This window comes from Streptomyces sp. NBC_01341, from assembly GCF_035946055.1.
Lineage (GTDB): Bacteria > Actinomycetota > Actinomycetes > Streptomycetales > Streptomycetaceae > Streptomyces.
In genome coordinates this window covers 2,867,482-2,923,040 of record NZ_CP108364.1, presented here as the reverse complement: position 1 = coordinate 2,923,040, position 55,559 = coordinate 2,867,482, and the positions used below count along the sequence as shown (strand labels likewise).

The window sequence follows — 55,559 nt, the reverse complement described above, 5'->3', positions numbered from 1 at the left end:
CCGCAGCACCGTCGTCGCGGCCGCCTGCGCGAGGAGTGCCGATCCGACCAGGGCCAGCGCCGTGGCGATGCCCAGCGACCAGGCGAGCGAACTGAGGTCCTCGCGCTCCTGGTCGAGGGACTTCAGCATGTAGCCGGCCGGACCGCCGCCGATGATCTTCGTCCCGGCCACCAGATAGGGGGTGCCGCCCATCGTCGTACGCTGCCAGAACAGGTGGTACTCAAAGGTGTTGCTCGACGTCAGCGGCTGCTGCTTGTTCACCTGCTTCTGCAGGGAGGCGGGCACGTCGACCTTGGTGAAGGCGTCGATGTCGGACGACCCGGTGACCGGCTTGCCGTCACGCGTGCCGACGAGCAGCACCTGGTAGCCCGGGCCGCTGCTCGCCATCTGCTCGGCGGCGTCCCGGAGGTCCTCCGACGGGGGCTCCAGCGGCAGCGAGGCGGCCTGGTTCTGCATCTGGCGGCGGAAGTCGCCCAGTGCCGAGTCCTGGGTGCGGGTCAGCACGGCCTCACGGTTGAGCCAGTACGCGATGCCGGAAGCGGACACCGCGGCCGTCAGGGCGACCAGCGCGAACACGATCAGCAGCCGCAGCCTCAGGCTGGTCCAGCGAAGACCCGCGAGTACGGAACGTTTCGCGGAATCGCTCACTGAGGCGAGTCCAGCCGGTAGCCGACGCCACGCACGGTGCGGATCAGGGTCGGCGACGAGGGCACGTCCTCCACCTTCGCCCGCAGCCGCTGCACGCAGGCGTCGACCAGCCGGGAGTCACCGAGGTAGTCGTGCTCCCACACCAGGCGCAGCAACTGCTGGCGGGACAGGGCCTGTCCGGGCCTGCGGCTCAGTTCGAGCAGGAGACGCAGCTCGGTCGGCGTGAGCTGCAGGTCCTCCCCGTTCTTGGTGACGGTCATCGCCGAACGGTCGATGACGACACTGCCGAACGTCGCCGAGTCCGTCGACTCCCGCTCGCCGCGCCGCAGAACCGCGCGGATACGGGCGTCGAGCACCCGGCCCTGCACGGGTTTCACCACATAGTCGTCCGCGCCGGACTCCAGTCCCACCACGACGTCGATGTCGTCGCTGCGCGCGGTCAGCAGGATGATCGGCAGCTGGTCGGTGCGCCGGATGCGCCGGCACACCTCGAAACCGTCGATCCCGGGCAGCATCACGTCCAGCACGACCAGGTCCGGCCGCTGCTCCCGGAGCAGCTCCAGGCCGTCCTCTCCCGTCGCCGCGGTGGCCACACGGTGGCCCTGGCGAGACAGTGAGAGTTCGAGGGCCGTGCGGATGGCGTCGTCGTCCTCGATCAGCAACAGGAAAGGCACGGGGGCCATTCTGGCCCATGGTGCTGCCACCTTTCGACAATCCCCCGACTTGATCCCCGGCCGGATCGCCGGCACGGGCGGCCGGGGAGGCCTGTGACAGCCCTGTGACAGTCGGGGGACAGCGCCATGAAACTGCCCCGGCAAGCTCAATGGCACACGGAACGAACGGACTCCACCGATGGGGGGCGCCAGATGAACGCACTGCACAGCACCACCTCAAGCGCAGTTGTCACGCGCCTCCACGACGTCGGCAAGGGCCCGGAGAAGTCCGGCGCCGGAGCACGGGGGTGCTACCGGAACGCCGGTCGTCAGCACGCGTCGTACCTGACGATGGTCGACGCGTCCGCGGGGGACAACGGGGGAAAGGCGTACGGGGAGGGCTCGGGGGAGCGGAAGGTCCCGGCGCAGGCCGAGAGCGCCGAAGCGGCGTTCACCGCCTACGTCCAGGAGCGCCGTGCCTCCCTGTACGCGACCGCCTACCACCTGACCGGCGACCGGTTCGAGGCCGAGGACCTGCTGCAGAGCGCCCTCTTCTCGACGTACCGCGCGTGGGACAGGATCAGCGACAAGGCCGCGGTCGGCGGATACCTGCGCCGGACCATGACCAACCTGCACATCAGCGCATGGCGCAGGCGCAAGCTCAACGAGTACCCGACCGAGGAGCTGCCGGAGACGGTGGGCGACACGGACGCGATGCGGGGCACGGAACTGCGTGCGGTGCTCTGGCAGGCGCTGGCGCGCCTGCCAGAACTCCAGCGCACGATGCTGGTCCTCCGCTACTACGAGGGCCGCACGGACCCGGAGATCGCATCGATACTCGACATCAGTGTCGGCACGGTGAAGTCGAGCATCTGGCGGTCGCTCCGCCGGCTGCGCGAGGACGACGTCCTCAGCTTCGGCCGTGACGAGGAGGAGTCCTTCGGCGAGCTGGTGGCCTGAGGTCTACGGGGGGAACGGGGGAAGAACGCCGCCGCTTCGGGGGAAGCGGCGGTACGGGGGTGACACGCAGCGGGGGCGGACGGGCCGGGGGGTCCTGTCCGCCCCCGCTGTCGTGCCGTGCGACGGCCCGGGCGGCCCCGATCCGGGCGGTCACGGCCTCAGTTCGGTACCCGGCTCCGGGGGGCGAGACAGCGGCCCGCCGCGGCGGCGGCCAGCCGGCCCAGTGCCTCCTGCTTGGCGCAGGGATACGCGCCCAGCGCGGTCTGGCGGGCCACGATGCGCCGCTCGGCCCGCATGAGCCGCCACCCGCGCCGCAGCAGGAACGGCACCGATTTCCGCCCCTCCCGCAGATCCCTCAGCAGCCGACGGCGGAACGTCGTGGACGGCCGCCCGCGCAGGCACAGGGCATCGGCCAGCAGCCCGAGCTCCTGGCAGCGCTCGACTATGTCCGCGGCGAAGATGCCCTCGGCGACGAACAGGGGCGTGCGTTCGATGTCGAGCGTCTCCCGGCCGACCCGCGAGCTCGTGGCGATGTCGTACAGCGGGACGTCCGTGCGTCCCGTGCGGCACAGCTCGGCAACGGCCGCGACCGCGGCGTCCGCGTCCCAGGACAGCGCCGAGTCCCAGTCGATGTCGGTGCTGCCGGTGACCCGGGGCAGTGTCGGGTCGTTTCCCTCCTTGTAGAAGTCGTCCAGGCGCAGCACGGGCAGACCGCTGCGGGCGGCGAGGGACGACTTGCCGGAGCCGGAAGGACCGGCGAGCAGCACGACGCGAGTGGGGATCGGTTGGGAACTCACAGAACAGAAGTGTGAGGCATTGACCCGCGTAGGGGATCCCCCGGAGGTCCTGTTGGTATCGAGCATCACACCTCAACTACTCTGCGCGCACGGATGATTACTCAACACGTCCCGATCAGGTGGGAAAACATGGCACGTCACGCACTGTCCAAACCCCGGCACCGCGCTCTGCTGCGCGCCGGTCTGACCCTCACCGCACTGGGTGCGGCGCTCGGCGCGGGAGGCGCGGCGGCCCAGGCCGCCGTGCTGCCCGCCACGCCCGCCACCGGTGCGGACTCCGCGGACAGCACCCTGGGGGCGATCGGCGAGGCGGCGTCGCCCGCGGTGACCAGCGCCCTCGGCTACGGGCTCGCGGGGGCCGTCAAGCCCGTCACCGACCTGCAGCTGGATCCGCTCGCCGGCACGGGAGTGGATCCGCTGGACAACGCGGTGGGTACCCAGATCGCCGACTTCAAGCCGGTGACCACGGCTCTCGTCACCGACCCGCTGACCAGCGGAGCCGCGCTGGGCGACCTGCCCGTGATCGGTGAGGTGACCGGCCTGATCACCGGCTGACACGGCCGCGGACGCGCGTGCGGGGCCGCTCGGGGGCGGCCCCGCACACGCGTCCGGACGGGTCAGTACGAGGAGCCGGAGGTCCCCAGGGCGCCCGTCGGGTGCCAGACCGTCTTGGTCTCCAGGAACGCCGTGAGGCGGTGCGTGCCGGGATCGGCCGACCAGTCCGCTCCGTCCACAGCCTGTGGACGGCCGCGCACGACGCGCTTCAGGTTGTCCGCGGCCGCGATCTCCAGCTCCGTCGCCAGTTCCGCGTCGGCGCCGGTGAGGTCGATGGCGTTGACGTCCTGGTGGGACGCCAGCGGAGCCGCGAGCTCGGCCGTCCTCCCGGACAGGATGTTCACCACGCCGCCCGGCAGGTCGGAGGTGGCCAGCACCTCCCCCAGCGAGAGCGCGGGAAGCGGCGCGTCCGCCGAGGCGACGACGACCGCGGTGTTCCCGGTGGCGATCACCGGGGCGATCACCGACACCAGGCCGAGGAAGGACGACTCCTGCGGTGCCAGGACCGCGACCACGCCCGTCGGCTCCGGGGTGGAGAGGTTGAAGAACGGGCCCGCCACCGGGTTCGCCCCGCCCACGATCTGGCCGATCTTGTCGGTCCAGCCCGCGTACCAGACCCAGCGGTCGACCGCCGCGTCGACGACGGCCGCGGCCTTGGACTTCGACAGCCCCTCCGCGTCCGCGACCTCGCGCACGAACTGGTCCCGGCGCCCCTCCAGCATCTCCGCGACGCGGTAGAGGACCTGGCCGCGGTTGTACGCCGTCGCGCCCGACCAGCCGCCGAACGCCTTGCGCGCGGCGACGACCGCGTCACGGGCGTCCTTGCGGGACGACAGCGGGGCGTTGGCCAGCCACTTGCCCTTGCCCGCCGCGGCGGTGGCTGATTTCTTCGCGGTCACCTCGTACACCCGGCCGCTCTCGGAGCGGGGGAACTTGCCCCCGACGTACAGCTTGTAGGTCTTGAAGACGCTCAGTCGCCCGTCAGACATCGAGGTAGGCCTCCAGACCGTGACGGCCGCCCTCGCGGCCGAAGCCCGACTCCTTGTATCCGCCGAACGGCGAGGTCGGGTCGAACTTGTTGAACGTGTTGGCCCAGACGACGCCCGCGCGGAGCTTGTTCGCCACCGCGAGGATGCGGGAGCCCTTCTCCGTCCAGATGCCGGCCGAGAGGCCGTACTGACTGTTGTTCGCCTTGGCGACCGCCTCGTCCGGGGTCCGGAACGAGAGGACGGACAGCACCGGGCCGAAGATCTCGTCACGGGCCACGGTGTGCGCCTGGGTGACGTTGGTGAAGAGCGTCGGGGCGAACCAGTAGCCCGACGACGGGAGCTCGCAGGGGGCCGACCAGCGCTCCGCGCCCTCCGCCTCGCCGGTCTCCACCAGGGCGGTGATCCGGGCGAGCTGATCGGCGGAGTTGATCGCGCCGATGTCGGTGTTCTTGTCCAGCGGATCGCCGAGCCGCAGCGTGGACAGCCTGCGCTTCAGGGCGTCCAGCACCTCGTCCTGGACCGACTCCTGGACCAGCAGGCGCGAGCCCGCGCAGCAGACCTGGCCCTGGTTGAAGAAGATCCCGGTGACGATGCCCTCGACGGCCTGGTCGATCGGCGCGTCGTCGAAGACGATGTTCGCGCCCTTGCCGCCCAGTTCGAGCGTGGCCTTCTTGCCGGTGCCGGCGATCTGCCGGGCGATCGCCTTGCCGACCGCGGTGGAGCCGGTGAAGGCGACCTTGTTGACGTCGGGGTGCGAGACGAGTGCCTCGCCCGCGTCGCCGTAACCCGTCAGGATGTTGACGACACCCTTGGGCAGGCCGGCCTGGCGGCAGATGTCCGCGAAGAACAGGGCGGAGAGCGGGGTCGTCTCGGCGGGCTTCAGCACCACGGTGTTGCCGGTGGCGAGCGCCGGGGCGATCTTCCAGGCCAGCATCAGCAGCGGGAAGTTCCACGGGATGATCTGGCCGGCCACCCCGAGCGGCCGGGGGTTCGCCCCGTAGCCCGCGTGGTCCAGCTTGTCGGCCCAGCCCGCGTAGTAGAAGAAGTGCGCGGCGACCAGCGGGAGGTCCGCGTCACGGGTCTCCTTGATCGGCTTGCCGTTGTCCAGGGTCTCCAGGACGGCGAGCTCCCGGGAGCGCTCCTGGATGATCCTGGCGATCCGGAAGAGGTACTTGGCGCGCTCGGAGCCGGGCAGTGCCGACCACTTCTCGAACGCCCTGCGGGCGGCCTTCACGGCCCGGTCCACGTCCTCGGCGCCGGCCCGCGCGACCTCGGAGAGCACCTCCTCGGACGACGGGCTGACCGTCTTGAAGACCTTGCCGTCGGCGGCCTCGGTGAACTCACCGTCGATGAACAGGCCGTACGAGGGGGCGATGTCGACGACGGAGCGGGACTCCGGAGCCGGTGCGTAATCGAAAGCAGATGCCATGGGGATCAGTCCACCGTCACGTAATCGGGGCCGGAGTAACGGCCGGTGCTGAGCTTCTGGCGCTGCATCAGCAGGTCGTTCAGCAGGCTGGAGGCGCCGAAGCGGAACCAGTGGTTGTCCAGCCAGTCCTCGCCCGCGGTCTCGTTCACCAGGACGAGGAACTTGATGGCGTCCTTCGTGGTGCGGATGCCGCCCGCGGGCTTCACACCGATCTGCACGCCCGTCTGCTGCCGGAAGTCGCGCACGGCCTCCAGCATCAGCAGGGTGTTCGCCGGTGTCGCGTTCGTGCCGACCTTGCCGGTCGACGTCTTGATGAAGTCCGCACCCGCCAGCATTCCGAGCCAGGAGGCGCGCCGGATGTTGTCGTACGTCGACAGCTCGCCGGTCTCGAAGATCACCTTGAGCCGCGCCGGGCCGCACTCGGCCTTCACGGCGACGATCTCCTCGTACACCTTGAGGTAGCGGCCGGAGAGGAAGGCTCCCCGGTCGATCACCATGTCGATCTCGTCGGCCCCTGCCGCCACGGCGTCGCGGACGTCCGCGAGCTTGACGCCGAGCGCGGCGCGGCCGGCGGGGAAGGCCGTCGCCACGGACGCCACCTTCACCCCGGAGCCCGCCAGCGCGGCGACGGCGGTCGCCGCCATGTCGGGATAGACGCAGACCGCGGCGGTGCGCGGGGCCGTGCGGTCGGTCGGGTCGGGGTTGACGGCCTTGGCGGCGAGACCCCGGACCTTGCCCGGGGTGTCCGCGCCTTCCAGCGTCGTCAGGTCGATCATCGAGATGGCGAGATCGATCGCGTACGCCTTGGCGGTCGTCTTGATCGATCGGGTGCCGAGGGACGCGGCGCGCGCTTCGAGGCCGACGGTGTCGACGCCGGGCAGCCCGTGCAGGAAGCGGCGCAGCGCACTGTCGGACGCCGTCGCGTCGGCGAATGCTGGAGCAGTGGTGGGCATGGTCACCACACCAGCATATCTACGCGCGTAGCGACATGTACAGGCCCGTCCTCTCTCCGCTGCTCCCGCGACCCCCGCGAGGCCGGGCCGCACATGCCCTGCCGCTTCAGGCAGAATCGGGACCATGACGAGCCCCACACCTCCCGCCGAGCCCACCCACGCCGACCGGACCTTCCGGTCGGGCGCCGGCATCGTCAGTGGCGTGCTGCTGATCCTGCTGGTCGGCTGGATCGGCGGGGACGCGGTGGCCCAGGGCAAAGGGTGGGTGCCCTGGCTGGCGCTGGCCGCCCTGCTGACCGTGATCCCGCTGATCGTCGCGTTCACCCTGAGGCCCGCGGTGTTCGCCGACGTCGAGCGGATCCACATCCGCAACCCGTTCCGCACGATCGTGGTGCCGTGGGCCGACGTCTCCACGGTACGCGCCACCTACTCCAGCGAGATCTTCACCCACGACGGTGCGAAGTATCAGCTGTGGGCGGTGCCCGTCTCGCTGCGCGAGCGCAAGCGGGCGGCCAGGAGGGCCTCCCAGCGGGCGCACGACGACCCCTACGGCCGCACGTCCGTGCACGCCGACGTCCTGGACTCCCAGGCGCGCACGGCCGCCGCGGACCAGACGGTGGGTGACCTGCGGGAGCTCGCCGAGCGTGCCGCCGCGCGTCCGGAGAAGCCCACCACGACCGCCTCGGCGCGCTGGGCGTACGAGGTGATCGCCCCGGCCGCGGTCGGCCTGGTGCTGCTCGTGGTCCTGTTCGCGATCAGCTGACGGGAGCGGGCATCGCGCCCGCGCCGCCGGCGCGTACGGGAGACCGGCCCCGGGGCCGCCTCCCGCACGCGTCCGCTCAGATGCCGGCCGCGGCGGCCAGGTCGCGCTTGACGGCGGCGAGCAGTCCGGCGCCCTTCGCGGCGGCCGCGGGCAGCTCGCCGGCCGAGGCGACCGGGACGACGACCTCCAGGTAGCACTTGAGCTTGGGCTCGGTGCCGCTCGGGCGGACGATGACCCGGGCGCCCGCCAGGCGGTAGCGCAGGCCGTCGGTGGGCGGCAGCGCCTCGGTTCCCAGCGAGAGGTCCTCGGCCGAGACGACGGGCAGACCCGCCAGTTCGGCCGGAGGGTTCTCGCGCAGCCGCCGCATGGCGTCGGCGATGACCGACAGGTCCTCGACCCGGACCGACAGCTGGTCCGTCGCGTGCAGCCCGTGCTCCACGGCCAGGTCGTCCAGCAGGTCGAGGAGGGTGCGGCCCTTCTCCTTGAGCGCGGAGGCCAGCTCCGTGATCAGCAGCGCGGCCGTGATGCCGTCCTTGTCACGCACCCCGTCCGGGTCGACGCAGTAACCCAGCGCCTCCTCGTAGCCGTACCTCAGTCCGTCGACACGGGCGATCCACTTGAAGCCCGTGAGCGTCTCCTCGTAGCCGAGGCCGGCCTTCTCGGCGATGCGGCCCAGCAGTGACGAGGACACGATCGACTCGGCGAACACGCCCGTGACGCCCCGGTCGACGAGGTGTGCGGCGAGCAGCGCGCCGACCTCGTCGCCCCGCAGCATCCGCCAGCCGCCCTCGACGGAGGGGTCGGGCACGGCCACGGCGCAGCGGTCGGCGTCCGGGTCGTTGGCGATGACGATGTCGGGCAGGGCCGTGCGGGCGGCCGCGAAGGCCAGGTCCATGGCGCCCGGCTCTTCCGGGTTGGGGAAGGCGACGGTGGGGAACGCCGGGTCGGGCTCGGCCTGCTCGGCGACCAGCACCGGCTCGGGGAACCCGGCCCGGGCGAAGGCCGCGGTCAGCACGGAGGTGCCGACGCCGTGCATGGCCGTGTAGACGGTCCGGGCGGTCCGGGGCGAGCCGGGGCTGAGCACCGCGTCCGTACGGGCGAGGTAGGCGGCCAGGACCTCGTCGCCGAGGGTCTCCCAGCCGGACTCCGGGCGCGGTACGCCGTCGAGCGGGCCGACGGCCTCGATGGCGGCGGCGATCTCCAGGTCGGCGGGGGGCACGATCTGTGAGCCGTCGCCCAGGTAGACCTTGTAGCCGTTGTCACGCGGCGGGTTGTGGCTGGCCGTGACCTCCACGCCGGCGACCGCCCCGAGGTGCCGTATGGCGAACGCCAGGACGGGGGTGGGCAGCGGGCGGGGGAGCACCGCCGCGCGCAGGCCCGCCCCGGTCATCACGGCGGCGGTGTCCCGCGCGAAGTCGGCCGACTTGTAGCGGGCGTCGTAACCGATGACCACGAGTCCGCCGGACCTGCCCTGCGCCTTCAGGTAGGCGGCGAGGCCGGCGGCGGCGCGGATGACGACGGAACGGTTCATGCGCATCGGGCCCGCCCCGATCTCGCCCCGCAGGCCCGCCGTGCCGAACTGGAGCGTGCCCGCGAAGCGGTCGGCGAGCGCGGTGAGATCACCGGCTTCGATGAGCCCGGTGAGCTCCGCGCGGGTCTCGGGGTCCGGGTCCTCGGCGAGCCAGGTCCTGGCCCGCGCGATGAGGTCCTGCTGCACGGTGTCCGCCTTTCTGCGGTGCGGTTGTGTGGGGGCGGGGCGCCGGCGCGCGGGGCGGCCTGCCCGTCCGCCCCTACGGGGCCGGGGCGCCGGTCCCGGACCCCGTGACCCGCTCGCCGGAGGGGCTGATTCTGCCGGGCCGCGGGGCGATCAGATGCGGTCGAGCACCCGGGCCAGCAGGGCGCCCATCCGGGTGGCGGAGTCGCGGCCTGCCTGGAGGACCTCCTCGTGGTTGAGGGGTTCGCCGCTCAGGCCCGCGGCCAGGTTCGTGACCAGGGAGATGCCCAGCACCTCGGCACCGGCCTCACGTGCGGCGATGGCCTCGAGGACCGTCGACATGCCGACGAGGTCGCCGCCCATGACCCGGACCATGCCGATCTCGGCCGGGGTCTCGTAGTGCGGGCCGGGGAACTGCACGTACACACCCTCTTCGAGCGTGTCGTCGATCTCCTTGCACAGTGCGCGCAGCCGCGGTGAGTACAGGTCGGTCAGGTCGACGAAGTTCGCGCCCACGATCGGCGAGGCCGCCGTGAGGTTGATGTGGTCGCTGATGAGGACCGGCTGGCCGGGGCGCATGCCCTCGCGGAGCCCGCCGCAGCCGTTGGTCAGGACGACGGTCCCGCAGCCCGCCGCGACGGCCGTGCGCACGCCGTGGGCCACCGCAGCGACGCCGCGGCCCTCGTAGTAGTGCGTGCGGCCGAGGAAGACCAGGACGCGCTTCTCGCCGATGCGGTAGGAGCGGATCGTGCCGCCGTGCCCTTCCACGGCCGGGGCCGGGAAGCCCGGCAGCGCGGTGACGGGGAACTCGGCCTCCGGGGCGCCGAGCGCCTCGCCGGCGGGGGCCCAGCCGGAGCCCATCACGAGGGCGACGTCGTGGGTCTCGACGCCGGTCAGCTCGCGCAGGCGGGCGGCGGCGTCGGCGGCGGCGGCGAGAGGGTCGCCCTGGATGTGGTCCGGAATAACAGATGCGTTCACGCGGAAGAGGGTAACCGCTGATTCCCTACGCGCGTAGATGTGCCTGAGGAGAGTCTGGCCGGTCCTCTTCGTATTTTCGTACAGAAGCCGGGCGGAAGCCGTGCGGGGCCCGGGTTCAGCAGGGGTGCTTGCGCACGTTCATCACGTAGTCGTGGGGTGCGCCGGCGGATTCGGCGGCGTCCGCCACCTCGCCCAGGTACCTGGCGGAGGGCAGCCCGCCCTCGTACCCGTTGAGCACGTACATCCAGGCGGGCTCGTCTCCGTCCAGGGTGTGGACGCGCACCCGCATGCGCCGGTAGATGTCGAGGCCGACGCCCTCCCAGCGGTCCATGGAGTCCTCGTCCATGGGCGCCAGGTCGTACAGCGCGACGAAGACCTGGGAGCGGGGGGCCTCCACCACCGTGGCCAGCGCGCCCTCCCAGCCCATCTGCTCCCCACCGAACGTCAGCCGCCAGCCGTTGAGCCAGCCCGTGCCGCGCAGCGGGGAGTGCGGTGCGCGGCGCGTCATCAGCCGCGCGTCGAGGTTGCCGGCGTACGCGGCGTAGAGCGACATGGGGTCGAGGGTACGGGAGGTGACGCGCGACGCGCCGGTTCCGGGGCGCGGGACCACCCGTGGTGGACGCCCGCGGCGGCCGGTGAACCGCGCCCCGACCGGGCATGTGCCCGTATGGAGGGCCCCGGGGCGAAGCAGCTTGGCGCGTGCGGGACAATGAATTACGTACTGCAGACGCCGGGGCGGCCCCCCGGACCCCCGGCCGGGGCGGCAGACGGCCGTGGGATGACACCACGCGAGGCGGACTTTTCGTGACCCGGATCGTGATCATCGGCGGTGGCCCCGGCGGCTACGAGGCCGCACTGGTGGGCGCCCAGCTCGGCGCGGAGGTGACCGTCGTCGACTGCGACGGCCTCGGCGGCGCGTCGGTACTCACCGACTGCGTGCCCTCGAAGACCCTGATCGCGACGGCCGAGGTGATGACCACCTTCGACTCCTCCTACGAGGAACTGGGCATCATCGTCGCCGACGACACCCCCCACATCGAGCAGGCGGCGCGGGTGGTCGGCGTCGACCTCGGGAAGGTGAACCGGCGGGTGAAGCGCCTCGCGCTCGCCCAGTCCCACGACATCACCGCCTCGGTCACCCGCGCGGGGGCCAGGGTCATGCGCGGCCGCGGCCGGCTCGAGGGCCTCCAGGCTTCCGACGGCTCCCGGCAGGTCGTGGTGACCGCGGCCGACGGCACCGAGGAGAGGCTCACCGCCGACGCCGTCCTGATCGCGACGGGCGGCCACCCCCGGGAGATCCCGGACGCCCAGCCCGACGGCGAGCGCATCCTGAACTGGACCCAGGTCTACGACCTCGACGAGCTCCCCGAGGAGCTCATCGTGGTCGGATCCGGTGTCACCGGCGCGGAGTTCGCCGGCGCCTACCAGGCGCTCGGCTCGCGCGTGACCCTGGTCTCCTCCCGCGACCGGGTGCTCCCGGGCGAGGACCCCGACGCGGCGGCCGTCCTGGAGGACGTCTTCCGGCGCCGCGGCATGAACGTCATGGCCCGCTCCCGCGCGCAGTCCGCCAAGCGCGTCGGCGACCGGGTGGAGGTCACGCTGGCCGACGGCCGCGTCATCTCCGGCACACACTGCCTCATGGCCGTCGGCGCGATCCCGAACACCGCGGGCATGGGCCTGGAGGAGTCCGGGGTGCAGCTCAAGGACTCCGGTCACATCCGCACCGACCGGGTCTCCCGCACCAGCGCCCCCGGCGTCTACGCGGCCGGTGACGTCACCGGGATCTTCGCACTGGCCTCGGTCGCCGCCATGCAGGGCCGTATCGCGATGTACCACTTCCTCGGCGACGCCGTGGCGCCGCTGAACCTCAAGACGGTCTCCGCGAACGTCTTCACCGACCCCGAGATCGCCACGGTCGGTTACAGCCAGGCCGACGTCGACTCCGGCAAGATCGACGCCCGTGTCGTGAAGCTTCCCCTGCTGCGCAACCCGCGCGCCAAGATGCAGGGCATCAGGGACGGCTTCGTCAAGATCTTCTGCCGCCCGGGCACCGGCATCGTGGTCGGCGGCTGTGTCGTCGCACCGAGGGCCAGCGAGCTGATCCACCCGATCTCGCTCGCGGTCGACAACAACCTGACGGTGGAGCAGATCGCGAACGCCTTCACCGTCTACCCGTCCCTGTCGGGCTCGATCGCCGAGGTCGCCCGCCAGTTGCACACCCGTAAGTCGGCCGGCGAGGCGTAGTACCCGGACCGTTCCACCTGCGACGAGGCCCCCTATACCACTAGGGGGCCTCGCTCATGCACAACTTCTCTTATTCGGCGCAAACTGCTGAAAAGCAACGTACGGCCAGGTTACTGTCAGTTTCGTGTTCGCTGCAGAACGTCGTCAATTGATCCTCGAAATGGTGCGCGCCAACGGTGCGGTATCGCTCCGTGAGCTCGCCCGCGTCGTCCAGACCTCCGAAGTGACCGTACGGCGGGACGTGCGGGCGCTGGAGGCAGAAGGACTCCTCGACCGCCGGCACGGCGGTGCGGTCTTGCCGGGCGGTTTTACGCGGGAGTCCGGCTTCCCGCAGAAATCCCATCTTTCCACCGCGGAGAAAACGGCCATCGCCGATATGGCGGCCGGCCTGGTCGGTGAGGGCGAGGCCATCGTGGTCGGCGCCGGAACGACCACGCAGGAGCTGGCCCGCCGGCTCGCACGTGTGCCCGGTCTGACCGTGGTCACCAACTCGCTGCTCGTCGCCCAGGCGTTGGCCCATGCCAACCGCGTCGAGGTGGTGATGACCGGCGGCACGCTGCGGGGGAGCAACTACGCCCTCGTGGGGAGCGGTGCCGAGCAGTCCCTGCAGGGGCTGCGGGTCTCCCGGGCCTTCCTGTCCGGGAGCGGGCTGACCGCGGAGCGCGGGCTGTCCACGTCCAACATGCTCTCCGCCAGCGTGGACCGCGCGCTGGTGCAGGCCGCCGCCGAGGTGGTGGTCCTCGCGGACCACACGAAGCTCGGTTCCGACACCATGTTCCAGACGGTACCCACGGAGCTGATCACCCGTCTGGTGACGGACGAGCCACCGGTGCACGACGAGCGCGCGGCCACCGAACTCCAGGCCCTGGCCGACCAGGGGGTGGAGATCACGGTGGCGGGACCCGACGCGGACTCCGCGGCCGGAGACGCCCTGCCGCCCGGACGGCAGCCCAGGCAGGAAATGCCGCTGCCCGGTCAGCGCCGCACCCAGGGCGGTCACGGAGGGTCGGGAGGTCTCGGACCACAGTTGCGGAGCGCGGCGGCACTGCCGGACGGGCCGGTGGGCCGCGTCGCGGACATGCGACGCCGGTAGGGACCGGGCGCGGGGCGCCGGAGGGTGGCCTCAGCCGCCCGGAGGGGGCGACGGCCGCGGATCGGCCGGGTCCGCCTTCAGCCCGTGCAGCGTCAGCCGCAGCAGGCGGCAGGCCAGGTCGGGATCGGCCGGGGGCTGCTCCGTGGCCAGCGCGATCGCGTTGGTGAGCCGCAGCAGGTCGTCGATCGACACGTCCGCCCGCACCGAGCCGTCCGCCCGGGCCCGCGCGAGCAGTCTCTCGCCCGCCTGGCGCAACGGCACATGACAGGACGTCAATGCGGAGGTCTCGTCGCCGGACGTCGACATGAGGGCCCTCGCCAGCCCTCGGTATTCACCCGCATGGGTGACGATCGCACCCAGCCACTCGACGAGCGCGGTGCATGGCTGTTCCGCGTGCGCCAGTTCGCCGGAGCGGTCGAGCAGGTCGGTCAGCGCGTCCTGGAAGACCGCGTTCATCAGGGCGTGGCGGTTCGGGAAGTGCCGGTAGAGCGTACCGATGCCGACCCCCGCGCTCCGGGCGATGTCCTCCAGCGAGGCGTCCGTGCCGTGGGCAGCGAAGGACGCCCGCGCCTCGCTCACCAGCCGGTCGCGGTTGCGGCGGGCATCGGCGCGCAGCGGCCGGGCCGGTGTGGGTACCGCGCTCATCGCCATGGCCTGTCCTCCTGGTGTCCGCTCCCGCGTCCCAGGATGCCACTGGGGGCCCGGCGGATGCCGGGCCCCCAGTGCGCGAGTACGAGCGTCAGTCCTTGATCTCGCAGATCGCCGCGCCGGAGGAGATCGACGTGCCGACCTCGGCCGCCAGACCCTTGACGGTGCCGGAGCGGTGCGCGTTGAGGGGCTGCTCCATCTTCATCGCCTCGAGTACGACGATGAGGTCGCCCTCCTTGACCTCCTGGCCCTCCTCGACGGCGATCTTCACGATCGTTCCCTGCATCGGGGAGGCGAGGGTGTCACCGGAGGCCGCGGAGCCGGACTTCTTCGCCGCGCGGCGCTTGGGCTTGGCCCCCGCGGCCAGGCCCGTGCGGGCCAGGCTCATGCCCAGCGAGGACGGCAGGGACACCTCGAGGCGCTTGCCGCCGACCTCGACGACCACGGTCTCGCGGTTGGACTCCTCGTCGGCGTCCTGGTCCGCGGGCACCGCGAAGGGCTTGATGTCGTTGACGAACTCCGTCTCGATCCACCGGGTGTGGACCTGGAAGGGGTCCGAGGTGAACGCCGGGTCGACGACGACCGCGCGGTGGAAGGGGATGGCGGTGGCCATGCCCTCGACGGTGAACTCGCCCAGCGCACGCGCGGCGCGCTGCAGGGCCTGCTCACGGGTCGCGCCCGTCACGACCAGCTTCGCCAGGAGGGAGTCCCAGGCGGGGCCGATGACGCTGCCGGTCTCGACGCCCGCGTCCAGGCGCACGCCCGGACCGGTGGGCGGGGCGAACAGCGTGACGGTGCCGGGGGCGGGGAGGAAGCCGCGGCCCGGGTCCTCGCCGTTGATCCGGAACTCGAAGGAGTGGCCGCGCACGGCCGGGTCGCCGTAACCGAGCTCCTCGCCGTCGGCGATGCGGAACATCTCGCGGACGAGGTCGAGGCCGGTGACCTCCTCGGTGACGGGGTGCTCCACCTGCAGGCGGGTGTTGACCTCGAGGAAGGAGATTGTGCCGTCCACGCCGACGAGGAACTCGACGGTGCCGGCGCCGACGTAGCCGGCCTCCTTCAGGATGGCCTTCGAGGCCGCGTACAGCTCGGCGTTCTGCGCCTCGGACAGGAAGGGTGCCGGGGCCTCCTCGACGAGCTTCTGGTGGCGGCGCTGCAGCGAGCAGTCACGCGTCGAGACGACGACGACGTTGCCGTGCTGGTCGGCCAGGCACTGGGTCTCCACATGGCGCGGCTTGTCGAGGTAGCGCTCGACGAAGCACTCACCCCGCCCGAACGCCGCGACGGCTTCGCGGACCGCGGAGTCGTACAGCTCGGGGATCTCCTCCAGCGTGCGGGCGACCTTCAGGCCGCGGCCGCCACCGCCGAAGGCCGCTTTGATCGCGACCGGCAGGCCGTTCTTCTCGGCGAACTCCACGACCTCGTCGGAACCCGAGACCGGGTCCGGTGTGCCGGCCACCAGCGGGGCGCCCGCGCGCTGGGCGATGTGGCGGGCGGCGACCTTGTCACCCAGGTCGCGGATCGCGTGCGGCGGCGGGCCGATCCACGTGAGGCCGGCGTCGAGCACGGCCTGGGCGAACTCCGCGTTCTCCGAGAGGAAGCCGTAACCCGGGTGGATCGCGTCCGCCCCCGAGTCCTTGGCAGCCTGGAGCACCTTGGCCATGTCCAGATAACTGGCGGCCGGGGTGTCACCGCCCAGAGCGAACGCTTCGTCGGCCGCGCGCACATGCAGAGCGTCCCGGTCCGGATCGGCGTAGACGGCTACGCTCGCGATTCCGGCATCCCGGCAAGCCCGAGCAACACGGACAGCGATTTCGCCACGGTTGGCGATGAGCACCTTGCGCACGATGACTCCCTCCTTGAGAACAAGCTGAGTTTAGGGACTACCGACACGGCCGTACGACCCGTCCCCAATAGTGAACTTGCCCACACGGAGTGTGATTCGAGGCTTGCTCGAGTCGCGAAATCCCTTGTCGCACCACGGTACGCCGCCATCCTCAACGGCACAGTAGCCACGAAGTGTGGCCCAAGTCTCTGTCCGGACGGTCAACGGCGCGCGGCGTTTCTTTGTGGACTCCCTACGAACGGCCGATGGAATCTTTGCCTCGGCACGACCGCGGGCGCGGCGCGTCCCCGCCGAGGGGCGGGCGGGTGGTGCGTGCGGGCGGCCGACGGCGTCCGACCCCTTGTCCGGTGCGTTACCCGTTAGTAGGGTCCGCGCTATCGCACGTACTGCAGGTAACAGGGGGTGGCACCGTGGTGCGCAGACCAGTGGCCTTCGTGACCGCGATCGTTCTCTTCGTGGAGGCCGTGGGCATCGTGCTCGTCAACGGCGTCCTGGCGACGGTCGCGGACAACCAGAGCATGTCCCTGGCGGGGATGGATCCCGATGCCATGGTCACCGGCACCTGGGTGATGGGCGGCGTCTCGGGCGTCCTGCTGGTGCTGTGCGGGCTGATACCGCTGCTGGCCGGCATACGCGACCGGGCACCGGGCCGCTTCGGCCGGATCGCCCTCATCGCCTGCGCGGTCGTCCACGGGGTGCTGGGCGCCCTGGCGGTGGGGCTGATCGGCTGGGCGGCCTTCGCGTTCATGATGGCCGTCCTCGCACTGATCGTGCTGACCCTGGTGGCGTTCGACCGGCGTGTGCCACAGGACACGGCGGCCGGCCCCGAAGGGGCCCCGGCCGCCGTGTGACGTGCCCGCCGCCGCTCAGACCCAGAAATCGGTGACGGAGAAGCCCAGTTCGCCCAGGAGCCGGCGCAGCAGGGGCAGCGAGAGTCCGATGACGTTGCCGTGGCTGCCCTCGATCGCCTCGACGAACGGCGCCGAGCGGCCGTCCAGCGTGAACGCACCCGCGACGTGCAGCGGTTCGCCGGTGGCGACGTACGCCGCAACCTCGGCGTCGGTCGGCTCGCCGAACCTGACGACGGTGGAGGCGGTCGCCGACGCCGTACGGCCGGTCGCCGTGTCGATGACGCTGTGACCCGTCTGCAGGATGCCCGGCCGGCCGCGCATCGACTTCCAGCGGGCCGTGGCCTCCTCGCCGTCCGCGGGCTTGCCGAACGCCTCGCCGTCCAGCTCCAGTACCGAGTCGCAGCCGATCACCAGCGCGCCGGACGCCTCCGGGCGGGCCGCGACGGCCGCGGCCTTCGCCTCGGCCAGGACGAGGGCCAGCTCTCCCGGGGTGGGGGCGCTGACCGCGTCCTCGTCCACACCGCTGACGATCACCTCGGGGGCGAAACCCGCCTGACGGAGGAGACCGAGACGGGCGGGGGAGGCGGAGGCGAGCACGAGGCGGCGCTGATCAGTCATACCCGCCATCGTAGGCGGGGCCGGGGACCTCAGCGGGTGCCCAGGACGAACATCGCCACGACCATGGCCAGGGCCAGCAGCAGCCCCGCGCGGCGCATCATGTCCTGGGCGTCGCGGAGTTCCTTCGGGGGCTTGTTCTCGGGGTCGGACCACAGCATGCGTCCGATGGTGCTCCGGACACGGCCGCGGCGCCTGAGTACGGGTACTCAAGCGCCGCTCGCGGGCCCGCCGGGCCGCCTCAGGAGGGCCAGTACGTCCGCGCCCACGACCGGGGGCCCGGCCGCAGCGTGCCGCCGCGGGCGATGCGTCCCGGGTCCGACCACTGCTCGGGCGGCAGCGGGGCGCCGGACGGCACGGCGACGGCCGCCGCCGCACGCGCCCGGACCACGGCGAGGGCCGCGGCGAGCTCCTCCGGGGTCGGATTGCCCCGTACGACCTTGATCATGGTGGCTCCCGTGGTTAGAGGGGGATGTTGCCGTGCTTCTTCGGCGGCAGGGACTCACGCTTCGTGCGGAGCTGGCGCAGGCCCTTCACCAGGTGCGCCCGGGTCTCGGACGGCATGATCACCGCGTCGACGTAGCCGCGCTCGGCCGCGACGTACGGGTTGAGGAGGGCGTCCTCGTAGTCGGTCATCAGCTCGGCGCGGGTCGCCTCGGGGTCGTCGGCGGCCGCGATCGTGCGGCGGTGCAGGATGTTCACCGCGCCCTGGGCGCCCATCACCGCGATCTGCGCGGTCGGCCACGCCAGGTTGAGGTCGGCGCCCAGGTGCTTGGAGCCCATGACGTCGTAGGCTCCGCCGAACGCCTTGCGGGTGATCACCGTGATCAGCGGGACGGTGGCCTCGGCGTAGGCGTAGATGAGCTTGGCGCCCCGGCGGATGATGCCGCCGTACTCCTGGTCGACCCCCGGGAGGAAGCCGGGCACGTCGACGAAGGTGAGGACCGGCACGTTGAAGGCGTCGCAGGTGCGGACGAAGCGCGCGGCCTTCTCGCTCGCGTTGATGTCCAGACAGCCGGCGAACTGCATCGGCTGGTTGGCGACGATGCCGACCGGAAAGCCCTCGACGCGCCCGAAGCCGGTGATGATGTTCGGCGCGAACAGGGCCTGGGTCTCCAGGAACTCGCCGTCGTCGAGTACGTGCTCGATCGCGGTGTGCATGTCGTACGGCTGGTTCGCCGAGTCCGGGATGAGGGTGTCGAGCTCGCGGTCCTCGTCCGTGGTCCCCAGGTCCGCCTCCTCCGGGAAGGCCGGCGCCTCGGAGAGGTTGTTGGACGGGAGGTAGGACAGCAGGGACTTGACGTACTCGATGGCGTCCTTCTCGTCACCCGCCATGTGGTGCGCCACACCTGACGTGGTGTTGTGCGTACGGGCGCCGCCCAGCTCCTCGAAGCCGACGTCCTCGCCGGTGACCGTCTTGATGACGTCGGGGCCGGTGATGAACATGTGCGAGGTCTGGTCGACCATCACCGTGAAGTCCGTGATCGCCGGTGAGTAGACCGCGCCGCCCGCGCAGGGCCCGACGATCAGCGAGATCTGCGGGACCACGCCCGACGCGTGCACGTTGCGGCGGAAGATCTCGGCGAACAGGCCCAGGGCGACGACGCCCTCCTGGATGCGGGCCCCGCCGCCGTCGTTGATGCCGATGACCGGGCAGCCGGTCTTCAGCGCGAAGTCCATGACCTTGACGATCTTCTCGCCGTAGACCTCGCCCAGCGAGCCGCCGAAGATGGTGAAGTCCTGCGAGTACACGCAGACGGGACGGCCGTCCACCGTGCCGTATCCGGTGACGACACCGTCCCCGTACGGGCGGTTCTTCTCGATGCCGAAATTGGTGGAGCGGTGCCGCGCGAACTCGTCGAGCTCCACGAAGGAACCTTCGTCGAGCAAGAGCTCGACGCGCTCCCGGGCAGTCAACTTGCCCTTGGCGTGCTGCTTTTCGACGGCGCGGGCGGAACCTGCGTGTGTCGCCTCTTCAATACGGCGCTGCAGGTCCGCGATCTTGCCCGCGGTCGTGTGGATGTCGCTCTGCGGCTCGGACATCGGGTGGCGGCTCCCTGCCTGGTCACGGGGACGGCTGGTACATCCAGCAATGTGCTCGACGGCACGCCGCTCGTCGGCGGTGCTGGCTACTGACCCGTAGCGTATCGGCGCGGATACGGTTCGGCAGTGCGTCGTTGGCCACACCTAATGTGGGTTGCATGACACCTTCCGATGCGCCGCACAACCGCTGGTCGGACCTCGACAGGCCGCCCCTCAACGTCACGGCGCTGCGCCGCGCGCTGCTGAGGCCGGGCGGGCTGTGGAGCTCCCTCGACGTGGTCGACTCGACCGGCTCCACCAACTCCGACCTCGCGGCGCGGGCCGCCGGTGAGGGGCTGGCCGAGGGGACGGTGCTGGTCGCGGAGGAGCAGACCGCGGGCCGCGGCCGGCTGGACCGGAGCTGGACCGCGCCGCCCCGCTCGGGCCTCTTCCTCTCGGTCTACCTGACCCCCGGCGACGTGCCCGCCGAGCGGTGGGGCTGGCTGCCGCTGCTGACCGGTGTCGCTGCCGCGACCGGCCTCGCTCAGGCGGCGGGCATCGACATGGCACTGAAATGGCCCAACGACCTCCTGGTGACCGTCGGAGACACGGAGCGCAAGACCGGAGGCATCCTCGCCGAGCGCGCCGGGGACGGCGTCGTCATCGGCATCGGCCTCAACGTGTCGCTCCGCGCGGCCGAGCTCCCCGCCCCGCACGCGGGGTCCCTGGCGCTCGCCGGAGCGGTGTCCACCGACCGCGAGACCCTCCTGCGGGCCGTCCTGCGGTCGCTCGAACAGTGGTACGGGACGTGGCGTGACGCCGATGGCGACGCCGCGGCCTCCGGCCTCCAGGCGGCCTACGCGGCGGGCTGCGCCACGCTCGACCGCACGGTCCGGGCCGAGCTGCCGGGTGACCGGTCGGTCGTCGGCGAGGCCGTCGCCATCGACGGCGACGGCAGGCTCGTGCTGGCCACGGGCGAGGGCGTGCAGGAACCCGTGTCGGCGGGCGACATCGTGCACCTGCGCGGCGAGGAGGGAGGACTGACCTGATCCGGGGCCCGGGGCACATACGGGTGACGTCTCGCGGGGCGCACCGCGCAACCACGTGACCGGGACGTGAGCCAGGGCACACCTGCCGTATCGTTGAGGCGATCCAGCGACAGATCGGCAGGGCAGTGCGCACGGAACGGGCAGGAGGCGGCCGGTGACCGTCGACGACGCTATTCCCGACGACGGCGCGGACGGCGCGGAGCGCTCGTCGGCACGGCCGGTCCACTCGACACCGCATCACGAGGTCGACCACACGGCCGAACCGACCGACGACCCGCTCGCCATCCGGCTGGAATCCCTGATCCTGGGGGCCGACCGCCGGTACACGCCCTTCCAGGCGGCCAGGACCGCCGGGGTCTCCATGGACCTGGCGTCCCGGTTCTGGCGGGCCATGGGCTTCGCCGACATCGGGCAGGCCAAGGCGCTCACCGAGGCCGACGTGCTGGCCCTGCGCCGGCTCGCCGGCCTGGTGGAGGCCGGGCTGCTCAGTGAGCCGATGGCGATCCAGGTCGCCCGGTCGACCGGTCAGACCACCGCCCGGCTGGCCGAGTGGCAGATCGACTCCTTCCTGGAGGGGCTGACCGAGCCCCCTGAGCCCGGCATGACCCGCACCGAGGTCACGTATCCCCTGGTCGAGCTGCTCCTGCCCGAGCTGCAGGAGTTCCTGGTCTACGTGTGGCGGCGCCAGCTCGCCGCCGCCACCGGCCGGGTCGTGCAGGCGGCGGACGACGAGGAGATGGTCGACCGCCGTCTCGCGGTGGGCTTCGCCGACCTCGTCGGCTTCACCCGGCTGACGCGCAGGCTGGAGGAGGAGGAGCTCGGCGAGCTGGTCGAGGCCTTCGAGACGACCTCGGCCGACCTGGTCGCCGCGCACGGGGGACGACTCATCAAGACGCTGGGCGACGAGGTCCTCTTCGCCGCGGACGACGCGGGCACGGCAGCCGAGATCGCGCTCCGGCTGGTCGAGGCGATGGCCCAGGACACCACGATGCCCGCGCTCCGGGTCGGCATGGCGTTCGGGACGGTCACCACGCGCATGGGCGACGTGTTCGGCACGACGGTGAACCTGGCCAGCCGGCTCACCTCGATAGCGCCGAAGGACGCCGTGCTGGTCGACGGCGCGTTCGCCCAGGAGATCGTCCGGACCGGCGACGCCCCGGCCTCGGAGGCCCAGGCTGCCGAGGAGGTCAGCGCCGCGGCGGAGCGGGCCCGGCTGGCGGAGAAGGAGGGGCGCGGCCCCGGCGAGGAGCCGCCGCTGCCGACGTACCGCTTCGGGTTGCAGCCGATGTGGCAGCGGCCGGTGCGGGGGCTCGGTGTGGTCGAGCCCTGGCTGCTGGCGCGGCGGGGCAAGCCGTCGTCCTGACGCGTGACGCCTGACGCCTGATGTCCGGTCCCCGTGCGCGGACCGGCACCGGAGGCCCGGCACCCGGCTGCGGCCCCCCTGTCACTGCCGCCCCGGCCGCACCTAGGATCCCGGTAACGCTCGTTAACCGTCAGGGGTGCAGTCATGGGTGTCACGTCGGAGCAGAGGTTCGGGGAGTTCGTCGTCGTGCGGCGGCACGAGGGCCAGGAGCACGTGGCCGAGCTGGTGCTCGACCGGCCCAAGGCCATGAACGCCGTGAGCACCGCCATGGCGGCCGCCATCGGCGAGGCCTGTGCCGCGCTCGGCGCCGATCCGGGGGTGCGGGCCACCGTGCTCACGTCCAGCCACGAGCGGGCCTTCTGCGTGGGCGCGGACCTCAAGGAGCGGAACTCCTTCAGTGACGCCGAGCTGGTGCGGCAGCGCCCGACCGCCCGCGCCGCCTACACCGGCGTGCTCGAACTCCCCATGCCGGTGGTCGCCGCCGTGCACGGCTTCGCCCTCGGCGGCGGCTTCGAGCTGGCCCTGGCCTGCGACGTCATCGTGGCCGACCGTACGGCCGTGGTGGGGCTGCCCGAGGTCTCCGTCGGCGTGATCCCGGGCGGCGGGGGTACGCAGCTGCTGCCCCGCCGGGTCGGTGCCGCGCGCGCGGCCGAGCTGGTCTTCACCGCGCGGCGGGTCGAGGCCGTCGAGGCGCGTGAACTCGGGCTGGTCGACGAACTGGTCGACGCCGGCCGGGACCGCGAGGAGGCGCTGGCCCTCGGCGGCAGGATCGCGGCGAACTCCCCGGTGGGTCTGCGGGCGGCCAAGAGGGCCCTGCGGCTGGGGCACGGCCTGGACCTGCGGGCCGGGCTCGAGGTCGAGGACGCGGCCTGGCGGTCCGTGGCCTTCTCCGGCGACCGTGCCGAGGGCGTCGCCGCGTTCAACGAGAAGCGGAAGCCCAGCTGGCCGGGGGAGTGACCTCGCGAGCGGATGGGGCGATTCGAAGATCATCAGCGCTGTCGACTGATCAATTCGCTGCAAAGCTACATAAGCTGTAGCGATGGGCGGTGATGATGCGCGGCTGCGTGCCGTGGTTGCGCTGGCGCAGACGATGGCGGCGGCCTACACGCCGCGCGAGTCCTGGCATGCGGCGGCCGTGGGGGCGTGCGAGGCGCTCGGAGGCAGCTTCGCGGCCCTGTCCGTGTGGGAGCGCGAGCAGGGCAGGCTGCGGGTGCTGGTGAACGCGGGGGAGCGGGCCGAGGGGGAGGAGGAGTTCCCCGAGGAGGAGTCCTATCCCGTCCACCAGTTCCCCGAGATCACCGAGTTCCTGCATGAACGCTGGGCGGGCGGAGGGGAGCCGGACGCCTGGGTGGAGACCGTCGCCGGCGCTCCTGCCGCCGGTGCTCCGGCCCGCGGTGCCCGCCCGTACTGCCACCAGCGGGTCGCGGCGCTGCGCCGGCGCGGGCGGGGCTGCTGTGTCGTGGCGCCGATCGTGCTGCACGGCCGGGCCTGGGGCGAGCTCTACGTGGCACGCCAGGCCGGTGTGCCGGTGTTCGACCGGGACGACGCGGACTTCGCGACGGTGCTGGCCGCCGTGGTCGCGGCGGGTATCGCGCAGACCGAGCGGCTGGAGGAGGTGCGCAAGCTCGCCTTCACCGATCCGCTGACCGGGCTCGCCAACCGCCGCGCGGTCGACATCCGGCTCGACGAGGCGCTGGAGCAGCACCGGGTCGAGGGCACCGTGGTCAGCCTGGTGGTCTGCGACCTGAACGGCCTCAAGGCGGTCAATGACACGCACGGGCACGCGGTCGGTGACCGCCTGCTGGAACGTTTCGGCTCCGTGCTCTCGCTCTGCGGGGCGATGCTCCCCGGCGCACTCGCCGCCCGCCTGGGCGGCGACGAGTTCTGCCTGCTGACCGTGGGGCCCCCGGCCGACGACGTGGTACGGGTGTCCGAGGAGCTCTGCGCGCGGGCCGTCGCCATGGAGGTCGGCGACGGCGTGGCCTGCGGGATCGCGTCCACGGGGGACGAGATCGGCCCGGTCCTGTCCGCGCGCCGGCTCTTCCGTCTGGCGGACGCCGCGCAGTACCGGGCGAAGGCGGCGCGCAGCAGGAAGCCCGTGGTGGCGGGACGCGACGGCGACGTGATCCGGCTCGCCGACTCGCCGCCCAGGTCGCCCCACGACCGCCGCAGGCTGCGCGGCAATCCGCCGGTGGACGAGGGGTAAGGGGTCACCCGCCCGACCACTGGTGACATGGAGGGTTTCAGTCCGTACGCTTCTGAATATGGATATGCACACAGTCGTGGTGGGGACGTCCGGTACCACTGCCGAGGACGTCATCGCCGTGGCCCGCGAAGGCGCCCGGGTCGAACTCTCACCGGCGGCCGTCGAGGCCCTCGCCGCCGCCCGCGCCGTCATCGACGCCCTCGCGGCCAAGCCCGAACCGGTCTACGGCGTCTCCACCGGCTTCGGTGCCCTCGCCAGCCGGCACATCAGCCCCGGTCTGCGGGCGGAACTGCAGCGCAACATCGTGCGCTCGCACGCGGCGGGCATGGGACCCCACGTCGAGCGCGAGGTCGTGCGCGCCCTGATGTTCCTCCGCCTGAAGACCCTGGCCTCCGGCCACACCGGCGTACGCCCCGAGGTCGCGCAGACCATCGCCGACGTGCTGAACGCGGGCATCACCCCCGTCGTCCACGAATACGGCTCACTGGGCTGCTCCGGCGACCTCGCCCCGCTCTCGCACTGCGCCCTGGCGCTGATGGGCGAGGGCGACGCGGAGGGCCCCGACGGGACCGTGCGCCCGGCCGGTGAGCTCCTCGCCGCGCACGGCATCACCCCGGTCGAACTCCGCGAGAAGGAGGGCCTCGCCCTCCTCAACGGCACCGACGGCATGCTCGGCATGCTCGTGATGGCCCTGGCGGACCTGAAGAACCTCTACACCAGCGCCGACATCACCGCCGCGCTCTCCCTGGAGGCCCTCCTCGGCACGGACAAGGTCCTCGCCCCGGAGCTGCACGCCATCCGCCCCCACCCGGGCCAGGGGACCTCGGCCGACAACATGCTGCGCGTGCTCGCGGGGTCCGGCCTCACCGGGCACCACCAGGATGACGCCCCCCGGGTCCAGGACGCCTACTCCGTGCGCTGCGCCCCGCAGGTCAACGGCGCCGGGCGCGACACCCTCGCACACGGGCGGCTCGTCGCCGACCGTGAGCTGGCCGCGGCCGTCGACAACCCGGTGGTCCTGCCCGGAGGGCGTGTGGAGTCCAACGGCAACTTCCACGGCGCGCCCGTCGCCTACGTCCTCGACTTCCTGGCGATCGCCGCCGCCGACCTCGGGTCGATCACCGAGCGCCGCACGGACCGGCTGCTGGACAAGAACCGCTCGCACGGCCTGCCGCCGTTCCTGGCCGGCGACGCGGGGGTCGACTCGGGACTGATGATCGCCCAGTACACGCAGGCCGCCCTGGTCAGTGAGATGAAGCGGCTCGCGGTCCCGGCGTCCGTCGACTCGATCCCGTCGTCCGCCATGCAGGAGGACCACGTCTCCATGGGCTGGTCGGCCGCGCGCAAGCTCCGTACGGCCGTGGACGCCCTCGCGCGGATCGTCGCCGTCGAGCTCTACGCGGCCACCCGCGCCGTCGAGCTGCGCGCCGCCGAGGGGCTGACCCCCGCGCCCGCTTCGGTGGCCGTCATCGCGGCGCTGCGGGCCGCCGGTGTGCAGGGCCCGGGACCCGACCGGTTCCTCGCCCCCGACCTCGCCGGAGCCGACGCGTTCGTGCGGGAGGGCCGGCTGGTCGCCGCGGTGGAGCCGGTGACCGGGCCGCTGGCCTGACGACGCGAGGGCTGCCGTGTCCCGTGGGGACGCGGCAGCCCTCGCGCACCTCAGAAGCCGGTGCCCGGTGTGCCGCCCCGGCGTACCGAATGGGCGACGACACCCGCACCGACGCACAGGAACGCCGTGCCGCCGACGAGATACGGCGTGGTGTCGATGCCCGTACCGGTCTCGGCGAGGGTGCTTCCGGAGGCGGAGGCCCCCGTGACGGAAGCCTGGCGGACCCCGGTCATGGAACCGGAGGAAGCGCCGGTCGAACCGCTCCGCGGCCCTGATCCGTCCGTCGCGTTGGCGGACGGGACGAACCAGAGAGCACAGAGCAGGGTGCCTGCCGCTGTGGTGGTCAGCAGCGTGCGACGAGCGATGGACACAGAATCGATCCCCTTGCGACAGCCATCAGTTAGCCCCGTGCGCCGATGCTAAGCAAAGCAGCGGGTCGGAGGAAAGCCGTGGCTCGCGGGAGCCTTACGCTCCGGCATATGACTGCATCGGTGACACCCTCATTTGTTCGGCTTCGCGTGGAGATGCTGCTGGAGATCAGCGACGCGGACGCTTTGACCGGCACGGCGCTGGAGAGCATCGCCGCCGACTACACGGCCTCCGGCGCGTCCGCCGGCGACTCGGCCGAGGAACGTACGCATGCCGAGGAGACGGTCAGGGAAGACGCAGCTGAAGCCCTTGCCTCGCTGATCGATCCGTTCGACCTGGTCAGCCAGGTACCCGGGGTCGAGCTCGCCCAGGCCTCCTGGAGCAGCGAGACGATCGACCACGACCCCGACGCCGAGGACTGGGCTGCCGGAGAGGACGGGGACGAGGCGTACTACGGGATCGAGGACAATGAGACGGACGACGAAGAAGGCGGCGGGAACACGGAACGCTGACGCCCGCGGGGCACTCTTCACGGGTGACGGGAACCGCCGCGGTCGTGACCGCGTCGATGAGTGGTGTTCCCCACATCCGCGACGGATGTGGAACGGAAGACCCGGTCGCGGTGTTCTTGGAACATTGACGGGTGTTCGCCGTCGGGCGACCCCGTCCGGGGATCTTGGGGAATCGGCAACGATGGAGAAGCGTGTGATGACGGACAGCAAGCGGCGCCGGGGCCTGATGGCCGCCTCCGCACTGCTCGGCGGCGTGCTGGTGCTTTCAGCCTGCAGCGACGACGGGAACACGGGCGCAGGCGCGGACAGCTCGAAGACGTCACAGGCGCAGGTCGACGAGGCGGCGGCCAAGGACACCTCCGAGGCGCAGATAACGATCGCGCCGAAGAACGGTGCCACCAACGCGAGCATCAACAACGCCGCGCTGGTCACCGTCGCGAAGGGCAAGCTGACCGAGGTCACCATGACCACGGCCGACGGTGACGCCGTCGAGGGCACCCTCGCCGCCGACGGCTCCAGCTGGAAGCCCAGCGGGCAGCTCGAGCGCTCGACGACGTACAGGATCAGCGCCACCGCGTCGGACTCGAAGGACCGTGAGGCACACGCCAACAGCTCCTTCACCACGGTCTCGCCGGAGAACAGCTTCATCGGGAACTTCACCCCCGAGGACGGTTCGACCGTCGGCGTCGGCATGCCGGTCTCGATCAACTTCAACAAGGCGATCACCAACAAGAAGGCCGTCCAGGACGGCATCAAGGTGACGTCGAGCAGCGGCCAGGAGGTCGTCGGGCACTGGTTCAACAACCAGCGACTGGACCTTCGCCCCGAAAACTACTGGCAGGGCGGCTCCACCGTCACCCTGAAGCTGGCCCTCGACGGCGTCGAGGGTGCCGACGGCGTCATAGGCGTCCAGCAGAAGACGGTCACCTTCAAGGTCGGCCGCAACCAGGTCTCGACCGTGGACGCCAAGTCGCACACGCTGACCGTCACCCGCGACGGCAAGACGGTCAAGACGATCCCGATCTCCGCCGGATCCCCGGACAACCCGACGTACAACGGCCAGATGGTCATCTCCGAGAAGTTCAAGGAGACCCGGATGGACGGTGCGACCGTCGGCTTCACGGACGACGACGGCAAGGGCGAGTACGACATCAAGGACGTCCCGCACGCCATGCGGCTGTCCACGTCGGGCACCTTCATCCACGGCAACTACTGGGGCGCGAAGTCGATCTTCGGCAGCGTGAACACCAGCCACGGCTGTGTCGGCCTGTCCGACACGAAGGGCGCGGGCGACCCCAACACGTCGGCGGCCTGGCTGTACAACAACTCCATCGTCGGCGACGTGGTCGTGGTCAAGAACTCCCCCGACAAGACCATCGCCCCCGACAACGGCCTCAACGGCTGGAACATGGACTGGGCCCAGTGGACGGCGGGCTCCGCCGCCTGATCCAGAGCGCGCCCCCTCCCCGTACGAAGGCGGCGGCACCCGGACGATCCGGGTGCCGCCGCCTTCGGCGTACGCGCGCCGCCCGTGTTCTCATCCCGCTCTCATCGCAGACTTAACTCCTCATCACACCCGGTCCATACCTTCGCGCCATGTTCTTCACCTACCTCCGGCGCGAGCTGCGCCGCCGCAGAAAGGCGGCGCTCGTCGTCGCCTCGGGGCTCGCCCTCGGCATCGCGCTGGTCATCGTCGTCAGCTCCGTCTCCTCGGGCATGAGCAAGGCCCAGGACAAGGTCCTCCAATCGCTGTACGGCCTGGGCACGGACATGACGGTGACCAAGGCCGCCGCCGCACCGGGCGCCGGCGGTACCGAGCGGCCCCGGTTCGAGTTCGACGCCAAGGACGACGAGGACGCCACCCAGAGCACGGACCGGGTCCTGGTCCAGGGCTTCCAGACACTCGCCGCGAGCACCGTCGACAGGGTGGGCGGCCAGGCCGGTGTCGCGGACGCCGTCGGCGGGCTGAGCCTGACCGTCGTGAAGGTCGACGGCCAGTTCAAGCGCGGCGAGTTCAAGCAGGAGGAGGGCGCCACGGGACAGGGCGGACCCGGCGGCGGCCAGAACGGCGGGCCCCGGGGCGAGGTCCGGGGCGGCGGGGCCTCCTTCGACGTCAACTCCTTCACCGTGTACGGCACCGACGTCACCCAGCAGGGCCTCGGCCCGCTGACCTCCTCCAGGATCACCAAGGGCCGGACCTTCAAGGCCTCCGAGACCGACGCGAAGGTCGCGGTCGTCGACTCCGCCTACGCCAAGGAGAAGTCGCTCGCGGTCGACAGGACCGTCACCGTCTCCGGCACCGAATACACGATCGTGGGCGTCTCCACGGCGGACAGCGGGGACGCGGCCGCCAACGTCTACATCCCGCTGAAGCAGGCGCAGACCGTCGCCGACTCCAAGGACAAGGTCACGACGGTCTACGTCCAGGCCGCCGACTCCCAGCAGATCGACACCGTCAAGGCCGCCATCCAGAAGAACATCCCGGGCACGACGGTCACCACCTCCGCCGACCTCGCCGACACGGTGTCAGGCTCCCTGTCCACCGCCTCCGACCTGGCATCCAGCGTCGGCAAGTGGCTCTCGATCGCCGTCCTGGCCGCAGCGTTCCTCGTCGCGGGACTGCTGACCTCCTCCGCCGTCAGCCGCCGCGTGCGGGAGTTCGGCACCCTCAAGGCCCTCGGCTGGAAGAGCGGACGCGTCACGCGCCAGGTCATCGGCGAAGCCCTCGTCAACGGTCTGATGGGCGGTGTCCTCGGCATCGCGGCCGGCCTCGCCGGCGCCTACGCCGTGACCGCCGTCAGCCCCACGCTGACGGCCCGGCTCGGCTCCTCGGGCGGCGGAATGGGCGGAGGCGGCCCCATGGGCGGAGGCGGCCCCATGGGCGGAGGCGGCCCCATGGGCGGCGGCCCCGGCCGCCAGGCGGCCGCCAAGACCCTCGACATCGCGCTGACCGCCCCGGTCTCGCTCACCACGATCCTCGTCGCCGTCGCCCTGGCCGTGGCGGGCGGACTGACAGCCGGAGCGTTCGGCGGATGGCGGGCCTCGCGGCTGCGCCCGGCCGACGCGCTGCGACGCGTCGCGTAGTACCGCCCCTCCCCTCTCGTACGTAACGCAGGAGTCCACACGTGTACCAGCTCAAGGGCGTCACCAAGCGCTACATGCGCGGCAAGAACCCCGTCGACGCGCTCGCCGGCGTCGACCTGACCATCGAGGACGGCGGACGGCTCGTCATCCAGGGGCCGACCGGAGGGGGCAAGTCCACACTCCTCCAGATGCTCGGCGGACTCGACCGGCCCACCGCCGGCAGCATCGAACTCGACGGCGTCGACCTGGCCGGACTCCCCGAGTCCCGGCTCACCAAGGTCCGCGCCGAGTCCATCGGCTTCGTCTTCCAGAGCTTCAACCTGATTCCCACCCTCACCGCGCAGGAGAACGTCGAGACCGCGCTCGTGCCCCTCGGCCTCGGCGCGAAGGCCCGCCGCGAACGCGCCGCCGAGGCACTGGAGTCGGTGGGCCTGGGCGACCGGCCCACCCACCTGCCGGGTGAGATGTCCGGCGGACAGCAGCAGCGCGTCGCCATCGCCCGCGCGCTCGTCAAGCGCCCCAAGGTGCTGCTCGCCGACGAACCCACCGGAAACCTCGACGAGTCCATGCGCGACGAGATCATGGAACTGCTCGACGGGTTGTGGAAGGAGCACGGGCTGACCTTCGTGATGGTCACTCACGACAGCTCCCTCGCACGCAAGGCGCCCCGGGTGGCGACCATCCGCAAGGGCAGGGTGACGGTGACGGAGAACTCCGCCGCCTGACCCCCGCAAGCGGACCTCACAGCCCCCTTCCCGGCTGTGAGGTCCGCCACCCGTGAACCACCGCCGGGAGCGGGTGTGCGGGCAACGCGGCACGCGGACCGGCGACCACAACCGTGGTCACTATGTGGATGTCGTCCGGGGCGGCACGCTGCCGCGCTGGGAGACTTGCCGGGTGCAACGGCCCGCACGGGCCGCAGACGCCTCCGGCGACCGGGGGCGCCGACGCGCACGAGTCCACCCACGGAAGGTCTTGATCTGATGCCTGCCCGTTCCGATTCCCTCGCCCCGCGAACCGCCGAACACCGTGTCATCGAGCCGCTCTACGCGGAGATCCTGCGGCGCAACCACGGGGAGCTCGAATTCCACCAGGCGGTACGAGAGGTCCTCGAAACCCTCGGCCCCATGCTGGCGCGGCGCCCCGAGTTCGTCGACGCCCGCATCATCGAGCGGATCTGCGAACCCGAACGCCAGCTCATCTTCCGGGTGCCGTGGGCGGACGACTCCGGCGACATCCACGTCAACCGCGGCTTCCGCGTCGAGTTCTCCAGCTCTCTGGGCCCGTACAAGGGCGGACTGCGCTTCCACCCCTCGGTCAACCTCGGAATCGTGAAGTTCCTGGGCTTCGAGCAGATCTTCAAGAACGCCCTCACCGGCATGCCGATCGGCGGCGGCAAGGGCGGCGCGGACTTCGACCCCAAGGGCCGCTCCGACGCCGAGGTCATGCGCTTCTGCCAGTCCTTCATGACCGAACTCCACCGCCACCTGGGCGAGTACACCGACGTCCCCGCCGGTGACATCGGCGTCGGCGGCCGGGAGATCGGCTACCTCTTCGGCCAGTACAAGAGGATCACCAACCGCTACGAGTCCGGCGTGCTCACGGGCAAGGGCCTCGGCTGGGGCGGCGCCCAGGCGCGCACCGAGGCCACGGGATACGGCTGTGTGCTGTTCACCGCCGAGATGCTGCGCGTGCGAGGCGAGTCCCTCGACGGACAGCGGATCGCGGTGTCCGGCTCGGGCAACGTCGCCATCTACGCCATCGAGAAGGCGCAGCAGCTGGGCGCGACCGTGGTGACCTGCTCGGACTCCGCCGGCTACGTCGTGGACGAGAAGGGCATCGACCTCGACCTGCTCAAGGAGATCAAGGAGAGGGGCCGCGGCCGTGTCTCCGAGTACGCCGAGCGGCGTGGCGAGCACGTGAAGTACGCCGAGGGCACGGGCGTCTGGAGCGTCCCCGTGGACGTGGCCCTGCCCTGCGCCACCCAGAACGAGCTCCACGAGGCCGACGCGCTCGCCCTCGTGCGCAACGGGGTGAAGGCGGTCGCCGAGGGCGCCAACATGCCCACGACCCCCGAGGCCGTCCACGTCTTCCAGGAGGCGGGCGTGGCCTTCGCGCCCGGCAAGGCGGCCAACGCGGGCGGTGTGGCCACCAGCGCCCTGGAGATGCAGCAGAACGCCTCGCGCGACTCCTGGACGTTCGCCCACACCGAGGAGCGGCTGGCGCAGATCATGCGCCACATCCACGAGTCCTGCCACACCACAGCCGAGAAGTACGGCAGCCCGGGCAATTACGTGGTGGGCGCGAACATCGCGGGCTTCGAGATCGTCGCCGAGGCGATGCTGGCGCAGGGCCTCATCTGACCCCGCCCCGTACGCGGGCGTGCCGGCCCGAGGGCCGGGTCCCGGTTCCGCGGGGGCCGGCCGTCGGGCCCCGCAACCGCCGTTCTGCCGACAGCAGATCCGCCCGGCGCGGAGGCGTTTCCTCTCCCGCGCCGGGCGTGCGGCTCCTACGCTCGGACGATGAGCAGCCACGCGCCGAACTCCGCCCGTGTCATCCCCCTGCGCCCCGTCCCCGCGACGCCGGCCCGGGAGCCCCTGTGGCGCGACGTCGTGGGCGATGTCCTGCGCCGCGAACGCGTCGGCCAGAGGCGGACGCTCAAGGACGTCGCCGAGGCCGCGCGGATCTCCGTGCCCTATCTCTCCGAGGTCGAGCGCGGGCGCAAGGAGGCGTCGTCCGAGGTGCTCGCGGCGGCGGCCCGTTCGCTCGGGCTGGGGCTGGGCGACGTGCTGTCGCTGGCCCAGGACGAGATCGCCCGGCGCAGCGCGCCCTCCCGTACGACCACGGCCCGGATGCCCAGGGGCGCGGTGCTGCTGGCCGCCTGAGAGCCTGTCGGGTGGCCTGCGACCGGGAAAAGCGGGCGCAGGGCGGGGCGGGGCGGCGCCGGGAGGTGCCTTCCGGCGGGCCGGAGTCCGGCCCGCCGCGCCGTCGCTACTTCACCGCGACCGCGTCACCGGCGGAGACGACCTTCATGGTCGTCTCCGTGCCGAGGAACGCCCAGCGCCAGCTGCCCGGCGCGGAGGCCTTCACGGTCGCCCGCAGGTGGCCCTTGCTGTCCGTGGTCGCCGTCCGGACCGTGTGGTACGAGCCGCCGGGCTTCCTGTACTGCAGCTTCACCACCTGCTTGGTGAAGGCGTGGTACTTCAGATCCGTCCAGTTCGCGCGGGACAGCTTGCCCGTGACGGTGAGCGTGCCGCCCTTCCTCACCGGCTCGGGCGCCGCGTCCGTCGTCAGCGTCGCGGCCCGCTTCATCCGGAACGTGGCGATGCGGTCGGAGATCCAGTAGTCCTTGTCGTTGGCCCGCACCGTGGCGTTGACCTGCCAGGTCCCGGCCACCGAGTTGGCGTCCCAGCCCTCGTTGCCGCTGCCGTACGAGTCGATCCACGACGGGTCGAACTCCATCGTCGCCGTGCACACGGACGTGGTCGAGCTGCTCTTCCTGCACGAGGTGCCCAGGTACGACACCGGCCCGTGGCCGTTCGTCGCGTTGTAGGCGGACACGTCCGCCACGCCCTTCACCCCTGAGTTGTCCTTGATCGTCATGACGACCGGGAACCGTTTCACGTTCTTGACGCCCACGATCACACTGCCCCCCGCGTTCACGACGGTCTTGACGACCCTGATGTCGCCCCGTCCCTCCGCGTGTGCGGCCGGCGCCGCGACGACCGCGGTGCCCACGGCACCCGCCACCGCGAGAGCGGCGATTCCTCTGCGCATGTCCCACCCCTGGTTCTCCCCGCCCTCAGCCGGGCGGGGGGAACAGACTAGAGCCTCCCGTCCGGATCATGCTGGGCTCGCGCCCCCGCCGGGCGCCGCACCGGGGGGCCTCAAGGCGGCGCGCCGGGTGTCCGGCGGACCCGGACGGCCCGCGAACGCCGGTGAATTCGCCGATGGCACCCGCACCCGGCGACCCGACGCTGGTCGGGTCAGGCACCCGCAGCTCCGCATCCCGTCAGGAGTGCTCCATGCGTCGTCGTACACCCCGCCGGCTTCTCGGCGCCCTCGCGGCCGTCACGGTCGCGTTCACCCTGTTCTCCTCCGCGCCCTCGGCCGGCGCGGCCCAGCCCCGGGCGACCGCCGCCACCTCGGCGCCGCGGGCCGCGGACGCCGCGGTCCAGCCGCTGTCGACGAGCACACCCGTCGTCTTCGTCCACGGCTACACGGGCAGTGCGTCGAACTGGGTCACGGCCATGAGCGTCTTCCAGCTCAACGGCTGGTCGGGCTCCAGGCTGTTCGCGTACGAGTACAACTCCTACGGCAACAACATCACCAACGCCCAGGGTCTGGCCTCGTTCGTCAACAACGTGAAGTCCCGGACCGGTGCGAGCAAGGTCGCCATCGTCAACCACTCGATGGGCGGCCTCGTCAGCCAGTACTACCTGAAGGTGCTGGGCGGGAACACCAGCGTCAGCCACCTGGCCTCGATCGCGGGCGCGAACCACGGGACCACCTTCGCCGGTGCCTGCCTGATCTACACGACCTGTCAGCAGATGTACCCGGGCTCCTCGTTCATCTCCCAGATCAGCGCGGGCGACGAGACCCCCGGCGACACGAGGTACGCCACCTGGTACTCGGCGTGCGACGGCATCATCCTCCCGTACACCAGCACCCGGCTGAGCGGTGCGACGAACAACAACGTGGTCTGCCAGACCCACATCGGGTACCTCGCGGACACCCTCGTGCTGGGGCAGATCGCGCGCTTCGTCGCCTCCTGACCCGGACGCGCCCCGTCCCCGGCAGCCACGGTGCCGGGGACGGGGCGCGTCGCGTGACCGGCCGGCCGTCAGGCGGCCGGGGGTTCGCGGCGCTCGCCGCCCCCGTCCGTCCCGCGGGACGGTGCCTCGTAGGAGGCCATGTACGTGGCGGTCTTCTTCCGTGCCCGCAGCCAGAACCAGACGGCGAGGGCTATCAGGACGAGTGGGATCAGTCGTGCCATGGGTGTGCCGGTCCAATCCGGAGGGGGAGTGTGCGGGGGTCAGTGCGGCAGGGTCGCGGGGCTGCCGCCGTTGGCCTCGTAGCCCGCGACGGCCAGGGCCCGGTACACCGTGTACTCGGCGGCCGGGTCGGGGTTCTCGGTCCAGGGCAGCGCGCCCACGTGGCCGTCGATGTGGACGAGCTGGTGCACCGCCTCCGACCAGCGCTCCATGCGGACGAGGAACAGGACGAGCAGATGCCGGACGTGGGCGAGCACGGGATCGTCGGCCCGTGCCGCGTGCACCGCGAACATCGCGCCCCCGACCGCCTTCGTCACGACGGCGCTCTCGTAGAAGCCCCGCACGAGGTTGACCTCGGGCAGGTGCTCGTACAGCGCGAACAGCGGAAGCGCGGCGAGCAGCGAGCCCTGCGGGGCACGGGCGGCTGCCGCCGTGGCGAAGCGGTCGGCCTCCTCGCGGGAGCCGTGCCACTTCTCGCACCAGAAGTGCAGGGCCGCGATGTGCGCGCCCATGTGCGCCGGCGCACGGTCGATGATCTTCGCCCAGACCTGGTCGAACTGCTCGTGGGAGTAACCCAGTCCACGGGCCACGGCCAGCTCCACGATGTACGGGACGGGGTCGCCCGGTGCCAGCAGGGCGGCCTCGCCGCAGACCGTGCGGGCCTCCTCCAGGATGATCCGGAAGTCGTCGGTGCCCACGGTGCCGGTGCGCCATGCCTGCTGCACCAGGAACTCCGCGTGCACTGCCGCGCCGCCCGCGTCCTTCGGGGCCCCGGCCCGCCACGCGCGCAGCCACGCCCCGCCCGTGCCGGGCTGCCGGGCCAGCTCCAGCGACGCCGCGCCGGCGAAGGCCTGCACCCGCTGCCAGCGGATCTCGCTCTCCTCGGGCGTGCCCGCCAGCAGCTGCGAGGCCGCCCGCCAGGCGCCCGTCCCCTGCACCACGTCCAGGACGTCGAGGAGGTCCTGGTCGGGCCCGGGCATCCGGAGGTCCAGCTCCTCCTGGCGCGCGAAGCCGTAGTCGTCCGGATCGGCGGCGTCCGGCGAGCCGGGCGCGACCTGGCGGATACCGCCCCGGCGCCGCAGCACATACGGACCGACGACGGCGCCGAGCAGGCACAGGGCGAGCAGGAACCACAGAATCTCCATGCGGTCCATTGTCCCCGGACGGGCATCCGCGCGGCGAGTGGCCCGTAACGACCCTTCCGACGAACTACGCTCGGGCCCCATGAGCGACCAGCACAGCTTCGAGACCCTCGCGATCCACGCCGGCAACACGGCGGATCCCCTCACCGGCGCAGTGGTCCCGCCGATCTACCAGGTGTCCACCTACAAGCAGGACGGTGTCGGGGGCCTGCGCGGCGGCTACGAGTACAGCCGCAGCGCCAACCCGACCCGTACCGCACTGGAGGAGAACCTGGCGGCCCTGGAAGGCGGCCGTCGCGGACTCGCCTTCGCCTCCGGCCTCGCCGCCGAGGACTGCCTCCTGCGGACCCTGCTCACGCCCGGCGACCACGTCGTCATCCCGAACGACGCCTACGGCGGCACCTTCCGGCTGTTCGCGAAGGTCGCCTCGCGCTGGGGCGTGGAGTTCTCGGTGGCCGACACCTCGGACGTGAGCGCGGTGCGGGCGGCGATCACTCCCCGCACGAAGGCGATCTGGGTGGAGACCCCGTCCAACCCGCTGCTCGGCATCACGGACATCGCGGCCGTCGCAGGGGTTGCCAGGCAGGCGGGCGCACGACTGGTCGTCGACAACACCTTCGCCAGCCCCTACCTCCAGCAGCCGCTCGCGCTCGGTGCCGACGTGGTGGTGCACTCCACCACGAAGTACATGGGCGGGCACTCGGACGTCGTCGGCGGCGCGCTCGTCGTCGGCGACCCGGAACTGGCCGAGGAACTGGCCTACCACCAGAACGCGATGGGCGCCGTGGCCGGGCCGTTCGACGCGTGGCTGGTGCTGCGGGGCATCAAGACGCTCGCCGTCCGCATGGACCGCCACGACGCGAACGCCACCAAGGTCGCCGACCTCCTCACCAGGCACCCCAAGGTGACGCAGGTCCTCTACCCGGGGCTGCCCGAGCACCCGGGGCACGAGATCGCCGCCAAGCAGATGAGGGCGTTCGGCGGGATGGTCTCGTTCCGCGTCGCCGGCGGCGAGGAGGCGGCGGTCGAGGTCTGCAACCGCGCGAAGCTCTTCACGCTCGGTGAGTCGCTGGGCGGTGTCGAATCGCTTCTGGAGCACCCGGGCCGCATGACGCACGCGTCCGCCGCCGGTTCCCCGCTGGAGGTGCCGGCCGACCTGGTCCGCCTGTCCGTCGGCATCGAGAACGCCGACGACCTGCTGGCCGACCTGACGCAGGCGCTGGGCTGACGCGAGGTCCTGCGGCGGGAGGGCTCCCGCCGCGGGACACGGCTGTACGGCCGCACTCCGGCGGCCGTACGGCGCGCACGCCGGTCAGACGGCGACCTTCTCGTCCTCGAGCGACGCCCGGATCTGTTCACGCAGGTCCGGGCTGTCGGTGTGCTCGTGTACGGACACTGCGTGCTCGGTGGCCGCCCGGACCACCTCGTCCTCCTCACCGGAGATGGTGAGCGAGCAGTCCGAGACGCTCGGGTACTTGCGGCAGTCGGCGATCTTCCGTGTCATGACGGCCTCCTCGGTGTACGAGTGCAGGCCCTTCCAGGGTAGATCCGCCCGGCGCCGACAGCCCGACGGGCTGCCGGACCCGTGGGAGAGCCGGTCAGCCTTCCTGGACCGGCTGGTGCGCGGCCTGCCGTGCGGCCAGCGAGCCGTTGAAGCGGGTCAGCAGGGCGCAGAACGTGTCGCGCTCCTCCTCGCTCCAGCCGTCCGTCACCTGGAACATCAGCTCACGCCGCGAGGCACGGACCTCCTCCAGCCGCGACTGGCCGCGCGGCGACAGCTGCAGCACGACGGCGCGTCCGTCCTCCGGGTGCGAGGTCCGCTTGACCAGTCCGGTGTCGACGAGGGGCGCCACCTGGCGGGTCACGGTCGAGGAGTCGATCCCCATGCCCGCGGCCAGCGCCTTCACGCCCATGGGGCCTTCCACGTCGAGCCGGTTCAGCAGCAGATAGGCAGCGCGGTCCATCGAGTTGCGGACCTGGCCGACACCGCCGAGGCGGGTCTGCTCGGCACGTCGGGCGAAGACGGCCACCTGGTGCTGAAGAGCGTCGAGAAGGTGGTCCGTTCCCGGATGTCCGGGGGCCGCGCCCCCGGAAGGAGACGCAGCAGTCGTCATGTCCTGAGGGGGCATGGCCGGGGGCTCTCTTCGTGCGGTGTCGGATGGGTGGGGGACAGAGTACGCGGCCACGGGGCAACGTGTACCAGCGCTGCACAAACCTGTGGACACCACCTCAGGCCGCCATGGGACGCGACGGCTCCCAGCGCTCCGAGCTGCAAGACTTGCCGTCATGACCTTCCGTACGTCAGCCCCCTTCCCGCCTCTGATCCTCGACGACGTCCGGGGAGCCCAGAAGATGCTGTCCGGAGTGGCCAGAACGACGGCGATGGAGGGCAGCCGGCACCTGACCGCTCTCGTCGGGGCGCCGGTCCACCTCAAGTGCGAGAACCTGCAGCGGACCGGTTCGTTCAAGCTCCGGGGCGCGTACGTGCGGATCGCGGGCCTCACACCGGTCGAGCGGGCGGCGGGAGTAGTGGCCGCCAGTGCCGGAAACCATGCGCAGGGTGTCGCACTGGCGTCCTCGCTCCTCGGCGTACGTTCCACGGTCTTCATGCCCGTCGGCGCACCCCTGCCGAAGGTCGCCGCCACCCGTGAGTACGGCGCCGAGGTCCGGCTGCACGGCCAGGTCGTCGACGAGACGCTCGCCGCCGCCCAGGAGTACGCCGAGGCGACCGGCGCCGTCTTCATCCACCCCTTCGACCACCCGGACATCATCGCGGGCCAGGGCACGGTCGGCCTGGAGATCCTCGAACAGTGCCCGGAGGTCCGCACGATCCTCGTCGGCATCGGGGGAGGCGGCCTCGCGGCGGGCATCGCCGTCGCCGTCAAGGCGCTGCGCCCCGACGTCCGGATCGTCGGCGTCCAGGCGGCCGGCGCGGCCGCCTTCCCGCCCTCGCTGGCCGCCGGATACCCGGTGGCGCTCGGCCAGGTGCAGACCATGGCCGACGGGATGAAGGTGGGGCGTCCCGGCGACCTCACGTTCCCGCTGATCCGCGAGCTGGTGGACGAGGTCCGCACCGTCTCGGAGGACGAACTCTCCAGCGCCCTGCTCCTCTGCCTGGAGCGCGCGAAGATGGTCGTCGAGCCCGCGGGGGCGAGCCCGGTCGCGGCGCTGCTCAGCGATCCGGAGGCATTCCGGGGCCCGGTCGTCGCCGTGCTCTCGGGCGGCAACGTGGACCCCCTGCTGATGCAGCGCATCCTGACCCACGGCATGGCCGCCGCGGGCCGCTACCTGAGCCTGCGACTGCGGCTCACCGACCGCCCGGGCGCCCTCGCCACGCTGCTCGCGAGTCTCTCCGCGGCGGACGCCAACGTCCTCGACGTGATCCACGTGCGGACCGATCCGCGGCTCGGACTCACCGAGGCCGAGGTGGAGCTGCACCTGGAGACCAAGGGGCCGGCGCACTGCGAGGAGGTCGCCTCCACCCTGCGCGCCGCGGGGTACCTCCTGGTGTCGGCCTGAGGGATTCTCGGGGCTCCGGCACGGGCTGCCGGACAGAATCGGTAAACCGGTTGTCGGTCGCGATGTATCGCGTTAACGTGCACCGCCGAGCAGTCCGGTCCTCCCGCCGCGGGAGCACCCACGTCTCTAGGATCTGCTCTCGAAGCACCCGAAACAACTGGGGGAATCCCGTATGCCAGGCGCCATTTACGCCGAAGGACTGGTGAAGACCTTCGGCGATGTACGAGCACTGGGCGGAGTCGATCTCGACGTGCCCGAAGGTACCGTCCTGGGCCTGCTGGGTCCCAACGGCGCCGGCAAGACGACCGCCGTCCGCGTCCTGACGACCCTGCTCCAGCCGGACAGCGGACAGGCCGTCGTCGCCGGTATCGACGTACTCAAGCACCCCGACCGGGTGCGCCGTTCGATCGGCCTCTCCGGCCAGTTCGCGGCCGTCGACGAGTACCTCACGGGACGCGAGAACCTCCAGATGGTCGGGCAGCTCTACCAGATGAGTGCCCGCGACGCGAAGAAGCGGGCCGTCGAGCTCCTGGAGCGGTTCAACCTCGCGGACGCGGCCGACCGCACCGCGAAGACGTACTCCGGAGGCATGCGGCGCCGTCTCGACCTCGCGGCGGCGCTCGTGGTCTCCCCGCCGGTGATGTTCATGGACGAGCCCACCACGGGCCTCGACCCGCGCAACCGCCAGCAGTTGTGGGAGGTCATCCAGGAGCTCGTCGCGGGCGGCACGACGCTGCTGCTCACCACGCAGTACCTGGAGGAGGCCGACCACCTCGCCCACAACATCTGCGTCATCGACCACGGCAAGGTGATCGCGCGCGGCACCTCCGACGAGCTCAAGGCCCGCACCGGCGGTGAACGCGTCGAGGTCGTCGTCCACGAGGCCGACCAGATCGAACCCGCCCGTTCGGTGCTCGCCACCTACGGCAAGGGTGAGATCTCCGTCGCGGAACACACCCGGAAGCTGACCGTGCCGGTCACCGGAGGCGCCAAACTGCTCGCCGAGGTCATCCGTGACCTCGACACCCACGGCGTGGAGATCGACGACATCGGCCTGCGCCGGCCCACCCTCGACGACGTCTTCATCTCGCTCACCGGCCACGCCGCCGAGCTGGAGAAGAACGGCCAGGACGCATCGACCGAGGCCGCTCAGGGCCCGAAGGAGGCCGGCAAGTGACCACCGTCTCGGACACACCAGCCGTAACGCCGCTCAAGTCCCGGGGGGCGGTCGGCCAGTCCGTCGCCGACTCCCTCGTCGTCGCGAAGCGCAATCTGATCCGCATGGCCAGGATCCCCGAGATGGTGATCTTCGGCCTGGTGCAGCCCATCATGTTCGTGGTGCTCTTCACCTACGTGTTCGGCGGCTCCATCAAGGTCGGCAGCACGATCTCCACCACCGACTACAAAGAGTTCCTGATGGCCGGCATCTTCGCCCAGACCGTCACCTTCGCCACCGCCGGAGCCGGTGCGGGCATCGCCGACGACATGCACAAAGGGCTGATCGACCGCTTCCGGTCGCTGCCGATGGCCCGGGGCGCCGTCCTCACCGGACGTACCCTCGCCGACCTCGTCCAGACCGCGCTCACCCTCGTCGTCCTCGCCGGTGTCGCGCTGATCATCGGCTGGCGGACCCACGAGAACCTGGGCAAGGTGCTGCTGGGCTTCCTGCTGCTCCTGCTGCTCGGCTACGCGTTCTCCTGGATCGGCGCGCTGATCGGACTCGTCGTGCGCACCCCGGAGGCGGCGACCTCGGGCGGACTGATCTGGCTCTTTCCGCTGACGTTCATCTCGAACGCCTTCGTGGACGCCAACCAGATGCCGACGGTCCTGCGCTACATCGCCGAATGGAACCCCTTCAGCGCCACCGTGCAGGCCTGCCGCGAGCTGTTCGGCAACCTGCCGCCGGGCTTCGTCACCCCCGACGCATGGCCGATGCAGCACCCGATCCTCGCGTCGGTGCTCTGGTCGGTCCTGATCGTCGTGGTCTTCCGCACCCTCGCGGTCCGGAAGTACCGCTCGGCCACCGCCTGACCCCGCGTACGACGGAGCCCCGGCCGCTCAGGCGGCCGGGGCTCCGTGCGTGCTGTGGGGATCAGCCCTGGTACGGCTTCGCCGAGATGATCTTCACCGCGGCCTTCTTGCCGTTCGGGAGCTCGTACTCCGCGTCGTCGCCCACCCGCTTGCCGTTCACACCCGTGCCCAGCGGGGACTGCGGGGAGTAGGTCTCGATGTCGGTGCTCGCGTACTCGCGGGAGGCGAGCAGGAAGGTGACCGTGTCGTCCGGGTCGCCGTCGAAGGCGATGGTCACGACCATGCCGGGCTCCACCACGCCGTCGTCGGCAGGGGCCTCGCCGACCTTCGCGTGCTCCAGGAGCTGGGTCAGCTGGCGGACCCGGAGCTCCATCTTGCCCTGCTCCTCCTTGGCGGCGTGATAGCCGCCGTTCTCGCGGAGGTCGCCCTCCTCACGGGCCGCCGCGATCTTGACGGAGATCTCCGTGCGCGCGGGACCAGACAGGTACTCCAGCTCGGCCTTGAGCTGGTTGTACGCCTCCGGCGTGAGCCAGGTGACGTTATCGCTGGTCTGGGTCACAGGGTGCTCCTCGTCGGTGCTGGGAATACAAAGCAACGCCCTACCCCAAGCATGCGCTGCCACGGGTGGGCGAAACAACGAGCCTAACAATTCCGCGCGAAAAGGGGGAGAAGGTAAATCGTCACACGTGCGTCCGCCCAGGTCGGAAGGGGCGCGCGGGCCTCAGCGGCGGCGCGCGCCTTCCGGCGCCGTCAGCTGTCGGCGGTGCACGCCAGCAGCTCCACGGCGGTGGCCCGCGAGGTGGTGCGCAGGGTGAGGACCCTGTCGATCCGGTCGGAGCGCTCGTCGAAGCGGAAGTCCGCGCGCCCCACCTCCGCGCCGTCCTCGCTCAGCGCGCGCAGCGTGCAGTGGCCGTCGGCGTCCCGCTCCTTGCGGACCTCGAGATGGGCCTCCGCCCGGTCGTCCGAGACGACCTTCGACTTGATCAGCTCCGCGCTGATGTCCTGGCCCGCGACGTAGTCGTAGCCGAACCAGCCGATCATGGCGAGGAGCGCCGCACCGAGCACCGAACCGACGATCCTCAGCTTGCGGTCCGCGCGCTGGTCCGGGGACCGGCCGTAACGCCCCTCGGGCAAGGCCTCGCGCACCGCTGCCATGATCATTCCTCCTGTACGGAATTTTCCGCCCCCGGGTTCAGTCACTATAGAAGCCGACCAACGAGACCAATCACTGAGGACCGAGTCTTGACCGAGCAGCTGAGACTGATGGCCGTTCACGCCCACCCCGACGACGAGTCGAGCAAGGGCGCGGCCACGATGGCCAAGTACGTGTCCGAGGGGGCGGACGTCCTGGTCGTCACCTGCACAGGGGGCGAACGGGGATCCATCCTGAACCCGAAGCTCCAGGGGGACACGTACATCGAGGCGAACATCCACGAGGTTCGCAAGAAGGAGATGGACGAGGCCCGGGAGATCCTCGGCGTCAGGCAGGAGTGGCTCGGGTTCGTCGACTCCGGGCTGCCCGAGGGCGACCCGCTGCCGCCGCTGCCCGAGGGCTGCTTCGCGCTGGAGGACGACGAGAAGGCTGCGGAGCGTCTCGTCGCGACGATCCGTTCGTTCCGGCCGCAGGTGATCACCACCTACGACGAGAACGGCGGGTACCCGCACCCCGACCACATCAAGACCCACACGATCTCGATGATCGCCTTCGAGGGGGCCGCGGACACCGAGAAGTACCCCGAGGCGGAGTTCGGCCCGGCCTGGCAGCCGCAGAAGCTGTACTACAACCAGGGCTTCAACAAGCCGCGCACGCTCGCCCTGCACGAGGGTCTGCTCGCCCGCGGGCTGGATTCCCCGTACGGCGAGTGGCTGGAGCGCATGAAGGAGTTCGAGCGCGCCGAACGCACTCTGACCACGTACGTCCCGTGCGCCGAGTTCTTCGAGATCCGCGACAAGGCGCTGCTCGCGCACGCCACGCAGATCGATCCGGACGGCGGCTGGTTCCGGGTCCCGCTGGACGTCCAGAAGGAGATCTGGCCGACCGAGGAGTACGAGCTCGCCAAGTCGCTGGTCGACACATCCCTCCCCGAGAGCGACCTCTTCGCGGGCATCCGCGACAATGCCTGATATGTACGCGACCCAGGCACTGACACAGCTCGTTCCGTTCGCCGCCGACGAGCTCGACAAGAACAAGGTGACTCCCGGCGTCCTCGGCTTCCTCGTCTTCGCGGCGCTCGCCGTGGGGGTGTGGCTCCTGATGAAGTCGATGAACCGCCACATGGGCAAGGTCGACTTCGAGGAGGCCCCCGACCCGGCGGCCGAGCCGGTGACCGCTCGCAAGAAGAGCGCAGCCGTCAAGGGCTGACCGGGCGGGGCCGCGGACGGCCCTGCCCGGCCGGCTCCCGTGGGCGCCCGCCCACGGGCCTCACGGACCTTACGAGGTGCCCTGAGGGCGCACGCCCACCGGCACCCCCATCACCTCACGGGCGTGCCGGGACGGGGTCAGGCCGAGACGCCAGGCCTGCCAGCCGTCGTCCAGGTCGATCCCGCGGTTCAGGACGACCCGGAACGCCTCCGCGCAGCTCTCCAGCCTGCCGTCACGCAGCGGGTGCGCGGCTGCCGTCAGCTCGGCCAGTTCCTGCTGGGCCACCGCCGTGCCCACCTCGCTGCCGCCCGGCGAGGCGTACGGCAGGAGCGTGCACCGCAGGAACGCCGCCCAGTCGCCGCCCCGGACGTCCCCGTACGAGGCGAACAGGGTGACGGCCTCGCCGCAGAGCTCCAGTGCCTGCGCCGCGCGGTCGTTGCCGCCGTCGATCAGCGCCAGATCCAGGCACGCCCACGCCTCGCCGTGGGGCACCCCGATCCGGCGGAAGTCGGCCCGGGCGTCCGCCAGCAGCTGGCGGGCGAAGCCGGAGTTGCGCAGGTTGCCCGTCTGCGCGGCCCGCTGGTCACGGGTGACCCGCCCGGAGTGGTGGCGGGCGCACGCCAGGCCGTACACGTCCCGCATACGGGAGAACATCGTGCGGGCGCGCTCCAGCTCCCGTACCGCCTGGTCGGTGGCGCCGTCCTCCTCCAGGGCCTGCCCCAGGTAGTAGCGCGTCCACGCCTCGCCCCGGGCGTCCTCGTTGGCGCGGTGCCGGGCGAGTGCGCCCCGCAGCCGCTCCACCGCCGGGGCCGGCTCGTCCTCCATCAGCCGGGCGCGTCCCAGCTGGGTCAGCGCCCAGGCCTCCCCGCGTTCGTCCCGGGTGCGGCCGTACAGGTCGAGCGCGGTGGTCAGCTCCTCCTCGGCGCGGGCCACCTCGCCCAGGCGCAGGCAGACCTGGCCGAGCTGGAAGTGGGACCACGCCTCACCGTGCAGCGACTCGCCCTCGCGGTGCAGGGTGAGCGCGGTGTCCAGCAGGGTCATGGCCTCGGGCAGATCGGCCCGGTCGCGTTCGACGGCGGCCAGGGCGTGCAGCGTCCAGGCGCGGTCCTCGGCCTGCTCGGGCGAGGCCTGCAGCGCCAGCGCCTCGCGCAGCCGGGCGGCGGCCTCCGCGAGATTGCCCTGGTGGTGCAGCGTGATGCCGAGCGAGCACAGGGCCAGGGCGGCGCCCGCGTCGTTCTGCGCCTCGCGGTAGAGCCCGACGACCGAGGACAGCGTGGTGCGCGCCTTGTCGAGCTCGCCGAGCTGCCGGGCCGCGATGCCCGTACGCCACTGGACCGACCGCTCCAGCAGCCCGTGGTCGACGGCCTGCGTCAGTTCGCTGATCTCGCCGAGCCGGTAGAGGTCCCCGCGCAGCAGGCAGTAGTCGCAGAGGGCGCCCAGCAGGTGGAGCACGGCCGCCTGGTCGACACCCTCCGCGTGCCGCAGCGCCGAGGTGATGAAGCTGGACTCGTCGTCCAGCCAGCGCAGGGCCGCGTCCAGCGAGCTGAAGCCGTGCGAGCCGAACTGGCCTGCGCGGGTCGACATCTTGCCGTCCACCATGCGGATCACGGCGTCGGCGAGCTCGGCGTAGTTCTGGATCAGGCGCTCCTGCGCGGCGGTACGGTCCGCCGCCGGTTCCTCGTCGAGCAGTCGCGCCAGGGCGAAGTCCCGCACGAGGTCGTGCAGCCGGTAGCGCGCGCCCCGCACATGGACCAGGAGCCCGGCGCCGGCCAGGGAGTCGAGCAGCCGGCCGGCCTCCTGCTCGTCCGACGACAGGAGCGACGCGGCGGCCGCCGCGCCGAGGCTGGCGCGTCCGGCCAGCGCGAGCCGCCGCAGGAGCCGGCGGGCGTTCTCGGGCTGGTCCGTGTAGCGCAGCCACAGGGCCCGCTCGACGGGGGCGACCGGACCGTACGCGCCGAGGGCCGCGGCGAGTTCGGCCCGGTTCCGAGACCCCAGCGAGGAACCCGCTGTGCGCAGGGCGAGCGGCAGGCCGCCGCACAGCTCCACGACCGCCTCGGTGGACGGGTAGTCGTACGGGCCGTCCTCCGCGTCCTGTGCGGACTCGCGCAGGAGTTCCTCGGAGCCGGCCGCGTCCAGAGCGCCGACGGGCAGATGGTGCACCCCCGCCGGGATGTCGTCGGGCAGGGCGAGGGGCTCGCGGGCGGTGACGAGGACGAGGCTGTCGGAGCGTTCGGGCAGCAGGGTGCGGACCTGCGCGGCGTCGGTGGCGTCGTCCAGGACGATCGTGACGGGGGTGCCGGTGAGGTGCTGGTGGTACAGCTCGCTCAGGCGCCGCACCTGCTGCTCGGCGGACGTCCTCTCGCGGAACAGGAGCTGTTCGCGCGGTGCGCCCAGCCGGTTGAGGAGGTGGAGCAGGGCGTCCCGGGTCGCCAGGGGTGCCTCCCCGGCCACGGCGCCGCGCAGGTCCACCACGCACGCCCCGCGGAACTGGTCCTTGAGCGCGTGCGCGGCCCGTACAGCGAGTGTGGTGCGCCCGGAGCCCGGGGCGCCGTGCAGGACCACCACGGTCGGTCTGGTCTCCGTGGCGGCACGGGCGGCGTGGACCCACCGGGCGATCTCAGCCAGTTCGGCGCGGCGTCCCGCGAACGGGCCGTCCACGGCGGGCAGCTGGGCGAAGGACTGTTCGAGCAGGGACCGGGTCCGGGCGGCCGCACTGCGGTCCCCGCCGCGCAACTGCGCCACCACGGACGCGGTGGGCTTCTTCTGCGGCCTGGCGGCGGCGGTCAGCATGCGCTGCTGGTCGAGGTACGGGCGGATGCCCCGTACCTCCAGCGCCGTCAGCCACTGCAGGCGCAGTTGTCCCGTCCCGCCCGGCTGGTTCAGCTCGCCGGCCCTGCGGTGCGCGGCAGGCCAGTGCGACGCGGTCACCTTCGCCACCGTCGCCGTCGTCCCCGCGACGGCCACCACGGCGCCCGCCCCCGCGGCCAGACCGGCCGCGGTGCCGAGCGCCAGGTCCGCACCGAAGGCCGCAGCGGCGGCAACGCCCGTCACCATGAGCGGAGTTCCCAGCGCCGCCCGGCTGAACCGTTCGGACAGGGGCTGCTTGCCGGCCTCCGCCGTGTCGAGTGCCCGGGTGTACGCGGCGTACTCCTCGGCCGCGCCCGCCGCCATGGTGTCGAGCGCGCCCCGCGCACGCGCCAGCAGCGCGCCCGAGTCCGTGCGCCCGCCCGTCCGCCGCGCTTCCTCCTCCACGGCACGTACCAACAGCCTTTCGGCTTCCGCCCGATGGCTGTCCCGCATGCGTCCCCCCAGGGTCTCGGCGACTTCCCCCGACCGGTTGTCGCGGGCACCCAGTGTCCTGCGCGCGGCGCGTCAGCGCGAGAGAGCGAGGCGGCCGGGGCCGGCCGGCTGTGGTTGTGCCAGATCGCGGCAGCCATCGCGAGGACGCGCCGGCGGACGGCGACACCCCTTCGAAGGTCCACCACCGTGTTTCCAGTCGAGCCGGCGTCGCCCTTCACCTGAACCTTGACAAGGTCATCAGTCACCCTGCCCCGCGGCGCCCGCCCGGACGGGCCATCGGCCGCGACTGCCGTACCCGCCATGCCGTCCGGTCCGGACGGCATCGGGGGACCCTCAGGCCGAGGCGACGGCGAGGACGTGTTCGACTGCGGTGGTCAATACGTACTTGACCGAATCGGGCTGCCGTACGTCGCACAGCACGACCGGTATCCGCTCGTCGAGGGCCAGCGCGGTGCGCACGGTCTCCGTGGGGTAGCGACGGCTGCCCTCGAAGCAGTTGACCGCCACGAGGAACGGGATGCCTCGCTGTTCGAAGTAGTCGACGGACGGGAAGCAGGCGGCGAGGCGACGGGTGTCGGCGAGGACGACGGCGCACAGGGCGCCGGCGGCCAGTTCGTCCCACATGAACCAGAACCGGTCCTGGCCGGGTGTGCCGAACAGGAACACCGCGAGCCGGTCGTTCAGGGTCAGCTTGCCGAAGTCCATGGCGACCGTCGTGGTGCTCTTCTGCTCCACGCCCGCGGTGTCGTCGACGCCGACACCCGACAGGGTGAGGTTCTCCTCGGTGTGGAAGGGCAGGATCTCGCTGATCGCGCCGACGAGGGTGGTCTTTCCCGATCCGAAACCGCCGGCGATCAAGATCTTCACCGCCTGGGGCAGGCTGTCGTGAGCCCAGGCCGCAGCCACCTCGGACGAGTGTCCTGGCATAGCCGTCATACCTTTCGATTCCTCCTTCGATACCGTGCCCCGAGCCGGGGGCCGCCTGTTCTAGAGGGCTCGGAGCCCATCGAGCACCTCCCGTATGAGATCCGGACTGGGACGCTCATGCGGATGTGCCGGCTCCCGGATCCGTATGGCCTTCATGTCGAGGAGGTCTCCGAGCAGAACCCGGATCACCCCCACGGGCAGGTCCAGCGAGGCGGCCACTTCGGTGACGGACAGGGGCCGCCGGCAGAGCGCGAGGATGGCGGCGTGCTCGGGTTCCATCTCCAGCCACCCCCGGACCCTGTCGACCACCGTGACCACGAACGCCACGAGGTCCAGCACGTGGTGTTGCGCCCGTGTCCGGCCGCGCACCATGGCGTAGGGGCGGACGACCGGACCGGCCGCGTCGTCCACCCATTCCACTGGGATCACTGTGCCGGCCGGGGACCCGGCGCCTGGTCGTACCGTCCGCCGACCGCGAGGTGCTGGCCGAGGCGCTTGACGAGCATGGCCATCTCGTACGCCACCACGCCGATGTCGGCGCCGTCCGGAGAGAGCACGGTGAGACAGGTGTTGTCGCCCGCCGCGCACACGAAGAGGAAGCCCGCCTCCATCTCCACCATGGTCTGGCGCACCGCGCCCCCGCCGAAGTGGCGTCCGGCGCCCTTGGCCAGGCTGTGGAAGCCCGAGGCGACCGCCGACATCCGCTCCGCCTGCTCGTGCTGGAGGTCGCCGGAAGCGGCCAGCAGCAGGCCGTCGGTCGACAGCAGGACCGCGTGGCCGATCTCCGGCACGCGCCGCACCATGTCCTCCAGGAGCCATCCCACGCTCACAGTCGTCTCGAAGACGGGTGGCTGTGTCATCGGCCGTTGTCCCTACCTTGGTTGATGTGATGGTCGAGGTGAGTGCCCGGCACCTGCCCGGTGGTGCGGGTGCCGAGGCGTGCGCGTGCCGCGCCCGCCTGCAGAGCTGTCATGATCGAGCGGACCTGATCGGGACGTGTCACCGCACCGCCGGGCGCATGTGCGGGAAGAGCGTTCCCGAGAGGGGTGGGCGGGTGCCCGACGTCGGCCGTCCGATGCCCGGGTTCCACGGCCATGCCGTCGGCCGGAGCCCGTTGCGTCCAGGCGGGCGGTGTGACGGGGCCCCGGGCGGTATCACCGCGCGCCGCCCAGTCCATCAGCTTGACGCTGCCGAGCGTGGGCTCTTCCTGCCGCAGTTCCTCCACCAGGCTGGCCTGCGGTACACGGCGGGGGAGTCCGTCGATCATGCCGGGTTCGTCGACCGGGCCGCTCTGCGGGAATCCACCGTGTTCGGTGAACACCGGCGGGGGCGCGGCGGGGGCTGACCACGAGCTGTCGGGGGCTCTCGTCGTGAGGGCCCTGTCCGCCGCGCCGGTGCCTGCCTCGGCGTGCACCGGTGCGTGAGTCGCGAAGTCGCCCGGGGTGAGTCCGGGGTAGGGGCCCACGGCCGTGCCCGCTGTCCCGGTGGGAAGGGCGGACCGAAGCGGCTCGCTGTAGCCGTCCTGGTCCTGGGCGTCGTAGTGCGGGGGTGTGAGCACGTGTCCCGCGGCATTGCGCACGGGGTCCGGCGTCGCGGGCAGATCCCATTCCAGCAGCGCGTGCGGGATGAGAACGACTGCCGTCACGCCGCCGTACGGCGAGGAGCGCAGCGAGACCGCGATGTCGTGCCGCTGTGCCAGGCGGCCCACGGTCACCAGGCCGAGCCGGGTGCTGTCCAGGGCGCTGACGTCCAGGAAGGAGGTGATGCGCGCGTTGGCGGCCTCCAGGTCCTCGGCCGGCATGCCCAGGCCCCGGTCGTCGATCTCGACGATCAGACCGCTGGCCCCGGTGCCCACGCTCACCCGGACCTGGCTGTCGGCGGGCGAGAACGACTCGGCGTTCTCGACGAGTTCGGCGAGCAGGTGGATGACGTCGGCCGCGGCCCGGCCGGCCACACCGACGGCGGGCACGGGCAGCACCACGACACGTGTGTACTGCTCGGTCTCCGCCACCGCACCGCGTACGACGTCCACGGCCGGCACCGGGTGGTGCCAGAAGCGCCCGGGAGGCGCGCCGGAGATGATGATCAGGCCCTCGGCGTAGCGCCGCATGCGCGTGGCCAGCTGGTCCAGGCGGAAGAGTTTCTCCAGCGCCGCCGGGTCCTCCTCCCGGCGTTCCATCGCGTCCAGCAGGCTGAGCTGGCGGTGGACGAGGGCCTGGCTGCGGCGGGCCAGGTTGAGGAACGCGTCGCTGATGCCGCGGTGGAGGCGGATGTCCTCCTGGGCGAGCTCCACGGCGGTGAGCTGCAGTGCGTGGAAGGATGCGCCCAGCTCGGCCATCTCGCGGTTGACGAAGACGGGCTTCTCCATGTCCGCCCGCACGTCGACCGTCTCGCCCCGGCGCAGGCGGCCCACCGCGTCACGCAGTTGGTCGTCGGTGAGGTTGCGGGCCGAGGCGCGCAGGTGTGCGACGTCGCTGACGAGCGACCGGGAGATACGCACCGACATGATGATCGAGGCGACCAGGGCGACCAGGCCGAGGGCCCCGGCCAGGATCAGCTTGACGAAGGCACTGCGCGCGGGGGGCCCGGTGAGATCGAAGACGACCGAGATGTCCTTCAGAGCCAGATCGCTGGTCTCCCTCTGCTGAGCGTCGTAGGCGGCCCGCCATCGCTTGATGGGGAAGGGCAGGGTGCGAGCCCCCGGGCCGGCGGCGATCAACTGCTCCTCCATGGCCGTCACTTCCGCGAGCGAGCCGCCCGGTGCGGCCAGTTTCAGGAAGGGCGCCCGCTGGGGGGCGGGAAGCTTGGCCATGGCCTGGGCGAAGAGGTGACGCTGGGCGCCGATGTTCTGTACCAGCACGCTGTAGACATCGGGCCGGAGCCCGGCATTCCGGGTCTGCGGGGCGTGGCCCTCCTCGTGCCCGGCCCCGCCGGCCGCGGCAGCGGAGACCAGGGCGTCCTCCTGGGCGAGCAGATCGCCGGCGGGAACGATGGTGTACAGCGCCTGGCCGAAGTCCTGGGCGCTCTCGTCCGGGAGGATGGTCATGGCGTGCAGCGCCTCGGCGATCGTGGCATTGGCCGAGTTGTAGGCGAGGAAGATCTGGCTGCTCGTCAGTTCCTTCGCGTCCATGCCCTGGCGCAACGCGCCGAGTCCGCCCAGAGCCTTCTCCGCGGCGTCGACCCCCCGGCGTACCCGGGCGTTCTCGTCGGACCGGACGTCGTCATCGTGTGCCTCGGCGAGGAAGACCTTGACCGCGGCATCGGTGACGGCCCGGCTTCTGAGGAGTCCCGAGCGTTCGGTGGCCGGTGCCGCCGCGGCCACCATGGCGTAGCGGCGCTCGCTCTGCAGGGCTATGACGACCTGTCCGACCGGACGGGCGAGGTGGTTGCCGATGGTGTTCTCGTGCGCCAGCGTGAGGGCGTTGCCGAGCGAGAGATCGGCGGCGTACGTCCACAGCGCTGCCAGCGACACCAGGGGAAGCAACAGCAGTGCGGTCAGTTTTCCGCGGATGGACCAAGTACTGATTCTCATGAAGGTCTGCCAGCTTTATCGGCGCGGGGAGTCCGCGATCTGTCCTAACAGCGGTCAGCCGGTGCGGCATGACGTCAGAGGCCCACCGATCAGCCCGACGGCCGACCGGGCGCGCCGGGGGGTCCGGAGACCGGTGGCGGCGGGCGGTCCAAGGAGGGGCGCCCGTCGACTGGCTCATTCCACGACAATCCGGCTACGGCTGGATGAACGGAAGATCATCATTTGACTATGCAAGGATGTCCATCAAATCCATCGCGGCAAGCAGCCGGCACCTTCGCGGGTCCGTGTTCTCCCGCGCACCCCAACAGCCTTTCGGATTCGCCCCGATGGCCGTCCCGCATGCGACACCGGGTTCTCGCGGCCTCGCCCCGACCCGTTGTCGTGCGCACCCGGTTCCCCGCGAACGTGCGTCAGCGCGAGAGAGCGAGGCGGTCAAGCGCCGGGGGATCCGGGTGCGCGAGGATTGGGCCATGGCCAACCGACTCGCGCAGACCACGTCCCCGTACCTCCTCCAGCACGCCGACAATCCCGTCGACTGGTGGCCGTGGTCGCCCGAGGCTTTCGAGGAGGCCCGGGGGCGAGGTGTTCCCGTGCTGCTCAGCGTCGGCTACGCCAGCTGTCACTGGTGCCACGTGATGGCCCACGAGTCCTTCGAGGACGACACCCTCGCGGCCTACCTCAACGCCAACTTCGTGCCGGTCAAGGTCGACCGCGAGGAGCGCCCCGACGTCGACGCCGTCTACATGGAGGCCGTACAGGCCGCGACCGGCCAGGGCGGCTGGCCGATGACCGTCTTCCTGACCCCGGACGCCGAACCCTTCTACTTCGGGACGTACTTCCCGCCCGAGCCCCGCCACGGCATGCCCTCCTTCCACCAGGTCCTCGAAGGGGTGGTGGCCGCCTGGACCGACCGGCGGGACGAGGTCGCCGAGGTGGCCGGGCGGATCGTGAGCGACCTGGCGGGCCGCTCACTGACCCCGGAGGGTGCCGGCCCGCCCGGTGAGGCGGAACTCGCCCAGGCGCTGCTGCGGCTGACCCGGGACTACGACGAGAAGCACGGCGGCTTCGGCGGCGCGCCCAAGTTCCCGCCGGCCATGGTCGTCGAGTTCCTGCTGCGCCATCACGCCCGCACCGGCGCCGAGGGCGCGCTGCAGATGGCCGCCGACAGCTGCGCCGCCATGGCACGCGGCGGGATCTACGACCAGCTCGGCGGCGGTTTCGCCCGCTACTCGGTGGACCGGGAGTGGGTCGTGCCGCACTTCGAGAAGATGCTCTACGACAACGCCCTGCTGTGCCGCGTCTACGCCCACCTGTGGCGGGCCACCGGATCGGACCTGGCCCGCCGGGTGGCCCTGGAGACCGCCGACTTCATGGTCCGCGAGCTGCGGACCGCCGAGGGCGGATTCGCCTCCGCGCTCGACGCCGACAGCGAGGACGCGCAGGGCCGGCACGTCGAGGGCGCCTTCTACGTGTGGACGCCCGCGCAGCTGCGCGAGGTGCTGGGTGAGGAGGACGCCGCCTTCGCCGCCGGGTACTTCGGGGTGACCGACGAGGGCACCTTCGAGGAGGGCTCCTCGGTCCTGCGGCTCGCGCGCACCGGTGAGGCGGAGCACGCCGAGACCGAGCGGGTCGCCGGCGTACGGGCCCGGCTGCTGGCCGCGCGCGAACTGCGGCCCCGCCCCGAGCGCGACGACAAGATCGTCGCCGCCTGGAACGGACTGGCGGTCGCCGCGCTCGCCGAGACGGGTGCCTACTTCGACCGCCCGGACCTGGTCGAGCGGGCCACCGAGGCCGCCGATCTGCTGGTGCGGGTGCACATGGGAGACGCCGCCCGGCTCTGCCGTACGTCGAAGGACGGCCGCGCGGGGGACAACGCCGGGGTCCTGGAGGACTACGGCGACGTCGCGGAGGGCTTCCTCGCGCTCGCCTCGGTCACCGGCGAGGGCGCCTGGCTGGAGTTCGCCGGCTTCCTGCTCGACATCGTGCTGGAGCGCTTCACGGGCGAGGGCGGCCAGCTCTTCGACACCGCGGACGACGCCGAGCGGCTGATCCGGCGCCCGCAGGACCCCACCGACAGCGCCACCCCTGCGGGCTGGACGGCCGCGGCCGGCGCGATGCTCTCGTACGCGGCGCACACCGGCTCCGAGGCGCACCGCACGGCCGCGGAGGGCGCGCTGGGCGTCGTCGGGGCGCTCGGTCCCAAGGCGCCCCGGTTCATCGGGTGGGGGCTCGCCGTCGCCGAGGCGCTGCTGGACGGTCCGCGCGAGGTGGCGGTGGCCGGCCCCGTCGCCGGCGAGCTGCACCGCACGGCGCTGCTGGGGCGGGCACCCGGCGCGGTCGTCGCGGCGGGCGTGGTGCCCGACGGGGCCGCCGAGTTCCCCCTGCTGGTGGACCGGCCGCTGGTGGGCGGTGCGCCGACGGCGTACGTCTGCCGCCACTTCGTCTGCGACGCGCCGACCACGGACGCGACCGAGCTGGCCGCGAAGCTCGGCGGCTGACGGGGCTACGACGAAGGGCCCGGCCGCGAGCTCAGGTTCGCGTGGCCGGGCCCCTCGCCGTACGGGGAGACCGCTCAGCTGTGCTGGTAGGCGACCAGCGAGATGCCGACGTAGTGCACGACGAACGCCGCCAGGGTCAGCGAGTGGAACACCTCGTGGAAGCCGAACCAACGGGGCGACGGGTTCGGCCGCTTGATGCCGTAGATGACGCCGCCCGCGCTGTAGAGCAGTCCGCCGACGACGACGAGGACCAGCACCGCGATGCCGCCGGTGCGCATGAAGTCCGGCAGGAAGAACACCGCGGCCCAGCCCATGGCGATGTAGCACGGGGTGTAGAGCCAGCGCGGGGCGCCGACCCAGAACACGCGGAAGGCTATTCCGGCCGCCGCCGCCCCCCAGACCGCCCACATGAGCGGCCGGCCGGTGGAGTCGGGCAGCAGCAGGAGCGTCAGCGGGGTGTAGGTGCCCGCGATGATCAGGAAGATGTTGGCGTGGTCGAGCCGCCGCAGCACCGCCTCGCCGCGCGGGCCCCAGGTGCCCCGGTGATAGATCGCGCTCACGCCGAAGAGCAGGCAGGCGCTGGCTATGTACACCGCGCAGGCCACCCGCGCGCGGGTGCTGTCGGCCAGGGCGATCAGTGTGATGCCCGCGATGAGTACAGCCGGGAACATGCCCGCGTGCAGCCAGCCGCGCATCCGTGGTTTCACGGGGACGGGGTCGGTGAGCTCGACAGGTCCGGACGCGGCAGAAGTCATGTCCGCATGCTACCTACGCTTCCGTAGGTTTCCGATCCGAGTGGCGATGCTCACGTGTGCGGCCCTCTGGACATATGGGCGGGATGGTCGGATGATCAAATGAGTGCGGTCGGCACCGGATGAGCGCCAGGGGGATCGGCGGGGTCAGCATCCGGGTCGCAGCCCCCACGGGGCCTGACAACACACCCTCTGACTAGGAGCGATCGTGGCGCGCGACATCGCGGCTCCCCTCACTGTTCCCACCCGGCACCAGGAGCTCGCCTCCTGGGTAGACGAGATCGCTGCCCTGACCGAGCCCGACCGTGTGGTCTGGTGCGACGGTTCCGAGGCCGAGTACGAGCGCCTGTGCGGAGAGCTCGTCGCCAAGGGCACCTTCACCGCTCTCGACCCGGTCAAGCGCCCCAACTCGTACTACGCGGCCTCCGACCCGACCGATGTGGCGCGCGTCGAGGACCGCACCTTCATCTGCTCCGAGAAGGAGGAGGACGCCGGCCCGACCAACCACTGGAAGGCGCCCGCCGAGATGCGGGAGATCTTCGCCGGCGAGAA

General features: G+C 71.6%; 55 protein-coding genes (2 of these 55 only partly in view). 26 read left to right on the top strand and 29 right to left on the bottom strand.

What is annotated here, in order from left to right:
• Both OG206_RS12540 and afsQ1 read right to left on the bottom strand, forming a co-directional pair.
• On the bottom strand, window positions 1-648 hold the start of the coding sequence (locus tag OG206_RS12540) for a HAMP domain-containing sensor histidine kinase (RefSeq protein WP_327115369.1). 879 nt of this gene lie to the left of the window's left edge; the window shows 648 of its 1,527 coding nt (coding positions 1-648); it begins with the start codon at window positions 646-648; the stop codon falls past the left edge of the window.
• Window positions 645-1,322 (bottom strand): two-component system response regulator AfsQ1, encoded by a 678-nt coding sequence (gene afsQ1 / locus OG206_RS12535; RefSeq protein WP_015578482.1) that lies wholly within the window; start codon window positions 1,320-1,322, stop codon window positions 645-647. Before afsQ1 ends, OG206_RS12540 begins: the two co-directional genes overlap by 4 nt.
• A 192-nt stretch (window positions 1,323-1,514) precedes the next feature.
• Here afsQ1 and OG206_RS12530 point away from each other — a divergent pair, with 192 nt between their 5' ends.
• On the top strand, window positions 1,515-2,261 hold the full coding sequence (locus tag OG206_RS12530; protein WP_327115354.1) for a SigE family RNA polymerase sigma factor: 747 nt from the start codon (window positions 1,515-1,517) through the stop codon (window positions 2,259-2,261).
• Between the two features lie 158 nt (window positions 2,262-2,419).
• Here OG206_RS12530 and OG206_RS12525 read toward each other — a convergent pair whose 3' ends face one another.
• Complete coding sequence (locus tag OG206_RS12525) at window positions 2,420-3,124, bottom strand: uridine kinase (RefSeq protein WP_327115352.1); 705 nt, start codon at window positions 3,122-3,124, stop codon at window positions 2,420-2,422.
• Window positions 3,125-3,187: 63 nt separating this feature from the next.
• On the opposite strand from OG206_RS12525, the gene OG206_RS12520 reads away from it, so the two are divergent.
• On the top strand, window positions 3,188-3,613 hold the full coding sequence (locus OG206_RS12520; protein WP_327115350.1) for a hypothetical protein: 426 nt from the start codon (window positions 3,188-3,190) through the stop codon (window positions 3,611-3,613).
• A 62-nt stretch (window positions 3,614-3,675) separates the two neighbouring features.
• Here OG206_RS12520 and OG206_RS12515 read toward each other — a convergent pair whose 3' ends face one another.
• From OG206_RS12515 to deoC, 3 genes are read right to left on the bottom strand one after another with little or no spacing between them, the layout of a single operon-like run.
• Window positions 3,676-4,602, bottom strand: a complete 927-nt coding sequence (locus OG206_RS12515; RefSeq protein ID WP_327115348.1) for an aldehyde dehydrogenase family protein — start codon at window positions 4,600-4,602, stop codon at window positions 3,676-3,678.
• Window positions 4,595-6,031 carry an aldehyde dehydrogenase family protein gene (locus OG206_RS12510; protein WP_327115346.1) on the bottom strand — a complete coding sequence of 479 codons (1,437 nt, stop codon included), beginning with the start codon at window positions 6,029-6,031 and terminating at the stop codon, window positions 4,595-4,597. Before OG206_RS12510 ends, OG206_RS12515 begins: the two co-directional genes overlap by 8 nt.
• A gap of 5 nt (window positions 6,032-6,036) precedes the next feature.
• On the bottom strand, window positions 6,037-6,984 hold the full coding sequence (gene deoC, locus OG206_RS12505) for a deoxyribose-phosphate aldolase (protein WP_327122253.1): 948 nt from the start codon (window positions 6,982-6,984) through the stop codon (window positions 6,037-6,039).
• A 124-nt stretch (window positions 6,985-7,108) separates the two neighbouring features.
• Between deoC and OG206_RS12500 the strand changes: the two genes are divergently transcribed.
• Window positions 7,109-7,747 (top strand): PH domain-containing protein, encoded by a 639-nt coding sequence (locus OG206_RS12500; protein ID WP_327115344.1) that lies wholly within the window; start codon window positions 7,109-7,111, stop codon window positions 7,745-7,747.
• A 76-nt stretch (window positions 7,748-7,823) separates the two neighbouring features.
• Here the strand turns inward: OG206_RS12500 and OG206_RS12495 are convergent, their stop codons facing one another.
• The 3 genes from OG206_RS12495 to OG206_RS12485 all read right to left on the bottom strand — a co-directional run bounded on the left by OG206_RS12495 (window position 7,824) and on the right by OG206_RS12485 (window position 10,992).
• On the bottom strand, window positions 7,824-9,464 hold the full coding sequence (locus OG206_RS12495) for a phospho-sugar mutase (RefSeq protein ID WP_327115342.1): 1,641 nt from the start codon (window positions 9,462-9,464) through the stop codon (window positions 7,824-7,826).
• Between the two features lie 150 nt (window positions 9,465-9,614).
• Window positions 9,615-10,439 (bottom strand): purine-nucleoside phosphorylase, encoded by an 825-nt coding sequence (locus tag OG206_RS12490; RefSeq protein WP_327115340.1) that lies wholly within the window; start codon window positions 10,437-10,439, stop codon window positions 9,615-9,617.
• Window positions 10,440-10,554: 115 nt separating this feature from the next.
• On the bottom strand, window positions 10,555-10,992 hold the full coding sequence (locus OG206_RS12485) for a gamma-glutamylcyclotransferase (protein ID WP_327115338.1): 438 nt from the start codon (window positions 10,990-10,992) through the stop codon (window positions 10,555-10,557).
• 251 nt (window positions 10,993-11,243) lie between these two features.
• Here OG206_RS12485 and OG206_RS12480 point away from each other — a divergent pair, with 251 nt between their 5' ends.
• Window positions 11,244-12,683, top strand: coding sequence for an NAD(P)H-quinone dehydrogenase (locus tag OG206_RS12480; RefSeq protein WP_327115336.1), 1,440 nt, complete (start codon window positions 11,244-11,246; stop codon window positions 12,681-12,683).
• Window positions 12,684-12,807: 124 nt separating this feature from the next.
• A complete protein-coding gene (locus OG206_RS12475) occupies window positions 12,808-13,776 on the top strand; it encodes a DeoR/GlpR family DNA-binding transcription regulator (RefSeq protein ID WP_327115334.1) in 969 nt (322 codons plus the stop codon).
• Window positions 13,777-13,806: 30 nt separating this feature from the next.
• On the opposite strand, the gene OG206_RS12470 is transcribed toward OG206_RS12475, so the two are convergent.
• Window positions 13,807-14,421 carry a TetR/AcrR family transcriptional regulator gene (locus OG206_RS12470; RefSeq protein WP_442805944.1) on the bottom strand — a complete coding sequence of 205 codons (615 nt, stop codon included), beginning with the start codon at window positions 14,419-14,421 and terminating at the stop codon, window positions 13,807-13,809.
• Between the two features lie 94 nt (window positions 14,422-14,515).
• Window positions 14,516-16,270 (bottom strand): acetyl/propionyl/methylcrotonyl-CoA carboxylase subunit alpha, encoded by a 1,755-nt coding sequence (locus OG206_RS12465; RefSeq protein ID WP_327115330.1) that lies wholly within the window; start codon window positions 16,268-16,270, stop codon window positions 14,516-14,518.
• A 413-nt stretch (window positions 16,271-16,683) separates the two neighbouring features.
• Here OG206_RS12465 and OG206_RS12460 point away from each other — a divergent pair, with 413 nt between their 5' ends.
• Window positions 16,684-17,121, top strand: coding sequence for a hypothetical protein (locus tag OG206_RS12460; protein WP_327122252.1), 438 nt, complete (start codon window positions 16,684-16,686; stop codon window positions 17,119-17,121).
• 15 nt (window positions 17,122-17,136) lie between these two features.
• Here OG206_RS12460 and OG206_RS12455 read toward each other — a convergent pair whose 3' ends face one another.
• The 4 genes from OG206_RS12455 to OG206_RS12440 all read right to left on the bottom strand — a co-directional run bounded on the left by OG206_RS12455 (window position 17,137) and on the right by OG206_RS12440 (window position 19,779).
• Window positions 17,137-17,748, bottom strand: coding sequence for a nucleoside triphosphate pyrophosphatase (locus OG206_RS12455; protein ID WP_327115328.1), 612 nt, complete (start codon window positions 17,746-17,748; stop codon window positions 17,137-17,139).
• 20 nt (window positions 17,749-17,768) lie between these two features.
• A complete protein-coding gene (gene mmpB, locus OG206_RS12450) occupies window positions 17,769-17,897 on the bottom strand; it encodes a morphogenic membrane protein MmpB (protein WP_099174806.1) in 129 nt (42 codons plus the stop codon).
• A gap of 80 nt (window positions 17,898-17,977) precedes the next feature.
• Window positions 17,978-18,184: an acyl-CoA carboxylase epsilon subunit gene (locus OG206_RS12445; RefSeq protein ID WP_327115325.1), complete on the bottom strand. Its 207-nt coding sequence runs from the start codon at window positions 18,182-18,184 to the stop codon at window positions 17,978-17,980.
• 14 nt (window positions 18,185-18,198) lie between these two features.
• The gene (locus OG206_RS12440) at window positions 18,199-19,779 is read right to left on the bottom strand and encodes an acyl-CoA carboxylase subunit beta (RefSeq protein WP_327115322.1); all 1,581 of its coding nucleotides are present in this window, start codon (window positions 19,777-19,779) and stop codon (window positions 18,199-18,201) included.
• 158 nt (window positions 19,780-19,937) lie between these two features.
• Here OG206_RS12440 and OG206_RS12435 point away from each other — a divergent pair, with 158 nt between their 5' ends.
• The 5 genes from OG206_RS12435 (at window position 19,938) to hutH (ending at window position 25,985) form a co-directional block, all read left to right on the top strand.
• On the top strand, window positions 19,938-20,807 hold the full coding sequence (locus OG206_RS12435) for a biotin--[acetyl-CoA-carboxylase] ligase (protein ID WP_327115320.1): 870 nt from the start codon (window positions 19,938-19,940) through the stop codon (window positions 20,805-20,807).
• A gap of 154 nt (window positions 20,808-20,961) precedes the next feature.
• Entirely contained in the window at window positions 20,962-22,170 is a 1,209-nt protein-coding gene (locus tag OG206_RS12430) for an adenylate/guanylate cyclase domain-containing protein (protein ID WP_442805839.1), read from the top strand.
• 144 nt (window positions 22,171-22,314) lie between these two features.
• Window positions 22,315-23,127, top strand: coding sequence for an enoyl-CoA hydratase/isomerase family protein (locus OG206_RS12425; RefSeq protein WP_327115318.1), 813 nt, complete (start codon window positions 22,315-22,317; stop codon window positions 23,125-23,127).
• 82 nt (window positions 23,128-23,209) lie between these two features.
• The gene (locus tag OG206_RS12420; protein WP_327115316.1) at window positions 23,210-24,376 is read left to right on the top strand and encodes a GGDEF domain-containing protein; all 1,167 of its coding nucleotides are present in this window, start codon (window positions 23,210-23,212) and stop codon (window positions 24,374-24,376) included.
• A 58-nt stretch (window positions 24,377-24,434) separates the two neighbouring features.
• Window positions 24,435-25,985, top strand: coding sequence for a histidine ammonia-lyase (gene hutH, locus OG206_RS12415; RefSeq protein ID WP_327115314.1), 1,551 nt, complete (start codon window positions 24,435-24,437; stop codon window positions 25,983-25,985).
• Window positions 25,986-26,035: 50 nt separating this feature from the next.
• Here the strand turns inward: hutH and OG206_RS12410 are convergent, their stop codons facing one another.
• The gene (locus tag OG206_RS12410; protein ID WP_327115312.1) at window positions 26,036-26,356 is read right to left on the bottom strand and encodes a hypothetical protein; all 321 of its coding nucleotides are present in this window, start codon (window positions 26,354-26,356) and stop codon (window positions 26,036-26,038) included.
• 108 nt (window positions 26,357-26,464) lie between these two features.
• On the opposite strand from OG206_RS12410, the gene OG206_RS12405 reads away from it, so the two are divergent.
• The 6 genes from OG206_RS12405 (at window position 26,465) to OG206_RS12380 (ending at window position 32,835) form a co-directional block, all read left to right on the top strand.
• On the top strand, window positions 26,465-26,866 hold the full coding sequence (locus tag OG206_RS12405; RefSeq protein WP_327115310.1) for a hypothetical protein: 402 nt from the start codon (window positions 26,465-26,467) through the stop codon (window positions 26,864-26,866).
• Window positions 26,867-27,047: 181 nt separating this feature from the next.
• Window positions 27,048-28,313 carry a L,D-transpeptidase gene (locus tag OG206_RS12400; protein ID WP_327115308.1) on the top strand — a complete coding sequence of 422 codons (1,266 nt, stop codon included), beginning with the start codon at window positions 27,048-27,050 and terminating at the stop codon, window positions 28,311-28,313.
• Window positions 28,314-28,462: 149 nt separating this feature from the next.
• On the top strand, window positions 28,463-29,950 hold the full coding sequence (locus tag OG206_RS12395) for an ABC transporter permease (protein ID WP_327115306.1): 1,488 nt from the start codon (window positions 28,463-28,465) through the stop codon (window positions 29,948-29,950).
• Window positions 29,951-29,991: 41 nt separating this feature from the next.
• Window positions 29,992-30,675, top strand: a complete 684-nt coding sequence (locus tag OG206_RS12390) for an ABC transporter ATP-binding protein (protein ID WP_327115304.1) — start codon at window positions 29,992-29,994, stop codon at window positions 30,673-30,675.
• Between the two features lie 258 nt (window positions 30,676-30,933).
• The gene (gene gdhA / locus OG206_RS12385; protein ID WP_327115302.1) at window positions 30,934-32,313 is read left to right on the top strand and encodes an NADP-specific glutamate dehydrogenase; all 1,380 of its coding nucleotides are present in this window, start codon (window positions 30,934-30,936) and stop codon (window positions 32,311-32,313) included.
• A gap of 159 nt (window positions 32,314-32,472) precedes the next feature.
• A complete protein-coding gene (locus OG206_RS12380) occupies window positions 32,473-32,835 on the top strand; it encodes a helix-turn-helix domain-containing protein (protein WP_327115300.1) in 363 nt (120 codons plus the stop codon).
• Between the two features lie 106 nt (window positions 32,836-32,941).
• On the opposite strand, the gene OG206_RS12375 is transcribed toward OG206_RS12380, so the two are convergent.
• Window positions 32,942-33,727 (bottom strand): hypothetical protein, encoded by a 786-nt coding sequence (locus tag OG206_RS12375; RefSeq protein ID WP_327115298.1) that lies wholly within the window; start codon window positions 33,725-33,727, stop codon window positions 32,942-32,944.
• A gap of 248 nt (window positions 33,728-33,975) precedes the next feature.
• On the opposite strand from OG206_RS12375, the gene OG206_RS12370 reads away from it, so the two are divergent.
• The gene (locus tag OG206_RS12370; RefSeq protein WP_327115296.1) at window positions 33,976-34,725 is read left to right on the top strand and encodes an esterase/lipase family protein; all 750 of its coding nucleotides are present in this window, start codon (window positions 33,976-33,978) and stop codon (window positions 34,723-34,725) included.
• Between the two features lie 68 nt (window positions 34,726-34,793).
• Here OG206_RS12370 and OG206_RS12365 read toward each other — a convergent pair whose 3' ends face one another.
• Both OG206_RS12365 and OG206_RS12360 read right to left on the bottom strand, forming a co-directional pair.
• Window positions 34,794-34,946, bottom strand: coding sequence for a hypothetical protein (locus OG206_RS12365; protein ID WP_327115294.1), 153 nt, complete (start codon window positions 34,944-34,946; stop codon window positions 34,794-34,796).
• A 39-nt stretch (window positions 34,947-34,985) separates the two neighbouring features.
• Window positions 34,986-36,089: a hypothetical protein gene (locus tag OG206_RS12360; protein WP_327115292.1), complete on the bottom strand. Its 1,104-nt coding sequence runs from the start codon at window positions 36,087-36,089 to the stop codon at window positions 34,986-34,988.
• A 79-nt stretch (window positions 36,090-36,168) separates the two neighbouring features.
• Between OG206_RS12360 and OG206_RS12355 the strand changes: the two genes are divergently transcribed.
• On the top strand, window positions 36,169-37,314 hold the full coding sequence (locus tag OG206_RS12355) for a cystathionine gamma-synthase (protein ID WP_327115290.1): 1,146 nt from the start codon (window positions 36,169-36,171) through the stop codon (window positions 37,312-37,314).
• An 84-nt stretch (window positions 37,315-37,398) separates the two neighbouring features.
• Here the strand turns inward: OG206_RS12355 and OG206_RS12350 are convergent, their stop codons facing one another.
• On the bottom strand, window positions 37,399-37,590 hold the full coding sequence (locus OG206_RS12350; protein WP_327115288.1) for a DUF1059 domain-containing protein: 192 nt from the start codon (window positions 37,588-37,590) through the stop codon (window positions 37,399-37,401).
• A 94-nt stretch (window positions 37,591-37,684) separates the two neighbouring features.
• A complete protein-coding gene (locus tag OG206_RS12345) occupies window positions 37,685-38,215 on the bottom strand; it encodes a MarR family winged helix-turn-helix transcriptional regulator (RefSeq protein ID WP_327115286.1) in 531 nt (176 codons plus the stop codon).
• A 157-nt stretch (window positions 38,216-38,372) separates the two neighbouring features.
• Between OG206_RS12345 and ilvA the strand changes: the two genes are divergently transcribed.
• The 3 genes from ilvA (at window position 38,373) to OG206_RS12330 (ending at window position 41,636) form a co-directional block, all read left to right on the top strand.
• Window positions 38,373-39,605, top strand: coding sequence for a threonine ammonia-lyase (gene ilvA, locus OG206_RS12340; RefSeq protein WP_327115284.1), 1,233 nt, complete (start codon window positions 38,373-38,375; stop codon window positions 39,603-39,605).
• A gap of 172 nt (window positions 39,606-39,777) precedes the next feature.
• Window positions 39,778-40,782, top strand: coding sequence for an ATP-binding cassette domain-containing protein (locus OG206_RS12335; RefSeq protein WP_327115282.1), 1,005 nt, complete (start codon window positions 39,778-39,780; stop codon window positions 40,780-40,782).
• Window positions 40,779-41,636, top strand: coding sequence for an ABC transporter permease (locus OG206_RS12330; protein WP_327115280.1), 858 nt, complete (start codon window positions 40,779-40,781; stop codon window positions 41,634-41,636). The genes OG206_RS12335 and OG206_RS12330 overlap by 4 nt, the downstream gene beginning before the upstream one ends.
• Before the next feature lie 61 nt (window positions 41,637-41,697).
• On the opposite strand, the gene greA is transcribed toward OG206_RS12330, so the two are convergent.
• On the bottom strand, window positions 41,698-42,195 hold the full coding sequence (gene greA / locus OG206_RS12325; RefSeq protein WP_327115278.1) for a transcription elongation factor GreA: 498 nt from the start codon (window positions 42,193-42,195) through the stop codon (window positions 41,698-41,700).
• Between the two features lie 191 nt (window positions 42,196-42,386).
• Entirely contained in the window at window positions 42,387-42,791 is a 405-nt protein-coding gene (locus OG206_RS12320) for a DUF4307 domain-containing protein (RefSeq protein WP_327115276.1), read from the bottom strand.
• 87 nt (window positions 42,792-42,878) lie between these two features.
• Between OG206_RS12320 and mca the strand changes: the two genes are divergently transcribed.
• Together mca and OG206_RS12310 are read left to right on the top strand one after the other, a co-directional pair.
• Complete coding sequence (mca, locus tag OG206_RS12315) at window positions 42,879-43,760, top strand: mycothiol conjugate amidase Mca (protein ID WP_327115274.1); 882 nt, start codon at window positions 42,879-42,881, stop codon at window positions 43,758-43,760.
• A gap of 1 nt (window position 43,761) precedes the next feature.
• Entirely contained in the window at window positions 43,762-43,998 is a 237-nt protein-coding gene (locus OG206_RS12310; RefSeq protein ID WP_327115272.1) for a hypothetical protein, read from the top strand.
• Window positions 43,999-44,067: 69 nt separating this feature from the next.
• On the opposite strand, the gene OG206_RS12305 is transcribed toward OG206_RS12310, so the two are convergent.
• The 5 genes from OG206_RS12305 to OG206_RS12285 all read right to left on the bottom strand — a co-directional run bounded on the left by OG206_RS12305 (window position 44,068) and on the right by OG206_RS12285 (window position 51,757).
• Window positions 44,068-47,298: a tetratricopeptide repeat protein gene (locus OG206_RS12305; protein ID WP_327115270.1), complete on the bottom strand. Its 3,231-nt coding sequence runs from the start codon at window positions 47,296-47,298 to the stop codon at window positions 44,068-44,070.
• 333 nt (window positions 47,299-47,631) lie between these two features.
• Window positions 47,632-48,225 carry a GTP-binding protein gene (locus OG206_RS12300; protein ID WP_327115268.1) on the bottom strand — a complete coding sequence of 198 codons (594 nt, stop codon included), beginning with the start codon at window positions 48,223-48,225 and terminating at the stop codon, window positions 47,632-47,634.
• A gap of 60 nt (window positions 48,226-48,285) precedes the next feature.
• Window positions 48,286-48,651 carry a DUF742 domain-containing protein gene (locus OG206_RS12295; RefSeq protein ID WP_327122250.1) on the bottom strand — a complete coding sequence of 122 codons (366 nt, stop codon included), beginning with the start codon at window positions 48,649-48,651 and terminating at the stop codon, window positions 48,286-48,288.
• Window positions 48,651-49,085, bottom strand: coding sequence for a roadblock/LC7 domain-containing protein (locus OG206_RS12290; protein WP_327115266.1), 435 nt, complete (start codon window positions 49,083-49,085; stop codon window positions 48,651-48,653). Before OG206_RS12290 ends, OG206_RS12295 begins: the two co-directional genes overlap by 1 nt.
• Window positions 49,082-51,757 carry a sensor histidine kinase gene (locus tag OG206_RS12285; RefSeq protein ID WP_327115264.1) on the bottom strand — a complete coding sequence of 892 codons (2,676 nt, stop codon included), beginning with the start codon at window positions 51,755-51,757 and terminating at the stop codon, window positions 49,082-49,084. Before OG206_RS12285 ends, OG206_RS12290 begins: the two co-directional genes overlap by 4 nt.
• Before the next feature lie 470 nt (window positions 51,758-52,227).
• On the opposite strand from OG206_RS12285, the gene OG206_RS12280 reads away from it, so the two are divergent.
• Window positions 52,228-54,255, top strand: coding sequence for a thioredoxin domain-containing protein (locus OG206_RS12280; RefSeq protein ID WP_327115262.1), 2,028 nt, complete (start codon window positions 52,228-52,230; stop codon window positions 54,253-54,255).
• A gap of 74 nt (window positions 54,256-54,329) precedes the next feature.
• On the opposite strand, the gene trhA is transcribed toward OG206_RS12280, so the two are convergent.
• The gene (gene trhA, locus OG206_RS12275) at window positions 54,330-55,010 is read right to left on the bottom strand and encodes a PAQR family membrane homeostasis protein TrhA (protein ID WP_327115260.1); all 681 of its coding nucleotides are present in this window, start codon (window positions 55,008-55,010) and stop codon (window positions 54,330-54,332) included.
• Between the two features lie 205 nt (window positions 55,011-55,215).
• On the opposite strand from trhA, the gene OG206_RS12270 reads away from it, so the two are divergent.
• A protein-coding gene (locus OG206_RS12270; protein WP_327115258.1) for a phosphoenolpyruvate carboxykinase (GTP) crosses the window boundary here: on the top strand, window positions 55,216-55,559 show its beginning. Its footprint extends 1,483 nt past the window's final position; the window shows 344 of its 1,827 coding nt (coding positions 1-344); the start codon lies at window positions 55,216-55,218; its stop codon lies off the right edge, out of view.

Bases quoted from the DNA above. Each gene is read 5' to 3' on its own strand.
- OG206_RS12455 (WP_327115328.1), bottom strand. From the start codon at position 17,748: ATGGCGGGTATGACTGATCAGCGCCGCCTCGTGCTCGCCTCCGCCTCC.
- OG206_RS12470 (WP_442805944.1), bottom strand. From the start codon at position 14,421: ATGAGCGCGGTACCCACACCGGCCCGGCCGCTGCGCGCCGATGCCCGC.
- OG206_RS12420 (WP_327115316.1), top strand. From the start codon at position 23,210: ATGGGCGGTGATGATGCGCGGCTGCGTGCCGTGGTTGCGCTGGCGCAG.
- OG206_RS12500 (WP_327115344.1), top strand. From the start codon at position 7,109: ATGACGAGCCCCACACCTCCCGCCGAGCCCACCCACGCCGACCGGACC.
- OG206_RS12365 (WP_327115294.1), bottom strand. From the start codon at position 34,946: ATGGCACGACTGATCCCACTCGTCCTGATAGCCCTCGCCGTCTGGTTC.
- OG206_RS12515 (WP_327115348.1), bottom strand. From the start codon at position 4,602: ATGTCTGACGGGCGACTGAGCGTCTTCAAGACCTACAAGCTGTACGTC.
- OG206_RS12525 (WP_327115352.1), bottom strand. From the start codon at position 3,124: ATGCTCGATACCAACAGGACCTCCGGGGGATCCCCTACGCGGGTCAAT.
- OG206_RS12485 (WP_327115338.1), bottom strand. From the start codon at position 10,992: ATGTCGCTCTACGCCGCGTACGCCGGCAACCTCGACGCGCGGCTGATG.
- OG206_RS12520 (WP_327115350.1), top strand. From the start codon at position 3,188: ATGGCACGTCACGCACTGTCCAAACCCCGGCACCGCGCTCTGCTGCGC.
- OG206_RS12405 (WP_327115310.1), top strand. From the start codon at position 26,465: ATGACTGCATCGGTGACACCCTCATTTGTTCGGCTTCGCGTGGAGATG.
- mmpB (WP_099174806.1), bottom strand. From the start codon at position 17,897: ATGCTGTGGTCCGACCCCGAGAACAAGCCCCCGAAGGAACTCCGCGAC.
- OG206_RS12280 (WP_327115262.1), top strand. From the start codon at position 52,228: ATGGCCAACCGACTCGCGCAGACCACGTCCCCGTACCTCCTCCAGCAC.
- OG206_RS12380 (WP_327115300.1), top strand. From the start codon at position 32,473: ATGAGCAGCCACGCGCCGAACTCCGCCCGTGTCATCCCCCTGCGCCCC.
- OG206_RS12305 (WP_327115270.1), bottom strand. From the start codon at position 47,298: ATGCGGGACAGCCATCGGGCGGAAGCCGAAAGGCTGTTGGTACGTGCC.
- OG206_RS12335 (WP_327115282.1), top strand. From the start codon at position 39,778: ATGCCAGGCGCCATTTACGCCGAAGGACTGGTGAAGACCTTCGGCGAT.
- OG206_RS12400 (WP_327115308.1), top strand. From the start codon at position 27,048: ATGGAGAAGCGTGTGATGACGGACAGCAAGCGGCGCCGGGGCCTGATG.
- OG206_RS12300 (WP_327115268.1), bottom strand. From the start codon at position 48,225: ATGCCAGGACACTCGTCCGAGGTGGCTGCGGCCTGGGCTCACGACAGC.
- OG206_RS12510 (WP_327115346.1), bottom strand. From the start codon at position 6,031: ATGGCATCTGCTTTCGATTACGCACCGGCTCCGGAGTCCCGCTCCGTC.
- OG206_RS12360 (WP_327115292.1), bottom strand. From the start codon at position 36,089: ATGGAGATTCTGTGGTTCCTGCTCGCCCTGTGCCTGCTCGGCGCCGTC.
- hutH (WP_327115314.1), top strand. From the start codon at position 24,435: ATGGATATGCACACAGTCGTGGTGGGGACGTCCGGTACCACTGCCGAG.
- deoC (WP_327122253.1), bottom strand. From the start codon at position 6,984: ATGCCCACCACTGCTCCAGCATTCGCCGACGCGACGGCGTCCGACAGT.
- OG206_RS12285 (WP_327115264.1), bottom strand. From the start codon at position 51,757: ATGAGAATCAGTACTTGGTCCATCCGCGGAAAACTGACCGCACTGCTG.
- OG206_RS12345 (WP_327115286.1), bottom strand. From the start codon at position 38,215: ATGCCCCCTCAGGACATGACGACTGCTGCGTCTCCTTCCGGGGGCGCG.
- OG206_RS12435 (WP_327115320.1), top strand. From the start codon at position 19,938: ATGACACCTTCCGATGCGCCGCACAACCGCTGGTCGGACCTCGACAGG.
- OG206_RS12445 (WP_327115325.1), bottom strand. From the start codon at position 18,184: ATGATCAAGGTCGTACGGGGCAATCCGACCCCGGAGGAGCTCGCCGCG.
- OG206_RS12425 (WP_327115318.1), top strand. From the start codon at position 22,315: ATGGGTGTCACGTCGGAGCAGAGGTTCGGGGAGTTCGTCGTCGTGCGG.
- OG206_RS12440 (WP_327115322.1), bottom strand. From the start codon at position 19,779: ATGTCCGAGCCGCAGAGCGACATCCACACGACCGCGGGCAAGATCGCG.
- OG206_RS12375 (WP_327115298.1), bottom strand. From the start codon at position 33,727: ATGCGCAGAGGAATCGCCGCTCTCGCGGTGGCGGGTGCCGTGGGCACC.
- OG206_RS12350 (WP_327115288.1), bottom strand. From the start codon at position 37,590: ATGACACGGAAGATCGCCGACTGCCGCAAGTACCCGAGCGTCTCGGAC.
- OG206_RS12530 (WP_327115354.1), top strand. From the start codon at position 1,515: ATGAACGCACTGCACAGCACCACCTCAAGCGCAGTTGTCACGCGCCTC.
- OG206_RS12320 (WP_327115276.1), bottom strand. From the start codon at position 42,791: ATGGCAGCGGTGCGCGAGGCCTTGCCCGAGGGGCGTTACGGCCGGTCC.
- OG206_RS12355 (WP_327115290.1), top strand. From the start codon at position 36,169: ATGAGCGACCAGCACAGCTTCGAGACCCTCGCGATCCACGCCGGCAAC.
- OG206_RS12310 (WP_327115272.1), top strand. From the start codon at position 43,762: ATGTACGCGACCCAGGCACTGACACAGCTCGTTCCGTTCGCCGCCGAC.
- OG206_RS12395 (WP_327115306.1), top strand. From the start codon at position 28,463: ATGTTCTTCACCTACCTCCGGCGCGAGCTGCGCCGCCGCAGAAAGGCG.
- trhA (WP_327115260.1), bottom strand. From the start codon at position 55,010: ATGACTTCTGCCGCGTCCGGACCTGTCGAGCTCACCGACCCCGTCCCC.
- OG206_RS12370 (WP_327115296.1), top strand. From the start codon at position 33,976: ATGCGTCGTCGTACACCCCGCCGGCTTCTCGGCGCCCTCGCGGCCGTC.
- gdhA (WP_327115302.1), top strand. From the start codon at position 30,934: ATGCCTGCCCGTTCCGATTCCCTCGCCCCGCGAACCGCCGAACACCGT.
- OG206_RS12290 (WP_327115266.1), bottom strand. From the start codon at position 49,085: ATGACACAGCCACCCGTCTTCGAGACGACTGTGAGCGTGGGATGGCTC.
- ilvA (WP_327115284.1), top strand. From the start codon at position 38,373: ATGACCTTCCGTACGTCAGCCCCCTTCCCGCCTCTGATCCTCGACGAC.